The organism is Streptosporangium sp. LJ11, from assembly GCF_051918945.1.
Taxonomy (GTDB): domain Bacteria; phylum Actinomycetota; class Actinomycetes; order Streptosporangiales; family Streptosporangiaceae; genus Streptosporangium.
Map to the genome: position 1 here is coordinate 1 of NZ_JBPXMB010000002.1, position 56,282 is coordinate 56,282.

Genomic DNA, 56,282 nt, shown 5'->3' on the forward strand with positions numbered 1-56,282 from the left:
GCGCGGTGGTCATCCAGGTACGCGGTGAGCGCGACCTGCTGGTGGACGGTCGCACGCAGCAGGAACTTAAACGACCTGCGCACGAGCACCTCCCCCCTTGGGGACGCGCTCGTATTGGGTCTCGATGTAGCGCTGCACGGTATCGGCGGACACCGCGCCGGTCGTGGCCACGAAGTACGACCGCGACCACAGCGTCGGCAGTTGGGAGCGCAGGTGCGCAAACTCGGCGCGCAGGTGGTGGGAGGTGAAGCCCTTGAACTGGTTGGCCACGTACGACGGAGAGTTCTTCGGGTGCGGCTTGACGAACAGGCGCACGTGGTCGGGCATCACCTCAAGCGCCACGATCTCCCAGCCGTGCTCGTCGGCCTTGGCGCGAATCAACTCCTCAAGGCGGTCCTTGACCCGCCCGCCAAGAACCGGGCGGCGATACTTCGGACACCACACCACGTGGTATCCGAGGTCGTACGCCGCGCCGGGAGAGGTGCGCACCTGACGAGTCACACGATCAATATAAAAGCGCCGTCCATCTAATGCGCGACGATCGGAGATCCCACATGCGCAGACCTGACCGGCCAGGGCACGCTCGGGCCTTGACGGCCCTCCCGCTCCCGATTCCCCCGTCGCCTAAAGGCGACGGCCCCCTCGGGAGAATCTGATGGAGCCCCGCCTCCTGTTCCGGCGGGGCTGATGCCAAGGTGGCGGGTGCCCGTGCCCGAGGTCAATGTCCACGGCCGACATGAAGCGCGGAGGGCTTCCGTGCCCCGCCGCCTCTGACCGCCTTGTGCCCATATAAGCCCATAATTGCCGTATGAGAATCACCGTCATCGAGCACGAGGCCGACGCGGGACTCGGATTCCTCGCCGGATGGCTGTCCGGCGCCGGAGCCGTCTGCGAGGTCGTCCGCCCCTACCTGGGCGAGGCCGTGCCCGAGCGGGCCGCCGCAGGGCTGATCGTCCTCGGCGGCGAGGCGGCGGCCTGGGAGGACGAGCGGTGTTCCTGGCTGCCGGCCACCCGCGACCTGATCCGCGTCTGTGTCGAGGAGGGCGTGCCGACCCTGGGGATCTGCCTGGGGGCACAGCTCATGGCGCTCGCCTGCGGCGGTGCCGTCGGGCGCGGGCAGCACGGGCTGGAGGTCGGCGTGACCGAGGTCGTCCCGCTGCCCGCCGCCGGAGCGGATCCGCTGTTCGCCGGCCTCGGCCCCTCCCCCGCCGTGCAGTACCACCGTGACGCGATCACGGAGCTCCCCCCGGGCGCGGTGCCGCTGGCCACCGGGGACCCGTACCCCAACCAGGCCTACCGGCTGGGGGAGAACGCCTGGGCGGTGCAGTTCCATCCCGAGGCCACCCCGGAGATCTTCGTCGGCTGGACGGCCGGCTCGACCGACGCGCTGACCGGCCTGGGACACTCGGTCGAGGAGCTCAACGCGCGGGTGAAGGAGAGCGAGGACGGCCTGGTCGCCGCGTGGAAGCCGCTCGCCGAGCGTTTCGCCGCGGTCGCCGGGGCCGTCCAAACCGCGTGACCGCGCGATTACGGTGCGAATCCGCTAACGACGCCGCACAGTTTCAGGATTAGCCTGTGCGGCGACGCTCCGAACGCCCGGGACACGGGCCAGGGTGGGGATCCGGAGGCAGATCGCGCCGATCCCGCTCACCCGCCGGGAGAACCGCGGTCCACGCGACCGCGGGGAGCGTGCACCTTTGATCGCTCGGGGTAGGGACTGAGGAAGGGCACCCGTGCTTGTGATCGAGGAACATGGAGGGTCGGTGGAAACCGTGCCTCGGATGCAGACGACCGCCGGGCGCCTGGCGAGGCTCGGCTTCGCCGACGGCGCCAGGGCCGAGCGACTGCTCGACGAGCTGGGTCCCGAGGCCGTCGGTGACATCGACCTGCTGACCTCGCTGGTCGCCGCGGCCGACCCCGATCTGGCGCTCACCTCGCTGAACCGGCTGGCCGAGCAGGATCCCAGCGTGCTCGGAGCGCTCCGGGCCGACCCCGGCCTGCGCACGCGGCTGCTCGGCGTCTTCGGCGTCAGCGCCGCGCTCGGCGACCACGTCGTCAGGCACCCGGACCACTGGCGCCTGCTCGGCGGGGCACCGGACGCGGACCGCCCGAGCGGGGAGGAGCTCCGCGCGGAGCTGCTGCTCGCGGTCGGCGCCGAGCCGGACGACCCCGAGCCGAGGGCCACGGACGCCTCCACCGCCACCCTGTCGGCGCTGCGCGCCGCCTACCGGGGCCGCCTGCTCCACCTCGCCGCGCGCGACGTCACCGGGGTCGTCTCGCTGCCCGGGGTGACCGCCGAGCTGTCCGACCTGGCCGGAGCCGCGCTGGAGGCGGGACTCGCCGTCGCCAGGTCCGAACACCCCGAGGCGGGGGCGGTACGGCTCGCCGTCATCGGCATGGGCAAGTGCGGGGCACGCGAGCTCAACTACATCAGCGACGTCGACGTCGTCTTCGTGGCCGAGCCGCGTGAGGGACCCGGCGGCTCCCTCGACGAGCACGCGGCCATCAAGCTCGCCACCCGGCTGGCCCAGGGCATGATGCGCGCCTGCTCGACCAGCACCCCCGAGGGCGCGCTGTGGGAGGTCGACGCGGCGCTGCGCCCCGAGGGCAAGGCCGGGCCACTGGTCCGCACCCTCGCCAGCCACCTCGCCTACTACCGGCGCTGGGCCAAGACCTGGGAGTTCCAGGCCCTGCTGAAGGCCAGGCCGGTCGCGGGCGACGCCGAACTCGGCCAGCAGTACGTGGCCGCGATGAACGAGATGGTCTGGCAGGCCGCCACCCGCGACAAGTTCGTCGAGGACGTCCAGGCCATGCGCCGCCGGGTGGAGGCCCACGTCCGCGGCGGCGAGGCCGACCGTCAGCTGAAGCTCGGGCCCGGCGGGCTGCGCGACATCGAGTTCGCGGTGCAGCTGCTCCAGCTCGTCCACGGCCGCCTCGACCCGCTGCTGCGGCGGCGGGCCACGCTCCCCGCGCTCGGCGCCCTCTCCCGCGGCGGCTACGTGGGCAGGGACGACGCCAAGGCCCTCGCCGAGGCGTACACCTTCCTGCGCCAGGTCGAGCACCTGATCCAGCTGCACCGGCTGCGCCGCACGCACGTGGTGCCCGAGGGCAACGCCGACCTGCGCCGCCTCGGCCGGAGCCTGGGCATGACCGCCGACCCGGTGGGGGAGTTCACCACCAGGTGGCGCCGGCACGCCATGGAGGCCAGGCGCCTGCACGAGAAGCTGTTCTACCGGCCGCTGCTGCAGGCCGTCGCCCGGCTGCCCGAGTCGGAGGCCCGGCTCTCCACGGCCGCGGCCAAGGCCCGGCTGGAGGCGCTCGGCTACGCCGACCCCGGCGGGGCGCTGAACCACATCAGCGCGCTGACCACGGGGGTCTCCCGCCGCGCCGCGATCCAGCGGACCCTGCTGCCGGTCATGCTGGGCTGGTTCGCCGACGCCCCCGACCCCGACGCCGGCCTGCTCGGCTTCCGCCAGATCTCCGACAAGCTCGGCTCCACCCCCTGGTACCTGCGGCTGCTCCGCGACGAGACCGCCGTGGCGTCGCGCCTGGCCAGAATGCTCGGTACCAGCCGCTACGTGACGGGACTGCTGATGAACGCCCCCGAGGCGGTCGCGATGCTCGGCTCGGACGCGGAACTGGCCCCCAGGCCCGTCGAGGCGGTGCTGTCCGAGGCGCGGACCGTGGTCGCCCGCCATCCCGGGGACGCCGAGGGCGCGGTGGCCGCGGTCCGGGCGCTGCGCCGCAGGGAGTTGTTCCGTACGGCCGTCGCCGACCTCTCCGGGATCATCGGCATCGAGGAGGTCGGCCAGACGCTGTCCGGGCTCAACGACGTGACGATCCAGGCCGCGCTCGACGCCGCGATCGACAAGGTCGAGATGGAGCGCCGCACCCCGCTGGGCACGAGGTTCGCGGTGATCGCGATGGGCCGCCTGGGCGGGATCGAGTCCTCGTACGGCAGTGACGCCGACGTGATGTTCGTGCACTCGCCGCTGGAGGGCGTGCCGGAGCGTCAGGCCACCGAGACGGCGTTCGAGGTGGCCAACGAGCTGCGTCGCCTGCTGGCCCTGCCCGCCCCCGACCCGCCGCTGCTCATCGACCCCGGCCTGCGCCCCGAGGGCAAGGCGGGACCGCTGGTCCGTACCCTGGCCTCCTACGCCGCCTACTACGAGCGGTGGTCGTCGCCGTGGGAGTCGCAGGCGCTGCTGCGCGCCCGCTTCTCCGCCGGGGACGCCGAGCTCGGCGTCGGGCTGCTGCACCTGGCCGATCCGCTGCGCTACCCCGAGGGGGGCATCTCCGACGCGGCCGTATTGGAGATCCGCAGGCTCAAGGCCCGGATGGAGGCCGAACGCCTTCCCCGCGGCACCGATCCCGCGCTGCACACCAAGCTCGGTCCCGGCGGGCTGTCCGACGTGGAGTGGGTGGCCCAGCTCATCCAGCTCCGGCACGCGGGGTCACGGCCGTCGCTGCGGACCACCCGCACCCTGGAGGCGCTGGGCGCGGCGGTCGCGGAGGGCCTGCTGTCCGAGGCCGACGAGGCCGTGCTCGCCGAGGCGTGGCGGTTCGCCTCGCGCATCCGCGACGCCATCGTCGTGGTCAGGGGCCGCGCCTCCGACGCGATCCCGGTGGACGCCCGCGAGCGCACGCTCATCGCCCGCGCCCTCGGCTACCCGCCCGACGGTACGGAGGATTTCGTGGACGACTACCGCCGTGCCACCCGCCGCGCCCGCCGGGTCGTGGAGCGCGTCTTCTACGAGGACTGACCCGCTTCTACGAGGACTGACCCGCGCGCCCGCGCCCGTTCGCGCGGGCGTCCTCCCGGTCACGAAAACCGACCTGTTTCGGTGATCGCGTTGCGCCACCGGGGGCGTCCGTGTATCAACGGTCCGGGTGATCCATTTGATATCCGTTTACATTGATCTGGCCATCGGCCTGATCCTGGCCTTTCTGCTCCTGTCGCTCCTGGTGAGCGGGATCAACGAGGCCTTCGTCCGGCTGCTCGGGATCCGCAGCAAGTTCCTGTGGGCCTACCTCAGGGACACCCTGGACGGCTCGGAGGACGGCAGGTCGTGGATCCCGTCGAAGATAGCCGACGTCTTCGCGAAGCTGCCCTTCTCCAAGGACGATCCGCGCCCGGTGCACAGCTCCGACCCCGCGCCCGCGGTGGTCGAGCCGATGCGGGTCGACGCGGCCACGGTCCTGGCCGCCCAGGCGGCCGCGGAGAGGGGTTCGGAGGAGATCGCCGAGGAGGTCGCCGAGGGGATCGCCCCGGAGAGCGCCGCGGGGGAGGCCGCCGAGGGGGTGGGCACCGATGGCTCTCCCGGCTCTTCCGCGGGCGGCGGGCCCGGCGCCGGGGAAGCGCCGGAGAGGCTCGCGCCGCCGGTGGACATGACCGCGCGGCTGTACGAGCGGCTGCAGGAGATCGACCACCCCAAGGGCGCCCGTACCAGCATCGCCAACATCCCGCCCGAGCGGTTCTCCGGCGCCGTGATGGAGCTGGTCGCCGCCGAGGAGGGCGGGATCGACGGCCTGCTCGCCAAGCTGGAGGCCATCAACAGCCCGCTCGCGGGCCACCTCAAGGGCGTCTGGGAGGGCGCCCAGCGGGACCTGCCGAGGTTCCGCAAGGGCGTCGAGGACTGGTTCAACGGGGAGATGCAGCGCCTGTCCACGCTCTACGCCCGCTACGTGAAGTGGGTGGTGTTCGCGCTGGGCGTGGTGCTGACGCTGGCGTTCAGCATGGACGCGCTGGAGTACGGCAAGACCCTGCTGCGCGACAACGCCTACCGCGCGGGGGTGAGCGCCATCGCGGGCGGCGGCGGGGACGGGTACGCCGCGCTGAAGGACAAGTGCGCCGGTGGCGAGATCGGCCTCGCCGAGCCGTACCAGTGCGTGACCGAGTCCCTCAGCTCCCCGGCGCTGGTCAAGATCTTCGATCACGCGATCGTGAGCATCACGATCCCGCCCGACGGCTCCGCCGATCCGTCCTTCCACTGGAACGGCGGAGCCTGGTGGGACCGGCTCATCGCTCCCGGGCACTGGCCCGGCTACCTGCTCACCATGGTCGCGCTGCTGTTCGGCGCCTCGTTCTGGTGGGACGTCCTGCGCCGCCTCACCGGCGTCCGGGGCGACCGCTCCTAGCGGAGCTCTCCCAGGAGCAGGTCGACCTGGGGGAGCGGGTCCGGTCCGTACGGGCGGACCACGACCGTGCGGGCACCCGCCTCCCACAGGGATCTGACCTGGTCGGCGGCCTCCTCGGGAGAGCCCACCGCCATCACGACCTCCTCCGGGGCGACCTTCAGGAACCCGGCGGTGCCCTCGGCCAGGGCGGTGACCACCGTGGGGTCGTCACCGAGGTAGAGGTTCACGAAGACCACCATCTCGTGATCGCCCTCGCCGGTCAGCTTCAGGGCGTCCTCGATCTGCCGGGGACCGACCCCCTCGGGCAGGATCGTGCCCTGCGCCACCCGTCCCGACAGCTCCAGCGAGCGGGGTCGCACCACCCCGGCCAGCACCGGCGGTACGACGGCGGGGGGATGCACCAGGCTCACCCCGTCGAGCCGCACGGCCCTGCCCTGGAGGGTGACCGTCTCGCCGCGCAGCAGCCCCCGCACCGCCGTGATCGTCTCCTCCAGCAACGCCAGCGGCGAGGGCGCGAGGGCGCCCACCTGGCGCATCCAGTCCTGGACGCCGTGCCCGATGCCCGCCGCGAGCCTGCCCGGGTGCAGCCTGGCCAGGTTGCCCAGCTCCATGGCGAGCAGGGCCGGGTTGCGCAGCGGCGCCGGGGTGATCCCGATGCCCACCCGCAGGCGCTCGGTGACGGCGAGCGCGGTGGCCGCCGACGAGACGGCCCCGGTCCAGCCGAGATCCTCCACCACCCAGACGTCGTCCACCTCGGCCGCGTCCAGATGGCGGCAGAAGGGGATGAGTGACTCGGGGGGAAGGTCACGGTCGAACATGACGCCCAGGCGCATATCTCTCCTAGTGAACGGCGGGGGTTCCCGCTGTGCCGTTTTCGCGGGACCTCAGAGGGTCCTCGTGTAACGGAAGTAGCCGGCGAGGTCGTCGACGGCCGCTACGCGATCGATCCGCACCTCGGTCCCGGTCCTCCGCGCATTGATCATCTTGCCCTGGCCGACATAGATGCCGACGTGGTGGGTCCTGACTTTACGCTTGCCGACCTTGCCGTAGAAGACGAGATCCCCCGGCCTCGCCATGGCGGCGGGGATCTTCTTGAGTCGTTTGACGTGGTCGTCGGTGTTACCCGGTCCAAGCACGTCGCGCCCGTAGGCGAGGTGGTAGACCCAGCGGGCGAGCCCGGAGCAGTCGAGCCCGAGGGTCCTGGTGGCCGGGCAGGGCTTGATCGACCCCCGGTAGCCCTGGCAGGTGCCGAGGGAGGGGCCCGGGTCCTTGTCGTGGCCGCCGCCCCAGGAGTAGGGGATCTCCCCACCCCACCAGCCGGGCTGGTGCTGCCCGGCCTCGATCGCGTACGCGATGGCGGTGATCCGGTTGGGGGTGACGGGCCGGGTCGGTATCCAGGCGGAGGCGCTCAGGAGGAGGAACGCTCCCAGGAGCACGGCCGCCGCGGCCTGCCTGCGGCGCCGATGAGGGTCGTGGCGCCCGGGAGGACCGGAAAGCCAGGGAAGGCCGGAGAGGAGCCGGGAGAGACCGTGACGTCCGGGGAACCGGTAGCGTTCGAGGGGTTCGAGGGGTCTGCGGGGGACGGAATGCCGCTCCCCGGCCAGGGGAGGCCTGAGATACGCCTCCTCGTCCCGGAGCGCCGCCACGTCACCTCGCCTGGTCGGTCCCTGTGAGCCATGACCAGTCTGCCCAATAAGTCGGTGATGCGCGGCGTACGTGCTTTTGACGCGCATTGTGAGGGCTTGGTGGCAATCGCCGATCGTGGCCTCAGGACTTCGAAACGGAGGATCGGGCCGTCACGGCCGGGACGAGCGGGTGGCGGGCATCGCGACATGCGGCGACCCGCGTGCGGGGCACGCGGGTCGCGGTGGTGCCGGGGCGCGATGTGGAGGCGCAACCGGCCCGTGGCCTCGCGGGGCGGCCGTCAGTTGTCGTCCCCGTCGTCGTCCGTGCCGCCGTCGTCGTCCACGCCGGGGCCGGTCGTGTTGACGACGTCGGGACCGTCGTCCCCGTCGTCGTCCCCGCCGCCCCCGCAACCGCCGACCAGGCCGACGAGCGCCGCCACCGTCGCGGCGACCAGTGCCGCCTTCCGCGTGGTCTGAGCAAGCATGCACAACCTCCAGGTGCTGGTCCTCGGCCGGACGCGTCGGTGTCCGGCCCTACCTCTCTGTCCCGTCCGGCGATGATCTAACGCCGGGAGGGAATGCGGTGTTGGCCACACCCAGCCGTAGGCCGACCTAACGCTCACCTTCTGGGCAGGCTGGATCGTCCCGGTTCAAAAGACTTTCACAGGGAAAAATTCGAAGTCGTCCCCGTCTCGTACGGGGGCCGCAACGCCTTCGGACGGAATCCCGGCCATCGGCGGGGTGGGCCGCGGACGGTGCGCGTATGACCGTCCGCGGCCCGGTAGAGACCTCACGTCAGCTGCGCAGGCTCCACTGCTGGTTCGCGCCGCCGTTGCACGCCCACAGAATGGCCCTCGTGCCGTTGGCCGTGCCGCCGCCGTTGGCGTCCAGGCACAACCCGGACTGCACACCGGTGACGGTGCCGTTGGAGTTGAGGTTCCACTGCTGGTTGGTCTGGCCGTTGCAGTCCCAGATGATCACCTGGGTGCCGTTGGCGGTGCCCTGCCCGTAGGCGTCCAGGCACTTGTTGCCGAACACCTGCAGCTGCTTGCCGGAGGTGTAGGTGAACCGCTGGTTGGTGCCGCCGTTGCAGTCCCACAGCTGCGCCTGGGCGCCGTTGGTCGCGGCGCCGCCGCTGATGTCCACGCATCGACCCGACTGGCCGCCCACGATCGTGCCGGTCTGGCCGCTTCCGCCGCCGTTTCCTTGCCTGACGAGCGACTTCGACTCGGCCGACCGGTTCCCCTGGGCGTCCACGACGTAGAGCCGGTACTCACCGGCCGACGTCGGAACGGCGATGGAGGTCGCGGTTCCGGTCGCCCTGGTCATCGTGTTGCCGGCGGTGAAGGACGTCGTGCCCGAGGGGGCCAGCCAGACCGACTTGCTCGCGTCCCCGGCGCTCCGGATGGGAATCGACGTCGTACCGGCCGCGACGAACGTGCTGGCGGGCAGGACGTAGTCCGGCAGGGAGAGATTGCTCTGGGGGATGATGTTCCTGTACGCGTCCTCGAGCCCGGAGTTCACGGCGATGCCGTAGGCCTGCGACGGCCAGACGTAGTCGGAGGACACGAGGATGTCCTGGATCGTGCTGTTCGGCAGGTTCTTGTTGGAGACCTTGTTGATGGGGCCGTAGGTCTGCGTGATGCTCAGGTCGTGCTTGCGCCCGAAGTCGTCGGAGTTGATGAGCCAGGTGATGTTCTTGTCCACGCTCAGGACGTTGTCGCGGAAGGTCATGTTCCCCGAGCCCTCGTCCGGGTGGAGCCCGTACTTGTGACCGGACGGGACGCCCTGCATGTAGTTGTTGGTGATCGTGGTTCCCGGCTGGTTGCCCAGCGTGTAGACAGGAGCCGTGTCACTCAGGCGCTGCACCGTGTCGATGAAGTGGTTGTGGCTGATGGTGTTGTTCTTCGCCGTGGTGGTCGGCCGGTTGGGCGCGATCGAGCCTGACGAGCCGTCGAAGTTCCACCAGCCCCAACCGAGCGTCACACCGGACCACGGGGTCTTCTCGATGCGGTTGTTCTTGATGGAAAGGCCGTCGGCGAAGTACGCCGAGATGGGGCTGTGCCCGTTGAACAACACGGCACTGTCGTAGATGTAGTTGTTCTTTATCTCGATGTTCTTGGGCGCTCCCTCGACCTGAGCGGGATACTTCTCGCGATTCGTCGCGGTGTGGTCCCCGATGTAGACATGCTGGGGGTGGCCCACGGCGATGGCGGATCCGGCGATGTCGTTCGTGTAGTTCCCGATCAACTGCGTGTTCACCACGTCGTTGACCATGTTGATTCCGTCGACGCCGGTGTGCTGTACCCGGTTGTTCTGCAGGACGAGCCCGTCGGCGTTGTCGATCTGAATGATGCCGGGCGCCATGTCGACGTTGCGGTAGTAATAGACGTGGAAGTTCTGCTTGGCATACGCCTGCGCGCCGAGATTGCCCTGCTGGGCCTGCTTGAACGCCGAGCCGGCCACGTTGAACAGGTTCCAGTCGGAGTGCTGGACCGTGAGGCCGGAGAACGTGATGTTCCGGGCGCGAGCGCTCGTGGAGGTGCCGGCGACCTTGAGAATGGTGGACACGTTGTTCGGTGCGAAAACCGTGGCGGTCGCCATGTTCTCGGAGCTCGCCTTGTAGTAGTACACCGTCCGGCTCGTCTTGTCGAAGAAGAACTCGCCCGGCGTGTCCAGGAACTCGTAGGCGTTCATCACCTTGTGGGTGCCGCCGACCTGGGCGTTCCCGTTGAAGGCGCCCTGGGCGATGGCCGCTCCCGGCTGCTGGAACTGAGCGATACGGTTCGTGCCGTCAGAGGTGACCTGCCGGACTCCCACGATGGCCGTGGTCCAGGTCGTCCCCGTCTCCACTTCGATGTCGTCTTGATTGCCGGCGATGGCCGGAAAATCATTCAGACCGTACTTCGCTCCCGCGCACTGCGAACCCGATTCCCACGCCCAGGACGCCTGCCCCGCCGTGATGTTGTAGGTTCCGGTGCACCCCGCCGATCCTATTGTCTTAGAGGCCATGTACGCCCGCTTGTCGTTGACGTAGAGCGCGCGGAGCTTGTTGCTCCGGTTCAGCGGGGCTTTCCAGATGTTGCCGCTGTGCTGCGTCCATCCGGTTACCTGAACGCCTCCGCTGAGGATCGGCGTCTCGTTCTGGTACGCGGCGTATATGACCCGGTAATTGTTCGTGCCGGAGTCGGCCGGCGTGAAGTCGATCGTGCTGCTGACCGAATAGTTGCCCCCGCGGAGATACACGTAGATGTCGCCTGTCATGTTGGCGTTCACCGTACGAACGACGTCCCTCGCGCGCTGCAGGGTCCTGAACGGTGACGTGATCGTTCCAGGATTGGCGTCGTTGCCGTCGGGGGCGACGTAGTAGGTCGCCTGGACCGCTGCCGAGGCCGGGGTACTACCTGCGAAGGTCGGCAGCAGCACGGCGGCAACGAACACCGCGAGCGCCGCTAACGCCTTCCCGGTGGTGGACAAGGCTGACTTCACGCTCTGTTCCTTTCGCTGGTTCCGAGCAGAGTGTTCGCCGCGCGATCACCCCGCCGTGGCAGGACTCGTCGGGGTGTGCCATCGCGCGGACGCGGCGCCTGTCTTGCGGTTGGGGACATCGATCGGAGGGCCGTGCATCTTTCCGGGCCGAGGGGCCGGCCGCCCTCACGCCATGCGCGGCGATCGCCGGCAGAGCGCGGGCTTCGGCGGACTTGTCGGTGAGACCGGATGTCCTTGCCGCGGGATGGGCGGTGCCGGCCGGTCTCGCGCGCCGAGCGTTCGCCACAGACGGCTCATGTGCCCTCCGGTACGCGAAGGACGAGCTCGCCGGTACTGAAGAAGCCCTGGCCGTCCGCCCCGGCACCGCGCTGACGAGGGTCGCCGCCGGCGAGAGGTCTCCTCATGACACGCCCTAAGAATCCGTGGCAAACGTGGCGTTACCATCTCGTAACGTATGACGTATGCCGAATGATGTCTGGGGGTAATGTCCCATTAACGAAGGTGTCTCGCAATAGTCGATGGAGCGGAGGAATGCGCATCCTCGTCCACTCCAATGTCGCGATGCCGGAGGATCCTTCGCGACATGGTGGAATTCCCGCGGGTCACGGGGGGACCTCGCCGGTCATGCGTACGGCAGGACCTGGTGGCTCGTGGGCCCGATCTGCCAGGCCAGGGGCCGGTGTCTCCGTCGCCGCGCCGGTTGCCGGCGGCCCGGCGCAATCCTCCACGCGGTGCTCGCGGCGCACCGGACAGCCCGTATTCCGGGCAGGTCGAGGGAAGAGGCCGCTTACATCAGCATCGGTGAATCACATTCGCCGATGTAAGTTTCATCGGCGAACATGATCACATTCGCCGGTTCACCCCGTTGATGTCCCTCGGCTTTCGCGGAGTCGCTCGTCTGTCCCGGGTTCACGCCGCGGGCCTACACGGAATTCATGCCGTCGGGGGCATGCGAAAGGCCGCCGAGCGTGCCCTCAGCGGAGGGACGACCGACGGCCTTTCGCGGGATGCCTGAGTGCCCTGGATGTGCCCCGACAGATCAACTGTCAGTGTTTCTCCAGGTCAGAAGCTCAATGGCTCAGACGTCGTAGTAGAGCTCGAACTCGTGCGGGTGCGGGCGCAGGCGGATCGGGTCGATCTCGTTCTCGCGCTTGTAGGCGATCCAGGTCTCGATCAGGTCCGGCGTGAACACGCCGCCCTCCAGCAGGTACTCGTGGTCGGCCTCCAGGGCCGCGAGCACGTCCGACAGCGATCCCGGGACCTGCGGGATGTTGCGGGCCTCCTCAGGGGGAAGCTCGTAGAGGTCCTTGTCGACCGGCTCGACCGGCTCGATCTTGTTGCGGATGCCGTCGATGCCCGCCATGAGCTGGGCGGCGAAGGCGAAGTACGGGTTGCAGGAGGGGTCGGGGACCCGGAACTCGATGCGCTTGGCCTTCGGGTTGGAGCCCGTGATCGGGATGCGGATGCACGCCGAGCGGTTGCGCTGGGAGTAGACCAGGTTGACCGGGGCCTCGTAGCCGGGCACCAGGCGGTGGTAGGAGTTGACCGTCGGGTTGGTGAACGCCAGCAGCGACGGGGCGTGCTTGAGCAGGCCGCCGATGTAGTAGCGGGCGGTGTCGGACAGGCCCGCGTAGCCGACCTCGTCGTAGAAGAGCGGCTCGCCGTCCTTCCAGAGCGACTGGTGGCAGTGCATGCCGGAGCCGTTGTCACCGAAGATCGGCTTGGGCATGAAGGTGACCGTGTGGCCGTGCTCCAGGGCCGTGCTCTTGACGATGTACTTGTACAGCATCAGGGTGTCGGCGGACTTGAGCAGCGTGTTGAACCGGAAGTCGATCTCGGCCTGACCGGCCGTGCCCACTTCGTGGTGCTGCATCTCGACGTCGATCCCGGCGTCGATGAGCTTGCGGACCATCTCCGAGCGCAGGTCGGTGAAGTGGTCCATCGGCGGGACCGGGAAGTAGCCGCCCTTGAAGCGCGGCTTGTAACCGAGGTTGCCGCCGTCCTGTGCCTTACCGCTGTTCCAGGCGCCCTCGATCGAGTCGATGTGGTAGTAGCTCGAGTGGGCGTTGGTCTCGAACCGCACGTCGTCGAAGATGTAGAACTCGGCCTCGGGGCCGAAGTAGACCGTGTCGGCGATGCCGGTGCCCTTGAGGTACTCCTCCGCCTTGCGGGCGACGTTGCGCGGGTCGCGGCTGTAGGCCTCGCCCGTCAGCGGGTCGTGCACGAAGAAGTTGATGTTGAGCGTCTTGTGCTGCCTGAACGGGTCGAGCACGGCCGTGGACGGGTCGGGCAGCAGCAGCATGTCCGACTCGTGGATGGCTTGGAACCCGCGGATCGACGAGCCGTCGAACATCAGGCCGTCGGTGAAGACACCGGCCCCGAAATTCTCCGAGGGGAACGTGAAATGGTGCGTCGTCCCCGGCAGGTCGGTGAACCTGACGTCAACGAACTGCACCCCTTCGTCCTTGATGAACTTCAGGACGTCGTCGGCGGAGTTGAACACGCGAACCTCCCATGGGACGGGCTAACAGCCCGAAAGTATGCCTGCGCCGTTACCGTCCCGTGTCTCGTTTGTTTCACCCGTGTTAAGCGAACATCGCCTCCACGGTAGTCCTCAAGTCCGCTCTGGACGGGTATGAGAGGTCTTTCCTTTACTCGAGTTTCACGTCCCCGGCGTCAGTTCCCGGAGGTTCCCAGGGGCGTGCCGTCCTCGGCGCGGGAGGAGGGATCCATGACGGTGCGGACCTGGTCGACGACATCCGGCCGGTAGGAGACGAACACCCCGGCCGCCGCCACCAGGACCGCCACGGCGATCGCCGCGTTCCGCAGCCTCCGGCGCCGCCGGAGGCGGGGGTGCCGCGCCCGCTCCTGGACGGCGGCCCTGCTCATCCGCCTGCGTTCCCGCTCGTCGATCTGCGCCGTGAGCGCCTTGAAACGCTCGTCGATGTCGTCGATGTCAGACACGGGGGTTCTCCAGGGATCTCGGGGGATGCCGGCACACATGATCCACGGCTTTCGCGTGATACCGGTAGCCGGTAGGGGGTGCGGGCGAATGCGAGGGCGGCGTCCCGGGCGGCTACCGTTGGGGGCATGAGCAGCAAGCAGCCGCGTTGGACGCAGACCTGGCTCGGCGGCGTCAGGTCCGCCGGAGTCGATCTCGGCTACCCGGGGGAGCGGCTCGGGCTGCCCAGGGAGGGCAGCGGCTCGGTGGCCGGGTTCGGCCGCAGGATCGGCGCCATCGTGATCGACTGGCTGATCTGCACCTGGGCCATCACCCAGGGGCTCCTGCGGATCGACCCCACCGGGGCGCCCTGGGTGCCGGTCCTGATCCTCGCCGCCGAATACCTCCTGCTGGTGGGCACCATGGGCATGACCTTCGGGATGCGCCTGCTCGGCGTCAGGGTCGCCGCGCTCGGTGGCGGCGCCCCCCGCTTCGTCGCCGTGCTGGTACGGACCTTCCTGCTCTGCCTGGCCGTGCCCGCACTCGTCTGGGACCGCGACCAGCGCGGCCTGCACGACCGCGCGGCGAACACCGTGGTCGTACGCATCTGAGCCGGCCCCGCAGCATCCGGCTTCCCGTTCCCACCTCCCCGGCGTCGGCTCCACGCCCGCATTTCCTCGTCCGTGCTCGTGATCGCGCCCGCGCTCTTCTCGCCCGTGCTCGCGCTCGTGATCGCGTCCGCACTACCCTCGCCCCGTGCCCGTGCCCGTGCCCGTTTCGGCTCCCGGATCGCCGCCCGTTCCCGGGCTCGTGCCGGATCCCGCGGTCCGGGAGGGGGGAACCGGGGCCGGCGCCGATTCCTTTCCCGGCCGATGGCCGTCATACCGGGGGCGGCCGCGCCGGGCGGGACGCCGTAGGGGAGGTACGAGGTCGTGACCAGGGACGAGACAGGCCGGGAACCGGTGGAGGACGGCGAGGTCCTGGCCGCCGCGCTGGCGGGTGACGAGCCGGCGTTCGGCGCGCTCGCGGAGAGGTACCGGCGGGAGTTGCGGGTGCACTGCTACCGGATGCTCGGCTCGTTCGAGGAGTCGGAGGACATGGTGCAGGAGACGTTCCTGCGCGCCTGGCGCAAGCGGGAGAGCTTCCAGGGGCGTTCGACGTTCCGGGCCTGGCTGTACCGGATCGCGACCAACGCGTGCCTGGACCTCCTCGACCGCCACCCGCGCCGCCCGCGCCCGCGCGAGGCGCCGGTGCTGGCCACTCCCGGCGTGCCGTCGCCGTCGCCGACCGAGGTCTTCTGGCTGCGCCCCTACCCGGACCGGCTCCTGGAGCCGGTCGCGCCCGCCGGCGCCGAGCCGGACGCCGCCGTGGTCGCCAAGGAGACGATCGAGCTGGCGTTCATGGCCGCCATCCAGCACCTGCCTCCCCGGCAACGGGTGGTGCTGATCCTGCGCGACGTCCTCGGCTGGTCGGCGCAGGAGACCGCCGCGCTGCTGGAGGTGAGCGTCGTCTCGGTGAAGAGCACCCTGCAGCGGGCACGGTCGACGATGCGGGAGAACCTGCCGGCGCGACGGCTGGAGTGGGCGCCGTCCTCGGATCCGACCGGTGAGGAGCGCGCGGTGCTGCAGCGCTACATCGACGCCGTCGAGCAGGCCGACCCCGCCATCCTGGCCGGGGTGCTGCGCGCGGACGCGTGGCAGTCGATGCCACCGGCGTCGATCTGGATCCTGGGAGGGCCGGCGATCGTCGACGCGTGGCGTCCGGCGATGATCGGCCCCGAGGCGTGGGGCGACTGGCGCGTCCTGCCCACCCGCGCCAACCGGCAGCCCGCGGCGGCGGCGTACGTCAAACGTGCCGGCGAGTCCGAGTACCACGGCTCGTGGCTTGGGGTCCTGCGGGTCGAGGCCGGGCTGGTCACCCAGATCACGACCTTCGGCGCCGAGCTCTTCCCGACCTTCGATCTTCCCCAGACGCTGTGACGGGCGCCGGTGAGAACCCGGCGCCCTCGCCTGCCGAACGGTCCGGGCCGTCGTTCGACGTGCGGAGGGTCGTGGTCGAGCCCGGCGGCTCGCGCGTCCACGACGGGGCCGAGTGGCGGGGGGCGATCGTCCTGCTGGAGCGCGGGCGTATCGAGCTGGTCTGCTCCGACGGTGATCACCGGGCCTTCCGGCGCGGCGACGTGCTGTGGCTGGACGGGCTGCCGGTGCGAGCGCTGCGCAATCCCGGGCGGGAGCCCGCCGTCCTGCTCGCGATCTCCCGGCGATCCTCGCGCTGATCTCCCGTTCCCGGGATCCGGACCGATTTCCCGTCCCCGGACCGATTCCTTTCCCGGAGTCCGGCCGTCATACGGGTCACACACCTCATCGCGAAGGGAAAGACCGTGAACGACATGCAGAAGCGGGTCCAGGAAGCGGCCGACAAGCTGGTGGAGTCCGGGGCCGAGCGGGGCCTGCAGGTCGCCGCGTACCGGCACGGCGAGCAGGTGGTCGACGTCGTCGCGGGCGTCGCCGATTCGGCCACCGGGCGCCTCGTCACGCCGGACATGCCGTTCTGGAGCGCCTCGACCGGCAAGGGCGTCACCTCGACCGTGGCGCACGTGCTCGTGGAGCGGGGCGTCTTCGGCTACGACACGCCGATCGTCGAGCTGTGGCCGGAGTTCGGCGCCCACGGCAAGGAGCGCGCGACCGTGCGGCACGCCCTGACCCACTCGACGGGCGTGCCCGGCGTACCGGTGGACACCACCCCGGAGGACCTGTGCGACTGGGAGGGGATGTGCGCGGCGATCGCCGGCGCCAGGCCCTGGTGGGAGCCGGGCACCAAGAGCGGCTACCACCCCCAGTCGTTCGGCTACATCGTCGGTGAGATCGTCCGCCGGGCCACCGGCACGCCGATCTCCCAGGTCCTGCGGGAGGAGGTCGCCGGGCCGCTGGGGGTGGCGGACGAGCTGTTCTTCGGCGTCCCGGAGTCCGAGCTGGGCAGGCTGGCCCGCCTGGAGGACGCGCCGAGCGACTTCGAGATGCCCGAGGGGATGTCCGCGGAGACGATGTTCGCGGACATCCCGTTCTTCAGGGTCGTGGACGGCTACACGGCGGCGCCGATGGCGGCGATGCCCGACGCCGCTTTCGGCAACCGCGCCGACGTGCTGACCTCCGACATCCCGGCGGGCGGCACCATGTCCGCCCGCGCCGTGGCCCGCATGTACGCCGCCCTGCTGGGCGAGGTGGACGGCGTCCGGCTCGTCTCGCCGGAACGGCTTCGCGAGATCACCACGGTGGAGTTCGGCGGCGTGGACGAGGTCACCGCCTTCCCGGCCACCAGGTCCCTCGGGTACGCCCTCGGCGCCACCGGGACTCTCGACAGCCTCACCCTGTTCGGCATGGCGGGCAGCGGCGGATCGGCCGCGTACGCCGACACGGCCACCGGGATCGCGGTCGCCGTGACCAAGAACCTCGTCTCCGCCGGGGATTTCACCACCTTCGAGGCCCTCGGCGGGCTGGTCGTGAACGCCGGTGGCGACCGCTAGGGCGCGTCCGGCGTGAGCGGTCCACCCCGCCGGGTCACTCGGCGGGGTTCCGCACGCCTTGCCGTGCGCGGGTCGTCTACCGCGCGCAGGTGAAGATCGCGGTGCCGGGCAGGTGGCGGCCGCGCAGCGGGCTCCAGCCGCCCCACTCGCGGTCATGGCCCGGCGGCCACTCGGGCTCGGCCAGCCCCCGCAGCACCAGCCCCGACGCGGTGATGAGCCCGACCCAGTCGGCCATCGTGCGGTGGTGCTCGACGTAGGACGGCCGCCCGTCCTCGCCGATCTCCACGTACGCGGAACGGTCGAAGTAGGAGCGGTCGGAGGTCAGCCCGGCGGGGCCCGGGTCGTCGGGGAAGGCCCAGCGGATCGGGTGGCTCACCGAGAAGACCAGCAGGCCCCCCGGGCGCAGCACCCGGTGGATCTCGGCCAGGACGGCCCCGGCGTCGGCCACGAAAGGCAGCGCGCCGTAGGCCGAGCAGGCCAGGTCGAACGTCTGGTCGGCGAAGGGCAGCGCCTCCGCGTCCGCCTGGACCACCGGCAGCGCGGACCCGGCCTCCAGGTCGATCCGGCCGGAGTGCTGGAGCTGCCGGAAGGACAGGTCGAAGGCGGCCACCCTGGCGCCCTGCCCGGCCAGCCAGCGCCCGCACTGCCCGGCGCCGCAGCCGATCTCCAGCACGTCCCTGCCCGCGACGTCGCCCAGCAGGCGGGCGTCGGCCTCGTCCAGGCCCTCGGGGCCCCAGACGAAACCGGCGTCGCGCAGGAACTCCCCGTGCTCCGCCTGGTACTCGTCGGCGGCGCCGTCCCACCAGCCGCGGTTGGCCCGGGAGGTGGCCGCGGCGTCCACCCGGTGGCGGCCCACCCCGGCGAGGCTCATCAGCGCATCTTCGGGCGCGGCATCTTCGCGCCGCGCGGCAGCGGGCCCTTGGGCATCGGCAGCGTCTGCGGGAGGGCCTTCAGCCGGTTGTTGATCTCGTACAGGGCGGGCTTCTTGAGGTTGCGGGGCAGCTTCATCAGATGCCGCTGCAGCTTGGCCAGCGGGACCTGCCCGTCGCCGTCGCCGGACTGGATGTCGTAGACGGGGACGTCCAGCGCGACCCGCTGGACGCGCTTCTTCTCGGCCACCAGCATCTTCTGCACGCGGCTGCCCGGCCCCTCGGAGACCAGGATGATGCCGGGGTAGCCGACCACGCGGTGCACGATGTCCTGGTCGCGGGTGACGGCGACGGCGGGGGTGACCTCCCAGTTGCCGCGCATGCCCTGCAGGATCGCGGCGGCGGCGCCGACCTGCCCGTGCAGCATGGAGTACTGGGCCCTCTGGGCGAGCTGGCCGAACACCACCAGCCCGACGGTCAGGGCCAGCATGATCCCGATGAAGAGGAGATACCAGAACCAGCCCGTGACCAGGCCGATCACCACGCACAGCGCGAGCGTGCCCAGCGCCGAGGCGTAGACGATCGGCATCCCCTTGGGGTTGGCCTCCTTGATGATCTTCGCGATCATGCGGAGCTGCTTGATGCGCCCCGGGCGCTCTGAGTCTTCGGGCTTCTTGGCCATGTTCTGAAGGATACAAATCCAGGGCTCAAGAAGTGAAAACGTGACCTGCCGAGTGCCGGTCCCGGTACGGGGAGCCGCCGGGTGCCCGTGACCGTACGCGTTCGCCGGCGCCGGGCGGCCCGCCGTCCCCTTTCCCGTTTCCCGGGTGGAGAGGGCCCGCGGACCGGCCACGCCGGATGGGAGCCGAGGGCGGAAAACCGGAAGGACCCCGCTCGGGAGCGGGGTCCTTCCGGTTTCACGCGGGGCTCGGGGAGCCGGGGCTCAGGCGTGCTGGCGAGCCTCGACGGCCTGCTTGTACAGGCGGCCCGCCCGGTAGGAGGAACGGACCAGCGGCCCGGAGAGGACTCCGGCGAAACCGATGGCCTCCGCCTCCTTCTGCAGCTCCACGAACTCCTCGGGCTTCACCCAGCGCTCGACGGGGTGGTGGCGCGGGGTGGGCCGCAGGTACTGGGTCACGGTGAGCAGGTCGCACCCGGCCTCGTGCAGGTCGCGCATGGCCTGGATGATCTCCTCGCGCTCCTCGCCCATGCCGAGGATCAGGTTGGACTTGGTCACCAGACCGGCCTGGCGGGCCTTGGCGATCACTCCCAGGGACCGGTCGTAGCGGAACGCGGGCCGGATGCGCTTGAAGATCCGCGGCACGGTCTCGATGTTGTGCGCGAACACCTCGGGCCTGGAGGAGAACACCTCCTCCAGCTGGGCCTGGTCGCCGTTGAAGTCGGGCACCAGCAGCTCGACGCCGCACCCGGGCAGGAGCGCGTGGATCTGCCGCGCGGTCTCGGCGTACAGCCACGCGCCGCCGTCGGGCAGGTCGTCGCGGGCGACACCGGTCACGGTCGCGTAGTTGAGCCCCATCTGCCGCACCGAGTCGGCCACGCGACGCGGCTCGTCGGTGTCGTACGCCTTGGGCTTGCCGGTGTCGATCTGGCAGAAGTCACACCGCCGGGTGCACTGGTCGCCGCCGATGAGGAAGGTGGCCTCGCGGTCCTCCCAGCACTCGGAGATGTTGGGACACCCGGCCTCCTGGCAGACCGTGTGCAGCCCCTCGCGTTTGACCAGCGCCCGGAGCTCGGTATGGTTCGGGCCCGCCCTGAACTTGGTCTTGATCCAGTCGGGCTTCTTCTCGATGGGGGTCTCGGCGTTGCGGACCTCGAGGCGGAGGAGCTTCCGCCCTTCGGGGGCGACGGTCATGCGAGCTCCTTCGTCGGTCGGGGGACCGAGGTGGTGCACATCGAGGTGCGGTAAATATCGTCACGCTCGCTCACCTCACCAGCTTATGTCCCGCCGCGGGTTGCGGCGGACCCGGGTCGCGGTGGGTGAGGAGGCGGGGAGAACGACCCTGAGGACGGTGCGGGGTCAGCGCCGGAACAGGTCTTCCTCGGGCAGCTCGAAGGCCTGCGCGCCGAGCGCCTCCGCCAGGTGCTTCTCGGCGTACGGCAGGACCTCGTCGACCACGATCCGGCGGCCGGTCTCGGCCGACAGCGAGGAGACCCCGGCGTCGCTGATGCCACACGGGACGATCCGGTTGTACCAGCTCGGGTCGTTGGAGCAGTTGAGCGCGAACCCGTGCATCGTGACGCCGCCCGAGACCCGGATGCCGATCGCGCCGACCTTGCGGTCCGGCAGGCCGTGCGAGGGGTCTCCGGCCACCCAGACGCCGCCGCGCCCCTCCACCCGGCCCGCCTGGACCCCGAAGTCGGCGCAGACGTGCACCAGGGTCTCCTCCAGGAGCCTCACGTAGGCGTTCACGTCGAGCGGGCCGCCGAGCCGCACGATCGGGTAGCCGACCAGCTGGCCGGGGCCGTGCCAGGTGATCCGGCCGCCCCGGTCGACCTCGACGACCGGGGTGCCGTCGGAGGGCCTCTCGTGCGGCGCGGTGCGCCTGCCCGCCGTGTAGACCGGCGCGTGTTCGAGCATCAGGCAGGTGTCGGGAATCTCCTCGGCCACCCGGCGCGCGTGGATGCGCCGCTGAAGATCCCATGCCTGCTCGTAGGGGAAGTCAACGCCAAGACGGACGATTGCCAGGTCACTCACGCCTCAAGAGTAGTTGACCCGTTCGTGGTTAAGACGTGAGAAGCCGAGGCTCGATGCGGAACTCCTTGGCCCCGCCCGCCCCGTCGTGCTCGACCTTGTAGGCGTAGGCGTCCGGGTGCACGCTGACGGCCTGGATGAACTCGGTGCCCACGTAGTGCAGGGCGACGCCCTCGTCGGCGGCGTAGCCCTCCGGCAGCTCGCCCGAGGCCACCGCCTCGTGCAGCAGCCGGCGGCGCTGCGGGTCGGAGTTGTAGTGGACGCCGCAGGAGTAGGGCAGCATGCCCAGGCCGTCGGACCAGACCCGCAGCGTCGGCCCGAAGGAGTCGGTGTTGCCGCCCACGTGCCAGCAGAGCGCCCCGGCGCTCTGGCCCGCCAGCACCACGCCCGCCCGCCACGCCTCCTCGAAGATCTCGTCGAGGCCGTGCAGCCGCCACAGGGCCGCCAGGTTGGCCACGCTGCCGCCGCTGACGTAGATGATGTCCTGGCCGAGCGCCCACTCGCGCGGGTCCTCGACGTTGGTCATCGGGAACACGGTCAGGTGGCTGACCTCGACGTCCCACGCGCCGAAGGCGCCGTACATCTTCAGCAGCCACTCCGCGTCGTCGCCGGTGGCGGTGGCGAGCAGGCCCAGGCGGGGCCGGTCCTGGCCGGTGAGGTCGAGGGCGTACCTGAGCAGCGGGCTCGCCTCCATGATCCCCTGGCGCGTGGACGCGCGGAACGAGCCGCCTCCGATCGCGAGGATGTGCGACTGCCCGGGGCTGCCCATGTCTGTCTCCCAAGTGATCTCATCGGCCGGAACGCCGAAAACAGGGATCTTAGAGTACGGCGGCCAGTGCCTCGTTGAGACGCGTATGCCGGAACGCGTAACCGCTGTCGAGCAGGCGCCGCGGGAGTACCCGCTGGCCGGTCAGCACCCCCTCCTCGGCGAACTCCCCGAGGGCCGTGCGCAGCACGAAGCCCGGCACGGCCAGCGGCATCGTGGGCCGGTGCAGCGCCGCCCCGAGCGCCTTGGTGAACTCGGCGTTGGTGACCGGCTCGGGGGCCGTCAGATTCACCGGGCCCGAGATTTCAGGATTTTTCAGGATGTGTTGTACGGCGAGCACCCAGTCGTCGATGGAGATCCACGACCAGTACTGCCGCCCCGACCCCAGCGGGGCGCCCAGCCCGACCTTGAAGATGGGGAGGATCTGCGACAGCATGCCGCCCCGCCCGCTCAGCACCAGGCCGGTACGGAGCGTCACCACCCGGATGCCCGCCTCCTCGGCGGGCGCCGTCTCCGCCTCCCACGGCACCACCACATCCTGCGCGAGGAACCCGGAACCGGCCGGGGCCGTCTCGTCCACCGCCACGTCCCCGGTGTCGCCGTAGAAGCCGATCGCCGAGCCGGACAGCAGCACCGCGGGCTTCGCCGCCAGACCCGCGAGCGCGCCCGCCAGGGTCCTGGTCCCCTCGACCCGGCTGGCGACCACCTCGCGCTTGTGGTCCTCGCTCCAGCGCCGGTCGCCGATGCCCGCGCCGGCGAGATGGATCACCGCCTCCGCGCCCTCCAGCGCCTCCCGGTCGACGACCCCCTTCGCCGGGTTCCAGAAGGCCTCGTCGTCGCCCTTCGGCACCCGCCTGACCAAACGGACCACCCGGGCGCCGTCGTCCCGCAGAGCCTTGACCAGAGCCGATCCCAGCAGGCCCGAGGACCCGGTCACTGTGATCTTCATGTCGTCCAATGTAATCGACCTCCCCCCGGATCTTCGGAAACCGGGCGTCCACCGGATTCGCGTCACCGCCGCGGGCTCTCGGAGGGCTACCGGGCCCCGAGACCCCCGGTACCGGCGAGACGCGGGAAGCCGCCCGCGCCCGGGGGAGAACGAGCCGGGCCGGCCCGCGAGATCGCGGACCGGCCCGGTGGGAGAGAACGGGTGACTAGCCGTTCAGGCCCAGCTGGTTCTCGAAACGGCCCTCCTCGAGGCGACGCTTGACCGTCGTCAGGAAGCGGGCGGCGTCGGCGCCGTCGACCAGGCGGTGGTCGTAGCTGAGCGCCAGGTACATCATCGAGCGGACGGCGATGACCTCGCCCTCGGGGGTGTCCAGGACCACCGGGCGCTTGACGACGGCGCCGGTGCCCAGCATGCCGACCTGCGGCTGGTTGAGGATCGGCGTGTCGAACAGCGCGCCGCGGCTGCCGGTGTTGGTCAGCGTGAACGTGCCGCCGCCCAGCTCGTCCGGGCTCACCTTGTTGGTGCGGGTGCGCTCGGCGAGGTCGGCGATCTTACGGGCCAGCCCGGCGATGTTGAGGTCGCCCGCGTCCTTGATCACCGGGACGATGAGGCCGCGCTCGGTGTCCGTCGCGAAGGCCAGGTGCTCGGCGTCGAAGTACGTGACCTCGTTGGTCTCGCTGTTGATCGTGGCGTTCAGCTTCGGGTGCTGCTTGAGCGCCTCGATCGTGGCGAGGGCGAAGAACGGCGTGAACGAGAGCTTGACGCCCTCGCGCCGCAGGAACTCGCCCTTCGCCTGGTCGCGCAGCCGCGCGATCTTGGTGACGTCGACCTCGACCACGCTGGTGAGCTGGGCCGAGACCTGCAGCGACTCGACCATGCGCTTGGCGATGGTCTGGCGCAGCCGCGACATCTTCTCGGTGCGCCCGCGCAGCGTGGTGTCCACCTCGACCGGCTCGGGGGCCTGCGGGGTGGACGCCTGGGCCGGAGCCTGGGCGGCGGCCTGCGGAGCCTGGGCCTGGGGGGCCTGGGCCGCGGCGGCACGCTCGCGCTGGTCGCGGGCGGCCTCCAGCACGTCCTGCTTGCGGATGCGACCGCCGACGCCGGTGCCGGTCAGCGCGTCGAGGTCGACGCCGTGCTCGCCGGCGAGCTTGCGCACCAGCGGGGTGACGTACGGGCTGTCGCCCGACGGCGGCGCGACGGGCTCGGACGCCGCGATCGGGGACGGCGGCGCGGACTGGGAGGGCTGGACGGTCTGCGGAGCCTGGACCTGGGGGGCCTGCTGCGGGGCCGGAGCCTGCTGCGCCGGGGCGGGGGCCTGCTGCGCGGGCGCCGGGGCCTGAGCCTGCGGAGCGGGCTGCGGGATCGAGGAGGCCGGCTGCGCCTGCTGCTGCGGAGCGGGCTCGGGCTCGGGCTCCGGCTCGGGGGCCTTCTCCTGCGCCGGGGCGGCAGCGCCCTCGGTGCCGTTCTCGTCGATGACGGCGAGCTCGGCGCCGACCTCGACGGTCTCGTCCTCGGCCACCACGATCTTCGTGAGGATGCCCGCCGCCGGGGAGGGGATCTCGGTGTCGACCTTGTCGGTGGAGACTTCGAGAAGGGGCTCGTCGGCCTCGACGCGCTCGCCCTCCTTCTTCAGCCAACGGGTGACGGTGCCCTCCGTGACGCTCTCACCGAGCTGGGGCATCTGTACGGACTTCGGCATGGGTTGTCTTCTCTCGCGTTCCGAGTGAGGGCTTGCGTTAGTTGTGGACGTGGAGCGGCTTGCCGGCCAGCGCCAGCATCGCCTCGCCGACGGCCTCGGACTGGGTGGGGTGCGCGTGGATGAGCTGCGCGACCTCGGAGGGCAGGGCCTCCCAGTTGTAGATCAGTTGACCCTCGGTCACCAGCTCGCCGATGCGGCGGCCGACCATGTGGACCCCGAGCACCGGACCGTCCTTCGCCGAGATGATCTTGACGGCGCCCTGCGTCTGCAGGATCTGGCTCTTGGGGTTGCCCGCGAGGTCGTAGGTCAGCTCGACGATCTCGTGGCCGCGCTCCCTGGCCTGGGCGGAGGTGATGCCCACCGAGGCGACCTCGGGGTCGGAGTAGGTGATCCTGGGCACGCCGTCGTAGTCGATCGGCATGGGGTTCAGGCCGGCGATGTGCTCGGCCACCAGGATGCCCTCGGCGAAGCCCGCGTGCGCGAGCTGCAGGGTCGGGATGAGGTCACCGACCGCGTACACGCCGGGCACGCTGGTCTGGCAGAACTCGTTCACCGTGACGGTGCCGCGCTCGATCGCGATGCCCGCCTCCTCGAAGCCCATGCCCGCGGAGACCGCGCCGCGGCCGACCGCGACGAGCAGCAGCTCGGCGTCGAGGGTCTTGCCGTTGGCCAGGCTGACGACCACGCCGGTGTCGGTGGTCTTGACGCCCTCGAAGAAGACGCCCAGCTCCTGCTTGATGCCGCGGCGGCGGAAGGATCGCTCCAGCAGCTTGGAGCTGGACTCCTCCTCCAGGGGCAGCAGGTGCGGCAGGGCCTCGACGATCGTCACCTCGGCGCCGAAGGAGCGCCAGACGCTGGCGAACTCCACGCCGATGACGCCGCCGCCCAGGACGACCACCGAGGTGGGCACCCGGTCGAGCTTGAGCGCGTGCTCGCTGGTGATGACCCGCTCGCCGTCGATCTCCAGGCCCGGAAGGGACCTGGGCGCGGAGCCGGTCGCCAGCACGATGTTGCGGCCCTCGTAGACCTCGGAGCCCACCGACACCCGGTTCGGGCCCGCGAGACGGCCCTCACCCTCGATGATCGTGATGCCCTTGCTCTTGAGAAGGCCCTGCACACCCTTCCAGGCGCGAGTGACGATCTTGTCCTTGAACGCGTGGACCGCGGGCACGTCGATGCCCTCGAAGCGGGCCTTGACGCCGTAGGTCGCGCTCTCCCGCGTCTCGTCGGCGACCTCCGCGGAGTGCAGAAGCGCCTTGGTGGGAATGCACCCGCGGTGCAGGCACGTACCGCCGATCTTGTCCTTCTCGATCAGCGCGACCGTCTTGCCCAGCTCGGCCGCCCGCAGAGCGCAGGCATACCCACCGCTACCGCCACCTAGGACGACGATGTCGTAGGGGCCGCTGCCATCAGCCACAGGAAAGCTCCTTGTCGGATCGGAATACCGTCTTCGCGGTCGCGCCCCTCGTCGTGCCCTGGACGGCCGCGCGGATCCTCGATCGCATCCACGCCGCCGCCGAACCCGGCTCGGCGCCGTGCCGGTGCCCGCCCTCGGCCTGACCCCGGCAACCGCATCTTTTCATTTGTCTGGGTTGCTTGTGACCCGCTTGCGCGGCGACGACGGTTACCGCACGGGCTCGCCCGCGTGGCGTTCGGCGAGGCCGACGAGCGTCCGGGTGATCGCCCCGGTACCGCCCTTCGGCGTGTAGCCGTGGGCCTCGCCCTTGTTGAAGGCGGGACCAGCCATGTCAATGTGTGCCCAACGGACCCCGTCCGGTACGAATTCCCGCAGGAAGATGGCGGCCGTCAGCATCCCGCCGAAACGCTCGGGGTGCAGGTTGGCGATGTCGGCCACCGGGGAGTCGAGCCCCTTGCGGAGCTCGTCGGGCAGGGGCATCGGCCACGCGGCCTCGCCCTGCTCGCCCGCCGTGGCGACGATCTCCGCGCGGAGGTCGTCGTCGTTGCCCATCACGCCCGCCGTCCGCCAGCCCAGCGCGACGATCTGCGCGCCGGTGAGCGTGGCGACGTCGACGATCACGTCGGGGTCGTCCTGCCCGGCGCGGGCGATGCCGTCGATCAGGACCAGGCGGCCCTCGGCGTCGGTGTCGAGCACCTCGACGGTCTTGCCCGCGAAGCTGGTGAACACGTCGGAGGGACGCTGCGCGGTGCCGCTCGGCATGTTCTCGGCCAGGCAGAGGTAGCCGACCGCGTTGACCTTCAGGCCCAGCCTGGCGATCGCCAGGAGCGCGCCGAAGACCGCGCCGGCGCCACCCATGTCCGACTTCATCCAGTCCATCGAGGCCGTCGGCTTGAGCGACAGGCCGCCGGAGTCGAAGGTGATGCCCTTGCCGACGTACGCGAGCTTCTTGGTGGCCTCGGGGTGGCTGTAGGAGAGGCGGACCAGCCGGGGCGGGTTGGCCGACCCCTGGCCGACGGCGACGATGCCGCCGTAGCCGCCCTCCTTGAGCGCCTTCTCGTCCAGGACCTCCACCGACAGGCCGGCCTCGGTGCCCACCTGCTCGGCGATCTCGGCGAAGCGGGCCGGCCACAGGTCCGACGGCGGGGTGTTGACCAGGTCGCGGACCAGCGAGACCGACTCGGCCAGCGTGGTGGCGCGCTCGATCGCGGCCTGGGCGCCCTCGGCGTCGCTCAGCACGGCCAGCTCGCCCACCGGGGAGCTCTGCTCTCCCACGGTGCGGTACCTGGTGAACGAGTAGGCGCCGAGAAGGCCGCCCAGGGCGGCGGCGCCGGCGTGCTCCGCGCTCGCGGCGGGCAGGGCGAGTGCCACCCGGCCGGTGCCGGCCAGGGCGCGGACCGCGGTGCCCGCGGCGCGGCGCAGGACCTCGGCGTCGTAGCCGTCGCCGGGGGCGTCGCCGAGGCCGACGACGACCAGCAGGGGCGCGGTCAGCGAGCCGAAGGTGGGGATCTTGGAGATCTCGCCCGGCTTACCCTTGGCGCCCACGCTCTCGAGCGTGGCGGCGAGTCTGCCGCCGAGCGCCTGATCGAGGCCTTCGGCCCCGGGAGCGGGGAGCAGACCGTCCGGTCCGGTGTGGACGCCGACGACCAGCGCGTCGGTATCGAACGAGACAGCGTTGTCAGTTGGGGTAAGCCGCACAGTGGTCACGTAGGCCGATGCTAGTCGGGCTGGCGCAGTACGCATAAACGAGGGTTCGTCCTACGAATCCTGCCGCCCGATGGTGCTATTCGCAGTGGCACCATTCGAGGGTTTGGTGCTAATGTCGCTAGCACTATGTTGCTCACCTTGGATCTGAACGATCCCCGGCCGCTGCACGAGCAGGTCGCCGAGGCGATCAGACGTGCCGTCGCCGAGGGTTCGTACGCTCCGGGAGACCGGCTCCCGCCGGCTCGCGACCTGGCCGCCGCGCTGGGCATCAACGCCAACACGGTGTTGCGCGCCCTGCGGGACCTGCGCGACGAGGGGGTGCTGGAGTTCCGCCGGGGCCGTGGCGTGAGCGTGCTCAGCCGCCCGAACCCGCGCAGCGTCATCGAGGAGAAGCTGCGCTCCCTGCTCGACGAGGCGGTCCAGTACGGCTACCGCCACGACGACGTCATCGAGCTCATCAGGGAACTGTCGTGACCGGGCCGGGAGCCCGGTCCTTGGAAGGGTGACCGACGTGGGTTTGCGAGCCCGATTCCTGTCCATCGCCGCCGGCTGGGTCGCACTGGTGACCGCCGCACTGATCGCCGCGCCGCTGGCGCTGCGGGACCGGCTGCCCGATCCGATCGCCACGCACTGGGGGCCGTCCGGCGCCCCCGACGGTTCGATGCCGTTCACCGCCTCGCTGCTGTTCCAGGCGGGCCTGTGGGCGCTGCTCGCGGGCGGGGCCCTGGGGTTCGCGCTCGTCAACACCGCGATGTTCAGGCGCAGGGCGAGCCGCATGGCGATCGGCGCCCTGCTGGGCGGTGCCGGCCTGTTCTTCCCGGGGTTGCAGGCGGTCACGCTGGTGGCCAACCTCGACGCGCCCGACTGGGAGCGGGCCGCCGATCTGGGGTGGGGGGCGCTGCTCGCGGTCGCGGGATTGGTGCTGGGCGGCTGGCTCGGCGCCCTCGCCGCCCGCCCGGGGCCCGACGACCGTCCCGAGCCGACCGCCGTCCCCACGCGGCGGCTCCCGCTCCGCCAGGGCCAGCGCGCGGTGTGGGTCTCCTCGGTGGGCAGCGGCCCGCTCTCCGCGTTCGGCGGCTCCGTCCTGGCCGCGGGCCTCGGGCTCGCCGTGCTCGCCCTGGCCGGCGGCGACGGCGCGCCGTGGATCCCCGCGACGATCATGTTCCTGGCGGGCCTGCTGGCGCTGACCTTCAGCTCGGTGCGGGTGCAGATCACCGAGGAGGGCGTCGTGCTCTTCTACGGGCCGTTCCGCCTGCCCCGCAAGCACATCCCGATCGAGCGGGTGGAGCGGGCCTGGTCGGAGGAGCGGTTCCCGTCCAACGTCGGAGGCTGGGGGATCAGGGGCCTGCCCGGGGCCGTGACGGTCATGATCCGCGGCGGGGAGTGCCTCGTGGTGGACTACGTCTCCGGTGGCCGCTTCGCCGTCTCGATCGACGACGCCGAGAGCGGGGCCGCCCTGCTGAACACCTTCGTGGACCGGGTGTCCACCGGGCCGGCCGCCCGCTGACCTCCCGTGGCCGTCTCCGCTGCTTTCCGCTCCTCCCGTTCTCCCGCGCCCAAGCCCCCGAAGGCGGTGTCATGTTTCGCCGATCCCCTGACCTGTGGCTGTTCCTGCTCGTCGCGTTCGGCCTGTCCTGGTTGTTCGCCCTCCCCATCTGGCTGACGGACGCGTCGAGCAGCACGCCCGTGTTCCTGGCGATGGGGGTGGCGATAATGTTCACCCCGACGCTCGGGGTCCTCGCCGTCCGGCTGCGCGGCAGGCGGTTCGGGGATCCCGCCACCGGGCGCGAGTGGGCCGTGCGGACGGGCCTGTCGGCGGGCGGGAGCAGGGGCCGTACGCTCGCGCTGGTCGCGCTGGCCTGGTTCGGCATCCCCGCGCTGGTCGTCGTCGCGATCGCGCTGAGTGCCGCCCTCGGCCTGCTCTCCGTCGACCTGCGAGAGTTCAGCCTGTTCCGCGAGAGCCTGGCGGCCACGCCGGGCGGGCCGCCCCCGGTGGAGGCCGGAGTCCTGGTGGCCGTGCAGGCCTCGTCGATGGTTCTGATCGTCCCGGTGGTCAACTCGGTCGCGGCCTTCGGCGAGGAGTGGGGGTGGCGAGGCTGGCTGCTGCCGCGCCTGACGCCGCTCGGCACCTGGCGGGCGCTCCTGGTGTCCGGGGTGATCTGGGGGCTCTGGCACTTCCCGCTCACCCTGCGCGGATACAACTACCCCGAGCTCGAGGCGTGGGCCGCGCCGATGTTCATCGTCTTCTGCGTGACCTTCGGAGCCCTGCTCGGCTGGCTCCGCCTCTATTCGGGAAGCGTCTGGCCCGCGGTCGTCGGGCACGGATCGCTGAACGCCTCCGCGGGCCTGATGCTGCTCGTCGGTGACGCGGCCGAACCGCCGGTGTTCACCGTCGCGGGGATCACCGGCCTGGTCGGCTCGGCGCTGCTGGCCGTGGTCTCGGCACTGCTGTTCAAATACCGTCCGGTCGGGCGGCCGGTCCCGGTCGCCGCGTGAGATCCCGGGTGAGGGCCGCGTGAGGGCCGCGTGAGATCCCGGGCGGGGAAGGTTTCCCGGTCCCCGCCCCCCGGCCCTCGGGTCCCGGCCCTCGGGTCCCGGCCCGGGCCCGGGGAAAGTCAGTTCACGAGGATCGTGCAGGCCAGCAAGGTCGTCGCGGCGGTGATCTCGACGAGGGCGCCGAGTACGTCGCCGGTGACGCCGCCGAGCCGCCGCACGGCCCTGCGCCGTACGGCCCAGGCCGCCAGCAGCCCCACGAGCATGGCCAGGGGAAGACCCAAGGGGACGAGGAACGGCCCCAGGCCCGATATCAGACCCACACCGTGGGTGCCCGCCCCGAGGAAGTCGCGGTCTTCGGAATAGGTCATGTCCACATAGGCCACATAGCCCCATCCGCCGGAGGACTCGGACGGGGAGCCGGAAGACCACAGGTCGAGGGCACCGATGCCGTGGAGGTAGACCAGCGCCGTCGCTCCCGCGAGCACCAGCGCGGTCACGGCGACCGCGACGCTCCGCCGTACGGTGCCCGCGACCATCGCGCCGAGCCCGTCGGGGCGTGCCGGGGGAACGCCCGCGCGGCACGCCCAGGTGAGGGCGAGCCGTCCGGCCGCGCAGGCCGCGACCAGGGTGATCGCGCCCGCGCCCGCGCCGGCACGGGTGACGGCCTCCTGCAGGGCCGTCACCTGGACCAGCAGGACGAGGACCAGCGTCACCACGCCGAAGGGGCCGATGTCCGACCGCTTCATGATCTCCAGCGCCCGCTCGGCGGGTTTCCCGCTGCCCAACCCGTCGGCGAGGTCGGCCAGCCCGTCCAGATGCAGTCCCCGGGTGAGCAACGCCACGATCGCCACGGCCAGCACCGACGCCGGAAGCGGTGTCATCCCCAGCCACAGGGAGATCACCAGCACCAGCCCGCCGGCGGCCCCGATCGCCGCTCCCACCAGCGGCGCCAACGTCATCGCGATCCCCCCTGCCCGGCGGTCGACCGCTCCTGGACGGACCGGGAAGACGCTCAGCGTGCCGATCGCGAGGCGCACCCCGTCGGCGAACGTGGACGGGCCGTCCTTGGGAGGGGGCGAGGAGTCGGACATGACCGACGATCGTAGCCTTCGGCCTCTCCGGCGCCGTGCCCGTGTACGTCCATCGGGTCCGGCGGCGTGCCGTCTCGGGGACGGCCTCGGCCGGAGCCGTGCTGGAAGCCCGGTGAGGGCTGCCGGTCACAGTGTCAGGAAGGCCAGACAGGCAGGAAGGCCGGACAAACGGGGGTTGCCACGGGAGGGAGCGGGTGGGGGAGGTCAGAGGGGAAGGGGACCGCGGGACAGAGCGGAGGGGGAAGGCCAGGTGGGCGGGCATCAGACGGGGAGCGGGAGGAGACGGCCGGAGACCACGAGGGTGGCGTCCTCCGACTCCAGGGCGAGGCGCTGGTTCAGCCGGCCGAGGGCGTCCCGGAACATCCGGCCGGCGGCGGTGCCGGGCACCACGCCGAGCCCGACCTCGTCGGAGACCGCCACGACCCGGACCCGGGTCTGCCTCCAGGCCGCCACCAGGTCGTCGCACCGGGCCGCGACCGCCTTACCGCCGTTCCCGCCATCGCCGCCGTCCTCGCGGGTGGAGCCGTCGCCGCCCGGCCAGGCGTCGCACTCGTCGAAGACGGCGGCCACCCAGGTACCGAGCCCGTCGATCAGCAGCGGGACGTCGGCGGACCGCAGCAGCCCGGCCAGGTCGGTGGTCTCGACGGTCCTCCAGTGTGCGGGCCTGCGGTCGCGGTGCGCCCGGACCCGGCGCAGCCACTCGGGGTCGCCGGCGCCGGACGGGCCTGTCGCGACGTAGAGCACCTCGGGCTCCGCCGCCAGTCGCAGTTCGGCCTCCGCCGACTTGCCCGACCGGCTCCCCCCGAGCAGCAGGGTCCTCTTGGGCGGGGGAACCCGAGCGGGCGGAGGCTCGCCGGTGTCGACGATCGTGCCGTCCGGTACGACGCGCACGCCCCACAGCGCGGCCCGCCGGATCAGTTCCGCCTCCGTGGGGACCCGGTGGTCGACGCCGACGGCCACCACGTGTGTCCGCTCACCGACCAGGCCCCGCCGGCGCAGGTCCCCAAGCCGTTCCGGCCGGTCCAGCACGTCCAGCAACACCAGATCCAACGCCCCTCCCGCGCCCCCGGCGTCCCCCTCCCGGACGCCCCGCTCGCCGCGCGGAGGCTCGCCGTACGCGGGAGAGCCGGGCGAGGAGGAAGCGGCGTGGAGGACGCGCCGGCCGCCGGGGGTGGTGACGGCGAGGCCGTCCGGGCCGGTCGAGGTGTGGTAGCCGGGCGGAAGCGGGCCGGCCGGCGGCAGCCGCGCGAGACCGCCGGGTGCCGTAGAGCCGCCGGGTGTTCCCGAACCACCGGGCGTCACCGAACCGTCGAGGGGTACCGAGCCGCCGGGGCCGACGAGCGGCATCGGATCGCCGGGCATCAGGGCGCCGCCGGGTACCACCGGGACGTCGAGTATCACGGAGACGGGGCGGCGGCCCGGCGTGACACGGGCGCAGGAGGCGCACCCGCAGTCCGGCGCCGGCCATCCGCCCGCGCTCGCCGTGCCGGAGATCAAGATCTTCACGCCCGCTCTCCTGTCGGGTCGAGGAGCCGGTCGAGAGGTCGCGCGCCTGCGTATCCGGGCGGACGCCGACGACTCCCGCGGCGTGCCGGGGGCGCCGGGAACGTCCCGGCGGCGGAGCACGAGGTCATGATCTCGCCTTCATGCCCGGGAGTGCCCGGGAGAGGTAGTGTTCGCTGAGCCGCCGAGGGGCACCGGCAGGACCCGCGAGAAGGAGCTATGGCATGACGTGGCGCTGGCGTTACGAAAACGCGAATGGTGGCGAGGTGGTCGAGGGTGTTTCGCCGTCCGACACGTTCCCGAGCCAGGCGGATGCCGAGTCGTGGCTCGGTGAAAGCTGGCGTGAGCTGCTTGAGTCCGGAGTCGAGAAGGTCACCCTGCTCGAAGGCGAGCGCGTCGAGTACGAGGGAATGTCACTGCGCCCGGAGTGAACCCGGATGAACGGAGAACCCCTCGGACCCTCGGTGAAGATGAGGAACCGAGGGGTTCTTTCCCGTTCCACGCCCGCGCACGAACGCGACAGGCCCGATCAACGCCTCCGGCGTTCGCCCGAGGTCACCGCGCTACGGACGCCGCTCGGGGCTCACGGTCTTGGCGGGGTCGCGCTCGACGATCGGGCCGAGGATGTCGTCGATCTTCTTCAGCACCTCGGACTCCAGCTTCACCCCGGAGGCCTTGACGTTGTCGCGCACCTGCTCGGGCCTGCTGGCCCCCACGATGGCGGAGGACACGTTGGGGTTCTGCAGCACCCAGGCCACCGCGAGCTGGGCCATGGTCAGGCCGAGGTCGGCGGCGACCGGCTCCAGCTGCTGAACGCGGGTGAGCACGTCGTCGTTGAGCATCCGGGCGATGAAGTTCTTCCCTCCGGATTCGTCGGTGGCCCGGGAACCGGCGGGAGGCGGCTGCCCCGGCCGGTACTTACCGGTGAGCACGCCCTGGGCGATGGGGGAGAAGACGACCTGGCCGAGGCCCTCCTTCTCGCTCAGCGGCACGACCTCGGCCTCGATGACCCGCCACAGCATGGAGTACTGGGGCTGGTTGGAGACCAGGCGGTCGAAGCCCATCTCGTCGGCGATCTTCAGTGCCCGGCCGATCTGGTCGGCGGTCCACTCGCTGACACCGATGTAGAGGACCTTGCCCTGGCGTACGAGATCGTCGAAGGTCTTGAGGGTCTCCTCGAGCGGCGTCTCGTTGTCGAAGCGGTGTGCCTGGTACAGGTCGACGTAGTCGGTCTGCAGGCGGCGCAGCGAGCCGTGCAGTGACTCGGTGATGTGCTTGCGCGACAGCCCCCGGTCGTTGGGGCCGGGTCCGGTCGGCCAGTAGACCTTGGTGAAGATCTCCAGGGACTCGCGGCGAACCCCCGCGAGAGCGCGGCCGAGAACCTCCTCCGCCTTGGTGCCCGCGTACACGTCGGCGGTGTCGAAGGTGGTGATCCCCTCGTCGAGTGCCGCTCGCACGCATTGCTTGGCGGCGTCCTCCTCTACCTGGGAACCGTGTGTGATCCAATTGCCGTAGCTGATCTCACTGATCATGAGACCGCTGCGGCCAAGGTGACGGAATTCCATGGTCCGACATTAGTAGGCACCGTATTTCGGAATGATTCGGGATACCCTGCCGGGCGTGTTGCGGTTGATCACTTCTCGGAGGGTACGGTTCGCGCTCGCCGCGGCGGCGCTGGCGGCCGTCGTCGTGGCGGTCGCCCGCCTGTGGCGCCGGGCGGAGGACCGCCGGGCCGCCTCCCCGGTCGAGAGATCCGGGATCGCCTCCCCGGCCGGGGGATCGGGCTCCGGAGCCGGGCGCGCGCCGCGATGGCCCCCCGCGCCCATCCTCGGCACCCCCACGGACGAGGACCTCAGGCGGTACGCCGGGCCCCCCTCCGCCGTCCGGACCGCCGTCGAGCGGATGTTCGAGCGGGGGCCGCGGACGCCGGGAGAGCCGCTGGACGAGGCGGCCCGCAGCCGCCTGGTCCGCTGGGGCGCCGTGGGGATCGGGCTGTGCCTGCTCGCCTTCGGCACGCAGGTCCTGGAGAGCGCGGTCTTCTCGAACGGGGTGGAGACCGTCGAGGCGACCGGTTTCCGGAGCGCGGACGAGCAGTGCGAGCCGGAGCCGGACACCCCGCTGGAGCCGGGGTTGCGCTACCCGGCCGACGCGGAAGGGGCGGTCCGGTACGCCCGGTGTGTGGACGCGGAGGAGTTCCACCACATCGAGGAGCCGTATCCCGGCACGGAGTGGTACCCCCAACCGGCCGACCCCGTCCGGCCGGAGGAGACCCCGGTCCCGGAGGTGACCGCCGAGACCTCCGTGACCGTTCCCGACGCCGACTGCCACCCGCGGGCGCGGGCCGCGCGGGTGCGGGCGGTTGACCCGAGGGTGACCCGGGCGGTGAACCGCCAGTGGCGCCGCATCGAGAGGTGGCTGGAGGTCAACGCCCCCGCGAGCCTTCGCACGCTGGGCAAGCCCGCCAGAGCCCGTACGATCGCCGTCGCCGAGGCGCAGATGGGCCTGCGCTTCCCCGATGATCTACGTGCCTCCCTGCTGCGCCACGACGGGGCCTCCGCCGTGGCCGACACCTGGCCGTTCGGGTTCCTCGGCAACTGGAACCAGGGGGTCCGCGAGATCCGTGACACCTGGCGGCGGCTGTGCGAGATAGAGGGAGAGGTCAGGGGCGACGCCGACGCGCGGACGGAGTGGTGGGACGGGCGGATGATCCCGTTCGGCGCCGACGGGAGTGGCAACCACCTGGTGATCGACTCCGTGATACGTGACGTCGGCGACACCGATCACGAGGGCATGATGAGTTTCGCGCCCGGCGGCACTTGGATCGCTTCGTACTACGTCCTGCTGCGGGCGACGGCGAACGCCCTGGAGACCGGCGGGTCCATCGGGTTCTGGAAACCGGTGGTCACCGGCGGCGAGCTGGACTGGACCGTCGTGGAGGAGTGACCGTCGTCCAGGATGACGCTCGTCCGGTTCGCGAGCGGGGTGCGCCGGCGGGGACGCGAAGAACCCCGCCCCCTCGTGGAGGGGACGGGGTCCGGGAACGCGCTCGGCCGCGGTGCCTGCCGGGCTCCGCTGTCTCCGTGGCCGGCTTCGCCGTCAGTTCTTCGGCGGGACTGGCCTGCCGCCGGGCAGCACGGCGGGCGGCGGGAAGCGCAGCTTGCGGATCTGCAGCGCCCGCATGGCGGCGTAGAAGCCGACACCCTTGAGGTTCTCGTTGGGGAACTTCTCGGCGGTCAGCTTCTTCACCTTCCAGGACACCCAGATCGAGGTGAGGAGCACGCCGACCATCATGAGCGGCCAGCCGACCGTGATCACCGCGACGTAGACGTACCCGCGGATGTCAGCGGGGAAGGGGATCCAGGTGAGCAGCAGGATGAGGAGGGAGAACGGCAGGAAGTACTGGCTGGCGAGACGACGGGAGTCGACCCAGTCACGCGCGAACTTCCTGGCGGGCCCCTTGTCCCGGGCGGGGAAGTAACGCTCGTCGCCACGCAGCATGCCCTCGCGCGCCTTGACGCGTTCGCTGGCCTGGCGTTCGCGGAGGTTCTTGTAGGCCTCTTTGCGGTTCTGGGGGGCGTTCACCGGCTGCCGGCGACGGCCTTCGGCGTCCCGTCGCTTGGGTGTGGGACGCCCCTTGCCCGCAGGCTTAGGATCGTTGGCGGAGGCGGGGGAGTCGTCCGCGGTGGTCTGGGTACGTCGGAACACAACGTCAGCCTACCGGGAGTGCAACTTAGTGACGCCCCCGCGCGTTATGCGTAGGGTGAACCCTATGGTGGCTCCGGTGCTTTTCGGGGGGCTGGACTCACTTGGGGTGACCCGAAGCGCACTTGAAGAAGGGGACGGCCGACGCGCATGAGCGTGATGAAGAGACTTTCGCTGATCTTCAGGTCCAAGGCGAACAACGCGTTGGACAAGATGGAAGATCCTCGCGAGACCCTGGACTACTCATATCAGCGCCAGCTGGAGTTGCTGCAGAAGGTGCGCCGTGGTGTGGCGGACGTCGCCACCTCGCGCAAGCGCGTGGAGCTTCAGATCAACCAGATCGAGGCGCAGTCGCGCAAGCTTGAGGAGCAGGGCCGCAAGGCGCTCGGAGTCGGCCGCGAGGACCTGGCCCGTGAGGCGCTGACCCGCCGTGGCAGCCTGCAGACCCAGATCGCCGACCTCCGCGTGCAGCACGACAACCTGCAGGCCGAGGAGGAGAAGCTCACCACGGCCTCCCACCGGCTGCAGGCCAAGGTCGACTCCTTCCGCACGAGGAAGGAGACGATCAAGGCGACCTACACCGCCGCCGAGGCGCAGACGCGGATCAACGAGGCCTTCTCCGGCATCTCCGAGGAGATGGGCGACGTCGGCCTGGCGATCCAGCGCGCCGAGGACAAGACCGCCTCCATGCAGGCCCGCGCGGGCGCCATCGACGAGCTGCTGGCCAGCGGCGCGCTCGACGACTTCAGCGGGCAGCGCGGCGACGACATCCAGGCCGAGCTCGACCGCATGGGCGGCGGGCACGACGTGGAGCTGGAGATCGCGCGGATGAAGGCCGAGCTCGGCCAGGGCCCCGCGCCGCAGGGCGCGATCACGCCCGGCCCGGCCCAGCCCCACCAGCAGCCCCAGCCCCAGCAGCCGCCTCAGCAGCAGTCGCAGTCCAACCAGACGCAGCAGCTGCGCCAGCCGGGGGAGGGCCTGTGATCGTCCGCATCATGGGGGAGGGGCAGATCGACATCGCCCCCGCAGACCTCGACGTGCTGAACGCGCTGGACGCCGAGCTGGAGGCCGCCATCGAGGCCGGCGAGGAGGAGGCCTTCCGGGTGCGGCTGCACGCCCTGCTCGACAAGGTCCGTCACGTCGGCAAGGCGCTGCCCGACGACAGCCTGGAGTCCTCGGAGCTGATTTTGCCTCCGGCCGACGCATCCATGGACGAAGTGCGGGAGATGCTCGGCAATGAAGGGCTGATTCCCGGCTAGCTTGGGCATATGGCACAAACCCGGTTCGCCCCGGACCGGGGCCTGACCAGGCGCATGGTGGTCACCATGTTCCTGCTCGGACTGCTCTACGTGATCTTCGTGGCCGTGTTGATCGCGCTGGGCGTCCGGGCCGTCGTGGTGCTGCTGATCGCCGGCGGCATCCTGCTCGTGCAGTACTTCATGTCCGATCGCATCGCGCTGTTCGCGATGCACGGACGTGTCGTCTCCCCGCAGGAGGCTCCGGAGCTACACGGCATGGTCGACAGGTTGTGCGCGCTGGCCGACATGCCCAAACCGCGGGTGGCGATCGCCGACTCGGACGTCCCGAACGCGTTCGCCACCGGCCGTGACCAGAAGAACTCCGTGGTCTGCGTGACCACGGGGTTGCTGCGCCGCGTCGACGGCGGCGAGCTGGAGGGCGTGCTGGCCCACGAGATGTCCCACGTGGCCCACCGCGACGTCGCGGTCATGACGATCGCGTCCTTCCTCGGCATCGTCGCCGGGCTGATGACCAGGGTCGCGCTCTACAGCGGCCTGGGCGGGCGCGAGCGCGACGACAGGGGCGGCCTGCCGATCGGCGTGATCATCCTGCTCGTCTCGGTCCTGGTGTACGCGGTCAGCTTCCTGCTCACCCGTGCCCTGTCGCGCTACCGCGAGCTGGCCGCCGACCGCGCGGGAGCACTGCTCACCCAGCGTCCCTCCGCCCTGGCCAGCGCCCTCGTCAAGATCAGCGGTGAGATGGCCCGCATCCCGACGAGGGACCTGCGCGAGGCCGAGCCGTTCAACGCCTTCTTCTTCGCGCCGGCCCTGTCCGGCAGGGCCGGCCTGGCCGCGCTCTTCGCGACCCATCCGCCGCTGGAGCGGCGACTGGAGCAGCTCGGCAGGATCTCCGCCCAGCTCGGGCAGGGCGGATGACCGGACGCCCGGTCGCACGGGGGCGTGAGGGGGAGTGATCCGATGCGCTGGTGGGACGCGCTGATGGGGCGCAGCGAACCGGCCAGGGCCGACCTGGACGCGCTGTTCGCGCTGCCCTCGGCCGCGGTCACCCTGCAGGCCGCCACCGATCTGGCGCCGACGGGGGTGGGGGCGGTCTGCTTCCGCTCGGCCGAGGGCGGGGCGTTCGCCGAGCTGGAGCGCGACGTCACCCAGCTGCTGGACGCCGGAGGCGGCCCCCCGGTGGAGGTGTCGAAGGACTCCTTCGGCTACACGTGGCTGCTGGTGCGCCGGGCCCCCGAGATGCTCGGCGACCTGGTCACGGACCTGCACGCGGTCAACTCCTCCCTCGAGGCGGCGGGTTTCGGCCCCTCCCTGCTCTGCTCGCTGGTCTCCTTCGCCGCCCCCGACGGTCGCGGGCTCGCCCTGGTCTACCTCTACAAGCAGGGCACCTTCTACCCGTTCGCCCCGCTGCCCGCCGAGCGGGCGGGTGGGCGGGCGTCCGGGTACGGGGCAGGACAGGCACAGCGCAGGGACAACGCGCTGGAGTTGCAGGTACGCGGCGCGATCGGCGGCGAGCTGGAGATCGAGCCGGACCTCGGCCGCTGGTTCCCCCTCTGGGGTGCGCCCGGCCTCTGAGAGGTCCTCGCGAAGCCCTTCCCACCCGGCCTTTCCGCGCGGTTCGCGAGGCCGTCTGGAACGCGCCATCGTGGCTGTCCGGCTTGCGATTTGATGTACGTCCTGTGACCCTTTGCCCCCACAATGGGACCGGAAATCCATCGCGGGAGAAGGGTGTGACCATGGCGGACCTCGCGTCCTTGCGGCCCGGGGATCCCGAGCACGTGCGGGAGTACCGGCTCACCGCCAGGCTCGGCGAGGGCGGCCAGGGCACGGTCTACCTGGGCGTTTCCCCGACGGGGGCGCGCGTCGCGGTCAAGTTGCTCCGCGCGGATCTCACGCAGGACGAGGAGGCGATGGAACGCTTCGTCCGTGAGGTCAGCACGACCCAGCGTGTCGCGCCCTTCTGCACCGCCGCGGTGATCGACACAGGGGTCGACCGGCATCGCCCGTACATCGTCAGCGAGTACATCGACGGCCCGACGCTCGACGCGGTCGTGACCACCGAGGGCCCGCGCGAGGGCGCGGGCCTGCACCGCCTGGCGATCGGCACGGTCACCGCGCTCGTCGCCATCCACCAGGCGGGGATCGTGCACCGCGACTTCAAGCCGTCCAACGTGCTACTGGCCCCCGACGGCCCCCGAGTGATCGACTTCGGCATCGCCAAGGCGCTCGACCGGACCTCCACGCTGACCGCGATGGCGATCGGAACCCCTTCCTACATGACCCCCGAGCAGCTGGCCGGGGAGAACGCGGGGTCGCCCGCCGACATGTTCGCCTGGGGCTGCACGATGGTCTTCGCGGCCACCGGGCAGCCGCCGTTCGGTACGGACAGCCTTCCGGCGATCTTCAACCGGATCATGAACATGGAGCCGGACCTGGGGGCGATCACCGACCCGGCGCTGCGCGACCTGGTCGGGCAGTGCCTGTCCAAGGACGCCGCCCAGCGGCCAGCGGCGGGTGAGGCGCTGCTGCGGCTGCTCGGCCACGCGGGCGGCCCGGGTGGCGTGGGCGGCGCGGGAGGCACAGGCGGCGTGACCGGTGCAGCGCCGCCCACCGCGCCGCGCGGCATCCTGGCCGAGGGCTCGGCCGCCGCGGCTCAGCGGACCGGTCCCGGTCCTGAAGGGAACGACCCCGGGCACACCGTGTACGGGCAGCGGAGCCAGGGCGGCGACGACCATGTCCAGTGGGCCCACCGGCAGCACTCCGGGCCGCAGCCGTTCGCCCGGCCGAGCGGGCCCGGCGGGGGATACCCGGCGCAGGGCCCGCAGGGCGGTCCCACCGGTCACGCCCAGCAGTCGGACCCGCGTGGTCACGTCCCGTACCCCCAGCACTCGGACCCGCGTGGTCACGTCCCGTACCCCCAGCACTCGGACCCCCGCGGTCATGCCCAGAGTCCCGGGCACGTTCGGCAGCCGGACCCCAGTGGCCACGTTCGGCAGTCCGGGCCCCACGGTTTCCCGCAGCAGGGGCCGCCCCACACGCGGTCCTCTCCCGGCGGGTATCCCGGCCCCGACGGCCACGCGGGCGGCTACCCCCCGCAGGGCTCCGGGCACCCGCCGCCGGGATATCCGGGACAGCCCGGACACCAGTCCTACGGCGGTCCCGCGACCTACCCCTCCTCGGAGGGGACGCCGTACCGGAACCCCGCGGCACCGGCGTACCCGGGACAGGCGGCCCCCGCCCGGCGCGGGGCGTGGCCGGCGATCGTGGGAGGCGTGCTGGTCACCGCCCTCGTGGCCGGGGGTGTCGTGCTGGCGCTGCGCGGCACCACCGAGACGCCGGGGACCACCCGGGCGGGCAGTACGAAGGCCACGAACACCCCCACTCCCACCGCTCCGACGGTGCCGGAGGCCGACAGCACGATCAAGCTGCCCGGCAGCTCGCTCACGCTCCACGAGAGCGACCAGGACCCGATCAAGCTGAGCTCCTACAGCCTCGACTGGGACAAGACCCTCTACGTCCGCGAGCGGGACACCGGGCGGTTCGTCAAGAACGGCAAGTACTTCCAGTACACGGTCAACGCCGAGGGCACCCAGGCGCTGGGCACCGACCGGATGTACGACGCGCAGAGCTACGCGATCGTGTCGATCGTCGATCATCGATCCGGTGCGGCGAGTAGGATCAGGATCACCAAGGCGCCGGTCTACCCGACGCTGCCGCAGTGGTCGCCGGACGGCAGACGCGGCCTGGTGACCCTCTACGAGGCGGTCGGCGACATCAGCAAGGAGTACGGCTTCGCGATCATCGACGTCGCCACGAAGAAGGCGAAGGTCGTCCGCGTGAAGGAGAAGGACGCGGGCAAGTGGAGCTATTTCTGGCGGGGCGACGGCCGGGCCGTCGGCACCTGGGCGCTCACCGGCAAGACCCAGCGCATCCGCTTCTACGACACGCAGGGCACCGTCCTGCAGACCCTGCTGGACGTGGGCACGCCGATCACGGTCGAGGGCGACGACATCTCCCCGTCCGGCTCGTCCCTGCTGACGTACTGCAAGGAGAGCAAGAAGGAGATCTGCGTCTGGTCCACCGGCTCCGACGCTCCGGCGAAGGTCCGGATCCCGTTCGAGACGGAGCGGCTCATCGGCTGGTACGACGACGAGCACATCGCGGGCTGGCGGCGCAAGGGCTCCGGCTACGAGGCGGTGGTGTTCGACTTCACCGGGAAGGTGCAGCGGTTGCTGGTCACCAGCACCGACGCCAGGGAGTACGAGAAGCAGTTCATGCGCTTCACGCGAGAGGGTTGACATGAGGGAGTGGACCCACGCCGAGCACACCGCGGCCGCCGCCACGGAGATCGCCCGGATGGCCGACGTCCTGCGGGGGCGTGACATGTCCGTCTCCGTGCTGACCTGTCCCGGCTGGGATCTGGCGAAACTCGCCGTCCACCTCGGAGGCGTGCACCGGTGGGTGGCCGCCATGGTGCGCGACCTGGCCGAGCGGCGCCACGACCGCGACGGCATGGACATGGGCCTGCCCGCCGACCCGGCCGGCTACCCCGCCTGGCTCGGTGAGGGCGCCACCTTCCTGCCCGAGGCGCTGCTGTCGCAGGACCCGCAGGCGCCGATGTGGGCCTGGGGCGGGGAGAAGCGGGTGTGGTTCTGGTCGAGGCGGATGCTCCACGAGACCCTCGTGCACCGGGTGGACGCCGAACTCGCGCTGGGTGTCCCGGTCATGATCCCCGAGCACGTGGCGGCCGACGGGGTCGAGGAGTTCCTCGACGTCCTGCCGTACGTGAAGTGGAACCCGAACGTGGCCGACCTCAGGGGCGGAGGCGAGACGATCTCCCTGCAGGCCGACACCGGAGCCGGGTGGGTGATCACCCTCGATCCCGACCGCTTCCACCACCGGCGGTCCCTGCAACCGGGCACCGTGACCGTGCGCGCCGCCACGTCGGCCGACCTGCTCCAGGTCGTCTGGGGGCGGCGCAGCCCCGACGACTACGCCATCGAGGGCGACGGCGGGCTGCTGGGCTGGTGGCGGGAACTCACCCGGATCTAGACCGCGTCCGCCCGCCCGGGCCTGGGCCGCGTTCACCCGCCCAGGGCCGGCTCGTGCCCGCTCGCCGTGATCCGGCCGGAATCCAACCCGGTCGGCGGCAAAACACCCGTCCGGGATTCGGCCAAGACACGACAGGGCCCACGCAGCGCTCGCCGCCGCGACCGCGGTCCCGTGGTGCCATGACTTTATGATCAAGACGTCTCAGGCGGTCGCCTCGGCCGTGCTCGTCTCCACGGGACTGTTCCTCGCCGGTCTGTCCGGCGGCGTCGCGCTCGCGGACTCCGAGCCCTCCGCGACCACCGCGGAGGGGAGCCGCCCCCAGATCACGATCGTGGGCGAGGGCACCGTTTCCACCACCCCCGACATCATGCGTCTGGACACCGGCGTCGAGGTGCGCCGCCCCACCGCCGGGGCGGCGTTCACCGCCGCCCGCACCGCCGCCGCCGGCCTGACGCGGGCGCTGCTCGCGGCCGGGGTCGCGGCGAGGGACCTGCGGACCGACGAGTTGACCCTCGGCCCCGAGTACAAGGAGTACCCCACGATCTCCGGCTACCGGGCCACACAGGGCGTCGAGGCCATAGTGCGCGACATCGACGACGCGGACGACGTGGTGGAGGCGGCGGCCGCCGTCGGCGAGGCGGTCCGGCTGAACGGCATCTCCTTCGAGGTGTCCGACAACCGCGCGCCGCTCAGGCTGGCGCGCGAGGCCGCCTTCAAGGACGCCCAGAACCGCGCCACGCAGTACGCCAGGCTCGCGGGCCGCGGGCTCGGCCGTGTCATGGAGGTAAGCGAGCAGAACGTCACCCCGCCGACGCCGATCCTCGGCTTCGCCGCGGCCGTCGACAGGGCGTCGATCAGCCCCGGCCGCCGGAACGTCTCCGTCAGCGTCAAGGTGGTCCACGAGCTCGAATAGGCCCCGCTCAAGCGGTGCTCCCCCGACCCCGGGTACGCGACAGGTCCCCGGCACGCGATGGGCCCCGGCGGGTCACCACCCGCCGGGGCCCGTCCACGCCGGGGTCCGCCGGAGTCCGCCGGGGTCCGCCGAGGTCAGGGCAGGGCCAGCATCCGGTCCAGGGCGACCCCGGCCCAGTGGGCGGTGTCGTCGTCCACGGTGATCTGGTTGACGACCTGGCCGGCGGCGAGCGACTCCAGCGCCCACACCAGGTGCGGCAGGTCGATCCGGTTCATCGTCGAGCAGTAGCAGACCGTCCGGTCCAGGAACGTCACGTTCTTGTCGGGGAACATGGCGCCGAGCCGCTTGACCAGGTTCAGTTCGGTGCCCACCGCCCAGGAGGACCCGGCCGGAGCCTCCTCGATCTTCTTGATGATGTACTCGGTCGAACCGACGTGGTCGGCCTTGGTGACGACCTCGTGCCTGCACTCGGGGTGCACCAGCACGTTGACGCCGGGGATGCGGGCGCGGACGTCGTCCACGCACTCGGCGCTGAAGCGGCCGTGTACCGAGCAGTGCCCCTTCCAGAGGATCACCTTGGCGTTCTCGAGCTGCTCGGCGGTCAGGCCGCCGTTCGGCCGGTGCGGGTTGTAGACGACGCAGTCGTCCAGCGACAGGCCCATCTCCAGCACCGCGGTGTTGCGGCCCAGGTGCTGGTCGGGGAGGAAGAGCACCTTCTCGCCGCGTGAGAAGGCCCACTCCAGGGCGCGCCTGGCGTTGGAGGAGGTGCACACGGCGCCGCCGTTGCGACCGCAGAACGCCTTGATGTCGGCGCTGGAGTTCATGTAGGTGACGGGGACGGTGACCCCGGCGATCCCCGCGTCCTCCAAAGCCTCCCAGCACTCCTCCACCTGGTCGAAGGTGGCCATGTCGGCCATCGAGCACCCGGCCGCGAGGTCGGGCAGCACGACCTTCTGGGAGCTCGACGTGAGGATGTCGGCGGATTCGGCCATGAAGTGCACGCCGCAGAAGACGATGTACTCGGCGTCGGGGCGGGCCGCGGCCTCCTTCGCGAGCTTGAACGAGTCGCCGGTCACGTCGGCGAACTGGATGACCTCGTCGCGCTGGTAGTGGTGGCCCAGTACGAAGACCCGGTCGCCGAGCGCCGCCTTGGCCCTCCTGGCGCGCTCCACGAGCGCCGGGTCGGAAGCCGACGGCAACTCGCCGGGACAGTCGACGCCGCGCTCGCTGTGCGGGTCGACACCTCTGCCGAGGACGAAGAGCGGAAGCCCGGTCTCGGTGGTCGTCATGGCCACACCCCCTTATCGTCGAAGTGACGACTAATGATGACACACAGGATTGGGGCTTTATTCCGGGGGAGGGGGTTTTGTCCAAGGGCGGATGTATCTGTCGTCTCAGGAATGTGTACAGGGAGACGGGTGTTGGTAGCGTCTGAGAAGGACGTCATAAACAGACAGCCGTTCCCGGGGAGCGGCTGACGCAGACGCGGGAGTCACCAACATGTCGGTTGAGAGCAGCGAGACCACGGCGCAGGGCCTGATCCTCAGTTCCGCGGCCGCGGCGAAGGTCAAGAGCCTGCTGGAGCAGCAGGGCGAGGAAGGTCTCCAGCTGCGCGTGGCCGTGCAGCCCGGCGGCTGTTCCGGTCTGCGCTACCAGCTCTTCTTCGACGACCGTTCGATGGACGGCGACGTCGTCTCCGACTTCGACGGCGTGAGCGTGGTCACCGACCGGATGAGCGCTCCCTACCTCGTGGGCGCCACCGTCGACTTCGTCGACACCATCGAGAAGCAGGGCTTCACGATCGACAACCCCAACGCCACCGGCTCGTGCGCCTGTGGAGACTCGTTCAACTAGGCGAGCTCGACAGGCGAGCCGGACCAGGCGAGCCGGACCAGCGAGAGCGCCCGGCCCCGCGGGGTGACATCGGTCACCCCGCGGGGCTTTGGCGTGCCCGATCGGGGTAGCCCTTGGGGTGAGAGCGGGACGCGGGAAAGGTCGCGTATTCTTGCGTGGCTCAACTTCCCGTGCGGCTCAATCGCCCACGTTCCGAAGATGCAGACAACGAGGAGAAGAACCCCGTGCGCATCGCCGTCACCGGCTCAATCGCGACCGATCAACTGATGACCTTCCCCGGCCGCTTCAGCGACCAGCTCATCGCCGGCCAGCTTGACCGGGTTTCCCTGTCGTTCCTCGTGGACGACCTGCAGGTCCGCCGCGGCGGCTGCGCGGCCAACATCGCGTTCGGAATGGGCTGCCTGGGGCTCAAGCCCCTTCTGGTCGGCGCGGTCGGCACCGACTTCGCCGACTACCGCTCCTGGCTGGAGCGCCACGGTGTGGACTGCGACTCCATCCACGTCTCCGAGACGCACCACACCGCCCGTTTCCTGTGCACGACCGACGACGACCACAACCAGATCGCGTCGTTCTACACCGGCGCGATGGCCGAGGCCCGCCTCATCGAGCTCGACCCGGTCGCCCGGCGGGTCGGCGGCCTCGACCTGGTGCTGATCAGCCCCAACGACCCCGAGGCGATGCTCAGGCACACCGCCGAGGCGCGCCAGCGCGGCATCCCGTTCGCGGCCGACCCCTCCCAGCAGCTCGCCCGCATGCCCGGGGAGCAGATCCGCGAGCTGGTCGACGGCGCCGCCTACCTGTTCGGCAACGACTACGAGAAGGGCATGATCGAGCAGAAGACCGGCTGGAGCGACGAGGAGATCCTCGATCGGGTCGGCGTCCGCGTCACCACGCTCGGTCCCAAGGGTGTCGTCATCGACCGCAAGGGCGAGCCGTCCCTGCACGTCCCCCCGGCGCCCGAGCTCGGCAAGGCCGATCCCACCGGCGTGGGCGACGCCTTCCGCTCCGGCTTCCTGTCCGCCCTGGCCTGGGGCCTGTCCCTGGAGCGCTGCGGCCAGGTCGGCAACCTCACCGCCACCCACGTCCTGGAGCAGGTCGGCGGTCAGGAGTACGAGCTCGGCCAGAAGGTCTTCCTGGAGCGCCTCGCCGACGCCTACGGCGCCGACGCCGCCGCGGAGGTGGCCCCCTTCGTGAAGTGCCACCACGCCTGAGCCGCCACGGCCGGACACCGGGCCGCCACCGGCCGCCACCGGCCGCCACCGATCCACCGCCGGGCCCCTCGCCCGGCGGTGGACGGCCGGTGCCGCCGGTACGGCGGCCGCCGTGTCAGGTGCTCGCGCGGGCCGGGCGTCAGCCGCCGCTCGCGTAGACGCGGTGCACAAACTCGGCCAGCTGGTCGTCGGACAGTTTCCTGGCCAGGTCGGCCTCGGTGATCATGCCGACGATGCGGCCTTCCTCGATCACCGGCAGCCGCCGGATCTGGTTCTCCTCCATCTTGGACAGCGCCTCCTCGACGCTCGCGTCCGAGGACACCCAGACCAGGCCGGTCGCGAGGTCTCCCGCGGTCATCTGGGAGGGGTCCAGGCCCTGTGCCACGCACTTGACCACGATGTCGCGGTCGGTGATGATCCCCTTCAGTCGGTCGTCGCTGCCGCAGATGGGCAGCGCGCCCACGTTCATGTCCCGCATCATCTGTGACGCCCTGTCGAGGGTCTCGTGTGCCTCGACGCACCGGACCCCGGCGTTCATCAGATCTCTGGCAGTCTCACCGCTCATGTCGTCCCCCCGAACCGTTTGGCGTGTTTTCGGGGGATGTCATACCCAATTTCAGGACATGTCAGTAGTTGCGGCGCACGTGAATGGCCCAGCCGCGCCCCGGGAGCTCGTAGCTGCCCACGTGGTGGTGTGACTTCAACCGGCACCAGGCGGGGATGTCGGTGAAGGCGGCCGGATCGTCGGCGAGGACCGCGACGATCCCGTTGCGCGGTACGTCGTTGATCTGCGCCGCCAGCATGATGATCGGAATCGGGCACTTCTTGCCCAGCGCGTCGATGGTCAGGGCGGGAGGCTGTGCCGATCCCGCCGGAGTGGTCTGGCCGGACGTCATCACGTCTTCACTCCCCGAATGTTGATCAAAGCTTGACACCGGCCTCCTCGCGTATCCTCCGCACCGCGTCCGGCAGGAAGGCGAGGAAACGGTCGACATCCGTCGCCGAGGTGCCCCGGGGCAGCGAAACGCGGACGTTCCCGTGCGTGAGCACTCCCATGGCCTCCAGAACATGCGACGGACGAAGCGTACTCGCCGTGCAGGAGCTGCCGGACGATACCGAGAACCCGGCCTTGTCGAGTTCCGTCAGCAACGCCTCACCTTCCACGTAAAGACACGAAAAGGTGACAATATGCGGCGCCCGTACGACCGGATCGCCGATGACCTCGACGTCCGGGACCAGCCGGGGCACCTCGGTCCTGACGCGGTCCACGAGCGCCGAGAGCCTGGCCGACTCCATGGCCGACTCGGCCACCGTGGCGCGCAGCGCGGCGGCCGCCGCGACGATCGCCGGCACGTTCTCGAACCCGGGGACCCTGCGGCGCTCGCGGTCGTCCTCGGGCAGCGGGGTGCGCCACCGGGTGCCCTTGCGGACCACCAGCACGCCGACCCCCGCGGGGCCGCCCCACTTGTGCGCGCTGGCGGCCAGCACCGACCAGCCGGGCGGCAGCGGCATCCTGCCCGCCGTCTGGGCCGCGTCCACCAGCAGCGGCACCCCCGCCTCGGCGCACGCCGCCGCCGCCTCGGCGACCGGCTGGAGCGTGCCGACCTCGTGGTTGGCGCTCTGCAGGCAGGCCAAGGCCGTGCCCTCGGCGCGGACCGCCTCGCCGAAGACCTCCGGGTCGACCGCGCCGGTGATCCCGACGCCGACCGTCTCGACCGAGCCGCCGTCGCGCTCGTGGACGCCCGCCGCGTGCAGCACGCAGGAGTGCTCCACGGCCGAGGTGACCAGGCGGCGCCCGGCCCGCCGGCGGCCGCGCAGGGTGCCGAGCACGCCCAGGTGCACCGCCTGGGTGCCGGAGGAGGTGAACGAGACCTCGTCGGCCCTGGCGCCCAGGGCCTCGGCCACCTCGGTCCTCGCCTGTTCCAGTAACATCCTTGCCCGGCGGGCGGAGCCGTACAGCCTCGCGGGGTCGGCCCAGCCGACATCGAGGGCCGCGATGAGAGCCTCGCGCGCCTGAGGGTGCAGCGGCTCCGTGGAGGCCGCGTCGAAGTACGCCACGTCCCAATCGTCGCACCACGCGCGGTGCGGGCGGGGGCTGCGGGGGAGGGCGAGGGGTGTCCGCGCTAATGTGTCCCCCAGTGTGAAGCTGTGAACTACGAAATCTTGAACGTGAACAAACGACCGCCCAGGAGCGACTCCTGGGCTTCATCTGTGGGGTAGGCGATCCGTGAGTCCGACCCGCCGTTCTGCACGGCGTTCGTTGGCCCGCCGCCGGGTGCCACGCGCTGCCGCTCTGGCGCTGCTGCTGGTTTCCCTGACGGCGTGCAGTGCCGAAGACTGGTCCCGAGCGGGCCTGCCCGAGGGCGTCACCAAGCAGTCCGAAGCCGTCCAGAGCCTGTGGAACGGCTCGTGGATCGCCGCTCTCGGCACCGGTGTGGTCGTGTGGGGCCTGATCCTCTGGTCCGTCGCCTTCCACCGAAAGAAGAAGAACTCCAAGGAGGAGCTGCCGCCTCAGGTGCGGTACAACCTCCCGATCGAGATCCTCTACACGGTGGTGCCGATCATCATGGTCGGCGTGTTCTTCTTCTTCACCGCGCGGGACCAGAACTACATCACCACCCTGTCCCCCAAGCCCGACGTGACGGTCAAGGTCGAGGGCTTCCAGTGGAGCTGGCGCTTCACCACGGAGTACAACGGCAAGACCGCCCAGGTCGTCGGCAAGCCCGCGGAGAACTACATGGCCGGGCCGCAGCTGGTGCTGCCGGCCGGTAAGAAGATCAAGTTCTTCCTCAACTCGCCGGACGTCATCCACTCCTTCTGGGTCCCGGCGTTCCACTTCAAGCTCGACGTGATCCCCGGCGTGAACAACAGGTTCGAGGTCGAGACCCTGAAGACGACCGGTACCTTCGCCGGCCGCTGTGCCGAGCTCTGCGGCGTCGACCACAGCCGGATGCTCTTCTCGGTGAAGCTCGTCACTCCGGACGAGTTCGACCAGTACATCGCTAGCCAGGCGGGTGCCCAGTGACCGCACTTAACGAACCCCTCGTCCTCTCCCCGGTGCCGACCCGCAAGGGCTCGATCATCACGAAGTGGGCGTCGTCCACCGATCACAAGATCATCGGACACCTCTACCTGATCACCTCGTTCGTCTTCTTCCTGATCGGCGGCGTCATGGCGCTGGTCATGAGGGCGGAGCTTGCGCAGCCGGGTCTCCAGTTCACCAGCAACGAGCAGTTCAACCAGCTGTTCACCATGCACGGCACCGTCATGCTGCTGATGTTCGCGACCCCGCTGTTCGCGGGCTTCGCCAACGAGCTCATGCCGCTGCAGATCGGCGCCCCCGACGTCGCCTTCCCGCGGCTGAACATGGTCAGCTACTGGCTCTTCACCTTCGGCAGCCTCATCGCCCTGTCGGGCTTCATCACCCCGGGCGGCGCGGCCAGCTTCGGCTGGTTCGCCTACGCCCCGCTGTCGGACGCCATCTACTCTCCCGGCGTCGGCGGCGACCTGTGGATCGTCGGCCTGACCATCAGCGGTCTGGGCACGATCCTCGGCTCGGTGAACTTCATCACCACGATCGTCTGCATGCGCGCGCCGGGCATGACCATGTTCCGCCTGCCGATGTTCACCTGGAACGTCCTGCTCACCTCGATCCTGGTGCTGATGGCCTTCCCGGTGCTCGCCGCCGCGCTGCTGGCGCTGGAGTCCGACCGCAAGCTCGGCACGCACATCTTCGACTCCCAGACCGGCGGCGCGCTGCTCTGGCAGCACCTGTTCTGGTTCTTCGGCCATCCGGAGGTCTACATCATCGCGCTGCCGTTCTTCGGCATCGTGACCGAGGTACTGCCGGTCTTCAGCCGCAAGCCGCTGTTCGGCTACATCGGCCTGGTCGGCGCGACGATCGCCATCGCGGGTCTGTCGATCACCGTGTGGGCGCACCACATGTTCCCCACGGGACAGGTGTTGCTACCGTTCTTCTCCTTCATGACGTTCCTCATCGCGGTGCCCACCGGGGTGAAGTTCTTCAACTGGATCGGCACCATGTGGCGCGGCCACCTGTCGTTCGAGTCGCCGATGCTGTTCTCGATCGGCTTCCTGGTGACGTTCCTGTTCGGCGGCCTGACCGGTGTCATCCTGGCCTCCCCGCCGCTGGACTTCCAGGTCTCCGACTCCTACTTCGTGGTCGCGCACTTCCACTACGTGGTCTTCGGCACCGTGGTGTTCGCGATGTTCGCGGGCTTCTACTTCTGGTGGCCCAAGTTCACCGGCAAGATGCTGAACGACACGATGGGCAAGATCCACTTCTGGACGCTGTTCATCGGTTTCCACACCACCTTCCTGGTCCAGCACTGGCTCGGCGCGCAGGGCTTCCCGCGCCGTTACGCCGACTACAGCCCGATCGACGGCTTCACCGACCTCAACATGGTCTCCTCGGTCGGCGCGTTCCTGCTGGGCGCCTCCACGCTGCCGTTCCTCTACAACGTGTGGAAGACCCACAAGACCGCGCCGCAGGTCACCGTGGACGACCCGTGGGGGTACGGCAACTCGCTCGAATGGGCGACGTCCTGCCCGCCGCCGAGGCACAACTTCACCTCGCTGCCCCGCATCCGGTCCGAGCGCCCGGCGTTCGACCTCAAGCACCCGCACATCCCGGCCCATGAGCTGGAGGAGAACCGATGAAGGTCCAGGGCTGGTTGTTCATCCTCTGCGGCGTCTTCTTCGCCGCCGTGGACGTCGTCTACTGGTACTGGTCCAAGGAGCCGGTCGGCACGACGGCGATGGCCATCTCGGTGGGCTTCGCGTTCATGATCGGTTACTACCTCATGTACACGGCCCGCCGGATCGGCGAGCAGCCGGAGGACGACAAGCTGGGCGAGATCAGCGAGGGTGCCGGCGAGCTCGGCTTCTTCAGCCCGCACAGCTGGTGGCCGCTCTTCGTCTGCCTGGCCGTCGCGCTCAGCGCGGTCGGCCTGGTCATCGGCTGGTGGCTCTTCCTGATCGGCGTGTTCGCGATCGTGATGAGCATGATCGGTTTCGTCTTCGAGTACTACCGGGGCAACTTCTCGCACTGACCTCGCGTTTCACCGCCGTCCGAGCGGGCCACGGAAAGCTTCCGTGGCCCGCTTTTTGGCGTTTATTTGGCGCCTAGGGTGGATGTCTTATGTGGTGAACCGCTTACTCCGGGTAATAACTGAATCAGTGGTTCAGTCCGGGACAGGGGAGTTCATGTGGGGCACGCGATCCGTGGTTCGAGCCAGGGAGCGGGACTGCTGACTCTCGCGCTGGTGGCGGCCTCCTGCTCGGGAAACACCGCCGTACAGGGCGGCCGGACGCCACAGGCGGCGCAGAACTCACCCGCCGCCGTCGCCGCGGCCGTCGTCACCGTGGCCCCTCTCGACAGGGCCAGGGGCGTTCCCACGGACACCCCCGTCCTGGTCGCGGCGCAGGGCGGCACCCTGCGACAGGTCGCCGTCAGGGCCGTGAAGGGCGCCAAAGGCTCCCTGCCGGGCGTTCTCAGCGCCGACGGTACCCAGTGGCGCAGCAGGGGTGTCGCGGCTCCAGGGGCCTCCTACGAGGTCTCCGTGACGGCCGTCAACCCGGCGGGCGCCGTCACCACCACGACCTCCTCCTTCTCCACGGTGAAGGGACGCGAGACCTTCGCGATCGAGAACTTCATGCCGGGCAGGGACACGACCGGCCTGACCGTCGGTGTCGGCATGCCGGTGATGATCACCTTCGATCGCGACGTCACCGACCGGGTCTCCATCGAGCGCAACCTGTTCGTCCGCACCTCCAGACCGGTCTTGGGGGCGTGGCACTGGTTCGACGCCCGGAACGTCCACTTCCGCCCGAAGAAATTCTGGCCCGCCGGTACGAGGGTCCGGGTCGAGGCCCGCCTGGCGGGGGTACGCGGCGGCAACGGCCTGTACGGAGCGGCGAACAAGACCGTCAACTTCAAGATCGGCCGCTCGCAGATCACCCGGGGCAGTGTCCAGACGCACCATCTCACCGTGAAGCGCAACGGCAAAGTCGTCCGCGAGATACCCATGAGCGCAGGGCAGGGCGGCAACTGGAAGTACCACACGACCAGCGGCGTGCACCTGGCCATGTCGCGGGAGGACGTCACCGTCATGACCTCCCCGGGCATCGGGCCCGGTTCCCCCGGCTACTACCAGCTGACCGTCTACGACACCGTCCGCATCTCCAACAGCGGTGAGTACATCCACAGCGCCCCGTGGTCGGTCGGCTCCCAGGGCAACTCCAACGTCAGCCACGGCTGCGTCAACGTCAGCCCGAGCAACGCCAAGTGGTTCCTCGACAACACCCTGATCGGGGACCCGATCATCATCACCGGCTCGCCCCGCGTCCTGGAGCCCATGAACGGGTGGGGGCACTGGCAGGAGAGCTGGAAGCAGTGGCTCAAGTGGAGCAGCCTCAAGCACTTCAACACCGACGACGTCTGACCGGCGGCGTCCTGACGTTCCCTGGGACCGCCGGGGAAACGGGATGGGTTGTTGCGGCCTCGGCCGGGGAAAGGCCCGCAGAAGCCTTCTGGAGGCCCCTGCGGGGGCCTTGTGGCAGCTCGGGGGCATCGCCGTACCCGTCGTCCGGTGACGTGCGAGGCCGTCGTCCGGTGACGCGCAAAGCGGAGGGCCCGGACACCACATGGTGTCCGGGCCCTCCGGGTGGCGTCAGCCGTGGCGGGTCAGCGGGTCAGGGACCTGTCGTCCCCGGCCTGGCCGACCGCCGCGTGCTCCCCGTGACCCGTGCCGATGGCGTCGTGGTCCTCGCCGTGGCCGTGGCCGTCGTCGAGCGGGATCTTCTCGCCGCCGTACGCCGCGCTCATCTTGGCGCGCAGCCTGCCGAGCGGGCCGCGCATCCCCTTGGACGGGATGTCGTCGCGGCTCTTCGGGCCCGCGCCGCCTCCGGAGACGATCGGGATCACCTCCTTGCCCCGCATGTGGGCCTCGATGGCCTCGTGCGGCGGGACGTGGACCTCGATGTACTCGCCGTGGGGCAGGCGCTTGATCACACCGGACTCCACGCCGTGGCTGATGATCGCCGCGTCGCTGCGCTGCAGGCCCAGGCAGATCCGGTAGGTGATGACGTACGCCAGCACGGGGCCGGCGATCACCAGGAACCGGCCCGCGTAGGTCGTCCAGTTCAGCGAGATGTGGAAGAACGCGGAGATCTCGTCGTTGGCGCCCAGCAGCCACAGGACGCCGTAGAACGTGACCGCCGACATGCCGATCGCGGTGCGGTGCGGGTTGTTGCGGGGACGCTCCGCGACGTGGTGCTCGCGGCGGTCGCCGGTGACCCACTGCTCGATGAACGGGTACAGCGCCAGGCCCGTCATGACGATGCCCATCGGCACCAGGGCCGGGATCAGCACGCTCATCGCGAGCGTGCCCCCCGCGCCGCCGAAGAGGTTGAGCTCCCAGGCGGGCATCAGGCGCAGCGCGCCCTCGAGGAAGCCCATGTAGAAGTCGGGCTGCGAGCCCGCCGAGATGTCGGCGGGGGTGTAGGGACCGAACAGCCAGATCGGGTTGATCTGGGCGAAGGTGCCCAGCATCGCGATGACCCCGAAGGTGAACATGAAGTAGGCGCCGGCCTTGATCATGAAGGCCGGGTAGAACGGCGCGCCCACCACGTTCTCGTTGGTGCGGCCCTTGCCCGGCATCTGCGTGTGCTTCTGGACCCACATCAGGATCATGTGAGCCGTGATGAGCGCGAGCAGGATGCCGGGGATGAGCAGGATGTGCAGCGAGTAGAAGCGCGCGATGACGTCCTCGCCCGGATACTCGCCGCCGAAGAGGAAGAAGGTGATCCAGGTGCCGACCAGCGGCAGCGAGATCGCCACACCCTCGGTGATCCGCAGACCGGCGCCGGAGAGCAGGTCGTCGGGCAGGGAGTAACCGGTCAGGCCCTCGAGCAGCGCCAGCGTGAGCAGCAGCACGCCGATCAGCCAGTTGAGCTCGCGCGGCTTGCGGTAGGCGCCGGTGAAGAACACCCGGAGCGCGTGCACCATCATGCCGCCGATGAACAGCAGGGCCGCCCAGTGGTGCATCTGCCGCATCAGCAGGCCGCCGCGCACGTCGAAGCTGATGCTCAGCGACGAGGCGTACGCCTCGGACATGGTGACGCCCTGCAGCGGGCCGTACGAGCCGGCGTACTCGACGTGGCCCATGCCGGGCTTGAAGAAGAACGTCAGGAACGTGCCGGTCAGCAGCAGGATGATGAACGAGTAGAGCGCGATCTCACCCAGCAGGAACGACCAGTGGTCGGGGAAGATCTTCCGCAGGTTGCGCCGGAGGAAGTTTCCCGCGCCGATGCGGTCGTCGACGAAGGTGCTCGCACCCTCGATGGGCTTGGGAACGGTCTCGATGCTCATGACTTTTGGGCTCCGTTCTCACGGACCTCGGCCTCGGCGTCGCCGCGCTCCCAGAAGCTGGGACCCACAGGGACCGCGAAATCCGCCGTTGCGACGAGATATCCCTCATTATCGACGGCGATCGGCAGCTGAGGAAGCGGCCGAGCGGCCGGGCCGAAGATGACCTTGGCGCCGTCGGCGGCGTCGAAGGTCGACTGGTGACACGGGCACAGGATGTGGTGGGTGGTCTGCTCGTACAGGGCCGCGGGGCAGCCGACGTGCGTGCAGATCTTGGAGTACGCCACGATCCCGTCGTGCGTCCAGTTCAGGTTGGTCCCGGATTTGAGCTCCTCGGGACGGAACTTGATCAGGATCAGCGTGGCCTTGGCCAGCGCGTTCAGGTCGTGCTCGTACCCTTCGGGCACCACGGAGAGGATGCCGCCGGGGGAGTTGAAGTCGGCGGCCCTGATGGGCGAGCCGCTTCCCTCGACGAGGAGCTTGCGCGGCTTGCCGTCCTTGGTCTTCTCGCCCCAGACGGTGTGCCGCAGCTTGGCCGGGAAGTTCGTGTGGCTCGGGCCGAGGTCGCGCAGCAGGACCAGCGGGGCCAGGCCGAGCGGGGCGGCGGCGGCCAGCAGGGTGCGGCGCAGCAGCGGGCGCTTGACGATGCCGCTCTCGTTCGCCCCCTGCAGGAAGGTCTCGGCCACGTAGGACCTGGTCTCGGGGTCGGAGGCCATCGTGTGGCGCTCCTGGACCAGGTTGTACTTGGGCATGACCAGGCGGACCCAGGTGGTCAGGCCCGCGGCCAGCCCGAGCAGGGCCAGGGTGAGCGTGCCGCCCAGCGCGAGGTTGGAGACCTGCGTCTTCTCGATGTCGCCGACCTGGAAGACGACGTACGACACCACGAAGCCGATGCCCCCCAGGAAGGCGACCAGGAAGCAGAGGGCGGCGTACCGCTCGCCCTTCTTCGCGGTCGCCTCGTCCTGCGGGACCACCCCGG

General features: G+C 70.5%; 52 protein-coding genes (1 of these 52 running past the window's edge). 26 read left to right on the forward strand and 26 right to left on the reverse strand.

Translation table 11 applies throughout. The features are described from left to right. Positions 1–66: 66 nt before the first annotated feature. A complete protein-coding gene (gene tnpA / locus ACTOQ3_RS02570) occupies positions 67–501 on the reverse strand; it encodes an IS200/IS605 family transposase (RefSeq protein ID WP_440081765.1) in 435 nt (144 codons plus the stop codon). A 307-nt stretch (positions 502–808) separates the two neighbouring features. Here tnpA and ACTOQ3_RS02575 point away from each other — a divergent pair, with 307 nt between their 5' ends. The 3 genes from ACTOQ3_RS02575 to ACTOQ3_RS02585 all read left to right on the forward strand — a co-directional run bounded on the left by ACTOQ3_RS02575 (position 809) and on the right by ACTOQ3_RS02585 (position 6,138). Further along, positions 809–1,519, forward strand: a complete 711-nt coding sequence (locus tag ACTOQ3_RS02575; protein ID WP_440081766.1) for a type 1 glutamine amidotransferase — start codon at positions 809–811, stop codon at positions 1,517–1,519. A 262-nt stretch (positions 1,520–1,781) separates the two neighbouring features. Next, a complete protein-coding gene (locus tag ACTOQ3_RS02580) occupies positions 1,782–4,763 on the forward strand; it encodes a bifunctional [glutamine synthetase] adenylyltransferase/[glutamine synthetase]-adenylyl-L-tyrosine phosphorylase (protein WP_440082172.1) in 2,982 nt (993 codons plus the stop codon). 127 nt (positions 4,764–4,890) lie between these two features. Beyond that, the gene (locus tag ACTOQ3_RS02585; RefSeq protein ID WP_440081767.1) at positions 4,891–6,138 is read left to right on the forward strand and encodes a hypothetical protein; all 1,248 of its coding nucleotides are present in this window, start codon (positions 4,891–4,893) and stop codon (positions 6,136–6,138) included. Here the strand turns inward: ACTOQ3_RS02585 and ACTOQ3_RS02590 are convergent. The 6 genes from ACTOQ3_RS02590 to ACTOQ3_RS02615 form a co-directional block, all read right to left on the reverse strand. Next, positions 6,135–6,971 carry an LLM class flavin-dependent oxidoreductase gene (locus tag ACTOQ3_RS02590; protein WP_440065308.1) on the reverse strand — a complete coding sequence of 279 codons (837 nt, stop codon included), beginning with the start codon at positions 6,969–6,971 and terminating at the stop codon, positions 6,135–6,137. The genes ACTOQ3_RS02585 and ACTOQ3_RS02590 overlap by 4 nt on opposite strands. 51 nt (positions 6,972–7,022) lie before the next feature. After that, positions 7,023–7,784 (reverse strand): C40 family peptidase, encoded by a 762-nt coding sequence (locus ACTOQ3_RS02595; RefSeq protein WP_440081768.1) that lies wholly within the window; start codon positions 7,782–7,784, stop codon positions 7,023–7,025. Positions 7,785–8,062: 278 nt separating this feature from the next. Beyond that, positions 8,063–8,248 (reverse strand): hypothetical protein, encoded by a 186-nt coding sequence (locus ACTOQ3_RS02600; RefSeq protein ID WP_440081769.1) that lies wholly within the window; start codon positions 8,246–8,248, stop codon positions 8,063–8,065. A gap of 310 nt (positions 8,249–8,558) precedes the next feature. Then, positions 8,559–11,252, reverse strand: coding sequence for a lectin (locus ACTOQ3_RS02605; protein ID WP_440081770.1), 2,694 nt, complete (start codon positions 11,250–11,252; stop codon positions 8,559–8,561). Positions 11,253–12,330: 1,078 nt separating this feature from the next. After that, positions 12,331–13,755, reverse strand: a complete 1,425-nt coding sequence (gene glnA, locus ACTOQ3_RS02610; protein WP_362676736.1) for a type I glutamate--ammonia ligase — start codon at positions 13,753–13,755, stop codon at positions 12,331–12,333. Between the two features lie 173 nt (positions 13,756–13,928). Further along, positions 13,929–14,216: a hypothetical protein gene (locus tag ACTOQ3_RS02615; RefSeq protein ID WP_440081771.1), complete on the reverse strand. Its 288-nt coding sequence runs from the start codon at positions 14,214–14,216 to the stop codon at positions 13,929–13,931. A 126-nt stretch (positions 14,217–14,342) separates the two neighbouring features. Between ACTOQ3_RS02615 and ACTOQ3_RS02620 the strand changes: the two genes are divergently transcribed. The 4 genes from ACTOQ3_RS02620 (at position 14,343) to ACTOQ3_RS02635 (ending at position 17,716) form a co-directional block, all read left to right on the forward strand. After that, positions 14,343–14,804 (forward strand): RDD family protein, encoded by a 462-nt coding sequence (locus ACTOQ3_RS02620; protein ID WP_440081772.1) that lies wholly within the window; start codon positions 14,343–14,345, stop codon positions 14,802–14,804. 321 nt (positions 14,805–15,125) lie between these two features. After that, positions 15,126–16,172, forward strand: coding sequence for an RNA polymerase subunit sigma-70 (locus ACTOQ3_RS02625; protein ID WP_440081773.1), 1,047 nt, complete (start codon positions 15,126–15,128; stop codon positions 16,170–16,172). After that, positions 16,169–16,468, forward strand: coding sequence for a hypothetical protein (locus tag ACTOQ3_RS02630; protein ID WP_440081775.1), 300 nt, complete (start codon positions 16,169–16,171; stop codon positions 16,466–16,468). Before ACTOQ3_RS02625 ends, ACTOQ3_RS02630 begins: the two co-directional genes overlap by 4 nt. Positions 16,469–16,582: 114 nt before the next feature. After that, positions 16,583–17,716, forward strand: coding sequence for a serine hydrolase domain-containing protein (locus tag ACTOQ3_RS02635; protein ID WP_440082173.1), 1,134 nt, complete (start codon positions 16,583–16,585; stop codon positions 17,714–17,716). 76 nt (positions 17,717–17,792) lie between these two features. Here the strand turns inward: ACTOQ3_RS02635 and ACTOQ3_RS02640 are convergent, their stop codons facing one another. From ACTOQ3_RS02640 to lpdA, 8 genes are all read right to left on the reverse strand, one after another. Further along, a complete protein-coding gene (locus ACTOQ3_RS02640) occupies positions 17,793–18,587 on the reverse strand; it encodes a class I SAM-dependent methyltransferase (RefSeq protein WP_440081777.1) in 795 nt (264 codons plus the stop codon). Then, entirely contained in the window at positions 18,587–19,267 is a 681-nt protein-coding gene (locus ACTOQ3_RS02645; protein ID WP_350947439.1) for a DUF4191 domain-containing protein, read from the reverse strand. The genes ACTOQ3_RS02640 and ACTOQ3_RS02645 overlap by 1 nt, the downstream gene beginning before the upstream one ends. A gap of 261 nt (positions 19,268–19,528) precedes the next feature. Then, complete coding sequence (gene lipA / locus ACTOQ3_RS02650; protein ID WP_440081778.1) at positions 19,529–20,458, reverse strand: lipoyl synthase; 930 nt, start codon at positions 20,456–20,458, stop codon at positions 19,529–19,531. A gap of 165 nt (positions 20,459–20,623) precedes the next feature. Beyond that, the gene (gene lipB, locus ACTOQ3_RS02655; RefSeq protein WP_362676720.1) at positions 20,624–21,301 is read right to left on the reverse strand and encodes a lipoyl(octanoyl) transferase LipB; all 678 of its coding nucleotides are present in this window, start codon (positions 21,299–21,301) and stop codon (positions 20,624–20,626) included. Between the two features lie 28 nt (positions 21,302–21,329). Then, the gene (locus ACTOQ3_RS02660; protein WP_440081780.1) at positions 21,330–22,067 is read right to left on the reverse strand and encodes a Type 1 glutamine amidotransferase-like domain-containing protein; all 738 of its coding nucleotides are present in this window, start codon (positions 22,065–22,067) and stop codon (positions 21,330–21,332) included. Between the two features lie 49 nt (positions 22,068–22,116). Then, complete coding sequence (locus tag ACTOQ3_RS02665) at positions 22,117–23,013, reverse strand: TIGR01777 family oxidoreductase (protein WP_440081781.1); 897 nt, start codon at positions 23,011–23,013, stop codon at positions 22,117–22,119. A 205-nt stretch (positions 23,014–23,218) separates the two neighbouring features. After that, the gene (gene sucB / locus ACTOQ3_RS02670; protein ID WP_440081782.1) at positions 23,219–24,712 is read right to left on the reverse strand and encodes a 2-oxoglutarate dehydrogenase, E2 component, dihydrolipoamide succinyltransferase; all 1,494 of its coding nucleotides are present in this window, start codon (positions 24,710–24,712) and stop codon (positions 23,219–23,221) included. 37 nt (positions 24,713–24,749) lie between these two features. Then, positions 24,750–26,129: a dihydrolipoyl dehydrogenase gene (gene lpdA / locus ACTOQ3_RS02675; RefSeq protein ID WP_440065292.1), complete on the reverse strand. Its 1,380-nt coding sequence runs from the start codon at positions 26,127–26,129 to the stop codon at positions 24,750–24,752. 11 nt (positions 26,130–26,140) lie between these two features. On the opposite strand from lpdA, the gene ACTOQ3_RS02680 reads away from it, so the two are divergent. Then, positions 26,141–26,272, forward strand: a complete 132-nt coding sequence (locus ACTOQ3_RS02680; protein WP_440081783.1) for a hypothetical protein — start codon at positions 26,141–26,143, stop codon at positions 26,270–26,272. A 64-nt stretch (positions 26,273–26,336) separates the two neighbouring features. Here the strand turns inward: ACTOQ3_RS02680 and ACTOQ3_RS02685 are convergent, their stop codons facing one another. Continuing rightward, a complete protein-coding gene (locus tag ACTOQ3_RS02685; protein WP_440081784.1) occupies positions 26,337–27,836 on the reverse strand; it encodes a leucyl aminopeptidase in 1,500 nt (499 codons plus the stop codon). A gap of 138 nt (positions 27,837–27,974) precedes the next feature. On the opposite strand from ACTOQ3_RS02685, the gene ACTOQ3_RS02690 reads away from it, so the two are divergent. The 3 genes from ACTOQ3_RS02690 to ACTOQ3_RS02700 all read left to right on the forward strand — a co-directional run bounded on the left by ACTOQ3_RS02690 (position 27,975) and on the right by ACTOQ3_RS02700 (position 30,332). Beyond that, positions 27,975–28,310, forward strand: coding sequence for a GntR family transcriptional regulator (locus ACTOQ3_RS02690; RefSeq protein ID WP_344916610.1), 336 nt, complete (start codon positions 27,975–27,977; stop codon positions 28,308–28,310). A gap of 37 nt (positions 28,311–28,347) precedes the next feature. Beyond that, positions 28,348–29,343, forward strand: coding sequence for a DUF1648 domain-containing protein (locus ACTOQ3_RS02695; RefSeq protein WP_440081785.1), 996 nt, complete (start codon positions 28,348–28,350; stop codon positions 29,341–29,343). Positions 29,344–29,414: 71 nt separating this feature from the next. Further along, entirely contained in the window at positions 29,415–30,332 is a 918-nt protein-coding gene (locus tag ACTOQ3_RS02700) for a lysostaphin resistance A-like protein (RefSeq protein WP_440081786.1), read from the forward strand. 119 nt (positions 30,333–30,451) lie between these two features. On the opposite strand, the gene ACTOQ3_RS02705 is transcribed toward ACTOQ3_RS02700, so the two are convergent. Further along, positions 30,452–31,423, reverse strand: coding sequence for an adenosylcobinamide-GDP ribazoletransferase (locus tag ACTOQ3_RS02705; RefSeq protein ID WP_440081787.1), 972 nt, complete (start codon positions 31,421–31,423; stop codon positions 30,452–30,454). A gap of 261 nt (positions 31,424–31,684) precedes the next feature. Continuing rightward, entirely contained in the window at positions 31,685–32,929 is a 1,245-nt protein-coding gene (locus tag ACTOQ3_RS02710; RefSeq protein WP_440081788.1) for a bifunctional adenosylcobinamide kinase/adenosylcobinamide-phosphate guanylyltransferase, read from the reverse strand. A gap of 221 nt (positions 32,930–33,150) precedes the next feature. Here ACTOQ3_RS02710 and ACTOQ3_RS02715 point away from each other — a divergent pair, with 221 nt between their 5' ends. Continuing rightward, positions 33,151–33,357 carry a hypothetical protein gene (locus tag ACTOQ3_RS02715; protein ID WP_362836278.1) on the forward strand — a complete coding sequence of 69 codons (207 nt, stop codon included), beginning with the start codon at positions 33,151–33,153 and terminating at the stop codon, positions 33,355–33,357. Between the two features lie 132 nt (positions 33,358–33,489). Here the strand turns inward: ACTOQ3_RS02715 and ACTOQ3_RS02720 are convergent, their stop codons facing one another. Then, positions 33,490–34,491 carry an aldo/keto reductase family protein gene (locus ACTOQ3_RS02720; RefSeq protein WP_440081789.1) on the reverse strand — a complete coding sequence of 334 codons (1,002 nt, stop codon included), beginning with the start codon at positions 34,489–34,491 and terminating at the stop codon, positions 33,490–33,492. A 55-nt stretch (positions 34,492–34,546) separates the two neighbouring features. Between ACTOQ3_RS02720 and ACTOQ3_RS02725 the strand changes: the two genes are divergently transcribed. Next, entirely contained in the window at positions 34,547–35,869 is a 1,323-nt protein-coding gene (locus ACTOQ3_RS02725; protein WP_440081791.1) for an SMI1/KNR4 family protein, read from the forward strand. Between the two features lie 153 nt (positions 35,870–36,022). On the opposite strand, the gene ACTOQ3_RS02730 is transcribed toward ACTOQ3_RS02725, so the two are convergent. Then, complete coding sequence (locus ACTOQ3_RS02730) at positions 36,023–36,631, reverse strand: DUF3043 domain-containing protein (protein WP_440081792.1); 609 nt, start codon at positions 36,629–36,631, stop codon at positions 36,023–36,025. A gap of 147 nt (positions 36,632–36,778) precedes the next feature. Here ACTOQ3_RS02730 and ACTOQ3_RS02735 point away from each other — a divergent pair, with 147 nt between their 5' ends. From ACTOQ3_RS02735 to ACTOQ3_RS02765, 7 genes are all read left to right on the forward strand, one after another. Next, positions 36,779–37,612 carry a PspA/IM30 family protein gene (locus ACTOQ3_RS02735; protein ID WP_440081793.1) on the forward strand — a complete coding sequence of 278 codons (834 nt, stop codon included), beginning with the start codon at positions 36,779–36,781 and terminating at the stop codon, positions 37,610–37,612. Beyond that, the gene (pspAA, locus tag ACTOQ3_RS02740) at positions 37,609–37,887 is read left to right on the forward strand and encodes a PspA-associated protein PspAA (protein WP_350947458.1); all 279 of its coding nucleotides are present in this window, start codon (positions 37,609–37,611) and stop codon (positions 37,885–37,887) included. The genes ACTOQ3_RS02735 and pspAA overlap by 4 nt, the downstream gene beginning before the upstream one ends. 9 nt (positions 37,888–37,896) lie before the next feature. Then, on the forward strand, positions 37,897–38,802 hold the full coding sequence (gene htpX / locus ACTOQ3_RS02745) for a zinc metalloprotease HtpX (RefSeq protein WP_440081795.1): 906 nt from the start codon (positions 37,897–37,899) through the stop codon (positions 38,800–38,802). A 42-nt stretch (positions 38,803–38,844) separates the two neighbouring features. Beyond that, on the forward strand, positions 38,845–39,459 hold the full coding sequence (gene pspAB, locus ACTOQ3_RS02750; RefSeq protein ID WP_440081796.1) for a PspA-associated protein PspAB: 615 nt from the start codon (positions 38,845–38,847) through the stop codon (positions 39,457–39,459). Positions 39,460–39,620: 161 nt separating this feature from the next. Then, on the forward strand, positions 39,621–42,182 hold the full coding sequence (locus tag ACTOQ3_RS02755; RefSeq protein WP_440081797.1) for a protein kinase domain-containing protein: 2,562 nt from the start codon (positions 39,621–39,623) through the stop codon (positions 42,180–42,182). Between the two features lies 1 nt (position 42,183). Then, entirely contained in the window at positions 42,184–42,936 is a 753-nt protein-coding gene (locus tag ACTOQ3_RS02760; protein WP_440081798.1) for a maleylpyruvate isomerase family mycothiol-dependent enzyme, read from the forward strand. Positions 42,937–43,123: 187 nt separating this feature from the next. Next, entirely contained in the window at positions 43,124–43,849 is a 726-nt protein-coding gene (locus ACTOQ3_RS02765) for an SIMPL domain-containing protein (RefSeq protein ID WP_440081799.1), read from the forward strand. Positions 43,850–43,983: 134 nt separating this feature from the next. Here ACTOQ3_RS02765 and nadA read toward each other — a convergent pair whose 3' ends face one another. Further along, the gene (nadA, locus tag ACTOQ3_RS02770; RefSeq protein ID WP_440081800.1) at positions 43,984–45,138 is read right to left on the reverse strand and encodes a quinolinate synthase NadA; all 1,155 of its coding nucleotides are present in this window, start codon (positions 45,136–45,138) and stop codon (positions 43,984–43,986) included. Between the two features lie 211 nt (positions 45,139–45,349). Between nadA and ACTOQ3_RS02775 the strand changes: the two genes are divergently transcribed. Further along, a complete protein-coding gene (locus ACTOQ3_RS02775) occupies positions 45,350–45,703 on the forward strand; it encodes a HesB/IscA family protein (protein ID WP_030910261.1) in 354 nt (117 codons plus the stop codon). 224 nt (positions 45,704–45,927) lie between these two features. After that, positions 45,928–46,914: a carbohydrate kinase family protein gene (locus tag ACTOQ3_RS02780; RefSeq protein ID WP_440081801.1), complete on the forward strand. Its 987-nt coding sequence runs from the start codon at positions 45,928–45,930 to the stop codon at positions 46,912–46,914. A 139-nt stretch (positions 46,915–47,053) separates the two neighbouring features. Here ACTOQ3_RS02780 and ACTOQ3_RS02785 read toward each other — a convergent pair whose 3' ends face one another. The 3 genes from ACTOQ3_RS02785 to ACTOQ3_RS02795 form a co-directional block, all read right to left on the reverse strand. Beyond that, positions 47,054–47,479 (reverse strand): CBS domain-containing protein, encoded by a 426-nt coding sequence (locus ACTOQ3_RS02785; RefSeq protein ID WP_440081802.1) that lies wholly within the window; start codon positions 47,477–47,479, stop codon positions 47,054–47,056. A gap of 61 nt (positions 47,480–47,540) precedes the next feature. Further along, entirely contained in the window at positions 47,541–47,810 is a 270-nt protein-coding gene (locus ACTOQ3_RS02790; RefSeq protein WP_440082174.1) for a sulfurtransferase TusA family protein, read from the reverse strand. Positions 47,811–47,835: 25 nt separating this feature from the next. Next, on the reverse strand, positions 47,836–48,972 hold the full coding sequence (locus tag ACTOQ3_RS02795) for a cysteine desulfurase family protein (protein WP_440081804.1): 1,137 nt from the start codon (positions 48,970–48,972) through the stop codon (positions 47,836–47,838). A gap of 217 nt (positions 48,973–49,189) precedes the next feature. Here ACTOQ3_RS02795 and ctaC point away from each other — a divergent pair, with 217 nt between their 5' ends. From ctaC to ACTOQ3_RS02815, 4 genes are all read left to right on the forward strand, one after another. Then, entirely contained in the window at positions 49,190–49,939 is a 750-nt protein-coding gene (gene ctaC, locus ACTOQ3_RS02800) for an aa3-type cytochrome oxidase subunit II (RefSeq protein ID WP_440081805.1), read from the forward strand. After that, positions 49,936–51,594, forward strand: coding sequence for an aa3-type cytochrome oxidase subunit I (gene ctaD / locus ACTOQ3_RS02805; RefSeq protein ID WP_440081806.1), 1,659 nt, complete (start codon positions 49,936–49,938; stop codon positions 51,592–51,594). The genes ctaC and ctaD overlap by 4 nt, the downstream gene beginning before the upstream one ends. Further along, entirely contained in the window at positions 51,591–51,986 is a 396-nt protein-coding gene (locus ACTOQ3_RS02810; protein WP_440081807.1) for a cytochrome c oxidase subunit 4, read from the forward strand. The genes ctaD and ACTOQ3_RS02810 overlap by 4 nt, the downstream gene beginning before the upstream one ends. Positions 51,987–52,142: 156 nt before the next feature. Next, positions 52,143–53,378, forward strand: a complete 1,236-nt coding sequence (locus ACTOQ3_RS02815) for an Ig-like domain-containing protein (RefSeq protein WP_440081808.1) — start codon at positions 52,143–52,145, stop codon at positions 53,376–53,378. A 242-nt stretch (positions 53,379–53,620) separates the two neighbouring features. On the opposite strand, the gene qcrB is transcribed toward ACTOQ3_RS02815, so the two are convergent. After that, positions 53,621–55,306 carry a cytochrome bc1 complex cytochrome b subunit gene (gene qcrB / locus ACTOQ3_RS02820; RefSeq protein ID WP_440081810.1) on the reverse strand — a complete coding sequence of 562 codons (1,686 nt, stop codon included), beginning with the start codon at positions 55,304–55,306 and terminating at the stop codon, positions 53,621–53,623. After that, positions 55,303–56,282, reverse strand: partial view of a cytochrome bc1 complex Rieske iron-sulfur subunit gene (qcrA, locus tag ACTOQ3_RS02825; protein ID WP_362676661.1) — the 3' portion only. The gene runs 136 nt beyond the window's last position; only the last 980 of its 1,116 coding nucleotides appear in the window; its start codon lies off the right edge, out of view; it ends in the stop codon at positions 55,303–55,305. The genes qcrB and qcrA overlap by 4 nt, the downstream gene beginning before the upstream one ends.

Excerpts from the sequence above, each read along its gene's own strand:
- ACTOQ3_RS02575 (WP_440081766.1), top strand. The coding sequence starts at position 809 with ATGAGAATCACCGTCATCGAGCACGAGGCCGACGCGGGACTCGGATTC.
- ACTOQ3_RS02580 (WP_440082172.1), top strand. The coding sequence starts at position 1,782 with ATGCAGACGACCGCCGGGCGCCTGGCGAGGCTCGGCTTCGCCGACGGC.
- ACTOQ3_RS02590 (WP_440065308.1), bottom strand. The coding sequence starts at position 6,971 with ATGCGCCTGGGCGTCATGTTCGACCGTGACCTTCCCCCCGAGTCACTC.
- ACTOQ3_RS02600 (WP_440081769.1), bottom strand. The coding sequence starts at position 8,248 with ATGCTTGCTCAGACCACGCGGAAGGCGGCACTGGTCGCCGCGACGGTG.
- ACTOQ3_RS02620 (WP_440081772.1), top strand. The coding sequence starts at position 14,343 with ATGAGCAGCAAGCAGCCGCGTTGGACGCAGACCTGGCTCGGCGGCGTC.
- ACTOQ3_RS02635 (WP_440082173.1), top strand. The coding sequence starts at position 16,583 with ATGCAGAAGCGGGTCCAGGAAGCGGCCGACAAGCTGGTGGAGTCCGGG.
- ACTOQ3_RS02640 (WP_440081777.1), bottom strand. The coding sequence starts at position 18,587 with ATGAGCCTCGCCGGGGTGGGCCGCCACCGGGTGGACGCCGCGGCCACC.
- ACTOQ3_RS02645 (WP_350947439.1), bottom strand. The coding sequence starts at position 19,267 with ATGGCCAAGAAGCCCGAAGACTCAGAGCGCCCGGGGCGCATCAAGCAG.
- lipA (WP_440081778.1), bottom strand. The coding sequence starts at position 20,458 with ATGACCGTCGCCCCCGAAGGGCGGAAGCTCCTCCGCCTCGAGGTCCGC.
- ACTOQ3_RS02660 (WP_440081780.1), bottom strand. The coding sequence starts at position 22,067 with ATGGGCAGCCCCGGGCAGTCGCACATCCTCGCGATCGGAGGCGGCTCG.
- ACTOQ3_RS02665 (WP_440081781.1), bottom strand. The coding sequence starts at position 23,013 with ATGAAGATCACAGTGACCGGGTCCTCGGGCCTGCTGGGATCGGCTCTG.
- sucB (WP_440081782.1), bottom strand. The coding sequence starts at position 24,712 with ATGCCGAAGTCCGTACAGATGCCCCAGCTCGGTGAGAGCGTCACGGAG.
- ACTOQ3_RS02700 (WP_440081786.1), top strand. The coding sequence starts at position 29,415 with ATGTTTCGCCGATCCCCTGACCTGTGGCTGTTCCTGCTCGTCGCGTTC.
- ACTOQ3_RS02705 (WP_440081787.1), bottom strand. The coding sequence starts at position 31,423 with ATGTCCGACTCCTCGCCCCCTCCCAAGGACGGCCCGTCCACGTTCGCC.
- ACTOQ3_RS02715 (WP_362836278.1), top strand. The coding sequence starts at position 33,151 with ATGACGTGGCGCTGGCGTTACGAAAACGCGAATGGTGGCGAGGTGGTC.
- ACTOQ3_RS02720 (WP_440081789.1), bottom strand. The coding sequence starts at position 34,491 with ATGGAATTCCGTCACCTTGGCCGCAGCGGTCTCATGATCAGTGAGATC.
- ACTOQ3_RS02735 (WP_440081793.1), top strand. The coding sequence starts at position 36,779 with ATGAGCGTGATGAAGAGACTTTCGCTGATCTTCAGGTCCAAGGCGAAC.
- htpX (WP_440081795.1), top strand. The coding sequence starts at position 37,897 with ATGGCACAAACCCGGTTCGCCCCGGACCGGGGCCTGACCAGGCGCATG.
- pspAB (WP_440081796.1), top strand. The coding sequence starts at position 38,845 with ATGCGCTGGTGGGACGCGCTGATGGGGCGCAGCGAACCGGCCAGGGCC.
- ACTOQ3_RS02755 (WP_440081797.1), top strand. The coding sequence starts at position 39,621 with ATGGCGGACCTCGCGTCCTTGCGGCCCGGGGATCCCGAGCACGTGCGG.
- ACTOQ3_RS02760 (WP_440081798.1), top strand. The coding sequence starts at position 42,184 with ATGAGGGAGTGGACCCACGCCGAGCACACCGCGGCCGCCGCCACGGAG.
- ACTOQ3_RS02765 (WP_440081799.1), top strand. The coding sequence starts at position 43,124 with ATGATCAAGACGTCTCAGGCGGTCGCCTCGGCCGTGCTCGTCTCCACG.
- nadA (WP_440081800.1), bottom strand. The coding sequence starts at position 45,138 with ATGACGACCACCGAGACCGGGCTTCCGCTCTTCGTCCTCGGCAGAGGT.
- ACTOQ3_RS02775 (WP_030910261.1), top strand. The coding sequence starts at position 45,350 with ATGTCGGTTGAGAGCAGCGAGACCACGGCGCAGGGCCTGATCCTCAGT.
- ACTOQ3_RS02785 (WP_440081802.1), bottom strand. The coding sequence starts at position 47,479 with ATGAGCGGTGAGACTGCCAGAGATCTGATGAACGCCGGGGTCCGGTGC.
- ACTOQ3_RS02790 (WP_440082174.1), bottom strand. The coding sequence starts at position 47,810 with ATGACGTCCGGCCAGACCACTCCGGCGGGATCGGCACAGCCTCCCGCC.
- ACTOQ3_RS02810 (WP_440081807.1), top strand. The coding sequence starts at position 51,591 with ATGAAGGTCCAGGGCTGGTTGTTCATCCTCTGCGGCGTCTTCTTCGCC.
- qcrB (WP_440081810.1), bottom strand. The coding sequence starts at position 55,306 with ATGAGCATCGAGACCGTTCCCAAGCCCATCGAGGGTGCGAGCACCTTC.